41 protein-coding genes, 1 tRNA gene and 1 pseudogene (1 of these 43 only partly in view) are annotated in these 47997 nt (G+C 69.4%); 18 read left to right on the top strand and 25 right to left on the bottom strand.

All coding sequences use genetic code 11. From position 1 onward, the window contains the following. From EV278_RS05790 to EV278_RS05780, 3 genes are all read right to left on the bottom strand, one after another. Nucleotides 1-1004: sugar-binding domain-containing protein (locus tag EV278_RS05790; RefSeq protein WP_347812817.1), on the bottom strand; the 1004-nt coding region annotated here is incomplete at its 3' end. Between the two features lie 54 nt (nucleotides 1005-1058). Then, nucleotides 1059-2594: a tryptophan halogenase family protein gene (locus EV278_RS05785; RefSeq protein WP_132087837.1), complete on the bottom strand. Its 1536-nt coding sequence runs from the start codon at nucleotides 2592-2594 to the stop codon at nucleotides 1059-1061. A 100-nt stretch (nucleotides 2595-2694) separates the two neighbouring features. Further along, nucleotides 2695-5463 (bottom strand): TonB-dependent receptor, encoded by a 2769-nt coding sequence (locus tag EV278_RS05780; protein ID WP_243692093.1) that lies wholly within the window; start codon nucleotides 5461-5463, stop codon nucleotides 2695-2697. 576 nt (nucleotides 5464-6039) lie between these two features. Between EV278_RS05780 and EV278_RS05775 the strand changes: the two genes are divergently transcribed. Next, nucleotides 6040-7509 carry a glycoside hydrolase gene (locus EV278_RS05775; protein WP_243692092.1) on the top strand — a complete coding sequence of 490 codons (1470 nt, stop codon included), beginning with the start codon at nucleotides 6040-6042 and terminating at the stop codon, nucleotides 7507-7509. Here EV278_RS05775 and EV278_RS05770 read toward each other — a convergent pair. From EV278_RS05770 to EV278_RS05760, 3 genes are read right to left on the bottom strand one after another with little or no spacing between them, the layout of a single operon-like run. Next, nucleotides 7506-9959 (bottom strand): ABC transporter permease, encoded by a 2454-nt coding sequence (locus EV278_RS05770; RefSeq protein WP_132087834.1) that lies wholly within the window; start codon nucleotides 9957-9959, stop codon nucleotides 7506-7508. The two genes, EV278_RS05775 and EV278_RS05770, sit on opposite strands and share 4 nt — an antisense overlap. Nucleotides 9960-9967: 8 nt before the next feature. Further along, complete coding sequence (locus tag EV278_RS05765) at nucleotides 9968-10654, bottom strand: ABC transporter ATP-binding protein (protein ID WP_132087831.1); 687 nt, start codon at nucleotides 10652-10654, stop codon at nucleotides 9968-9970. Continuing rightward, complete coding sequence (locus EV278_RS05760; RefSeq protein WP_243692091.1) at nucleotides 10651-11952, bottom strand: HlyD family efflux transporter periplasmic adaptor subunit; 1302 nt, start codon at nucleotides 11950-11952, stop codon at nucleotides 10651-10653. The genes EV278_RS05765 and EV278_RS05760 overlap by 4 nt, the downstream gene beginning before the upstream one ends. Nucleotides 11953-12069: 117 nt before the next feature. Between EV278_RS05760 and EV278_RS05755 the strand changes: the two genes are divergently transcribed. Together EV278_RS05755 and EV278_RS05750 are read left to right on the top strand one after the other, a co-directional pair. Continuing rightward, nucleotides 12070-12630 (top strand): response regulator, encoded by a 561-nt coding sequence (locus EV278_RS05755; RefSeq protein ID WP_243692090.1) that lies wholly within the window; start codon nucleotides 12070-12072, stop codon nucleotides 12628-12630. After that, nucleotides 12620-13822 (top strand): HAMP domain-containing sensor histidine kinase, encoded by a 1203-nt coding sequence (locus EV278_RS05750; protein WP_132087825.1) that lies wholly within the window; start codon nucleotides 12620-12622, stop codon nucleotides 13820-13822. Before EV278_RS05755 ends, EV278_RS05750 begins: the two co-directional genes overlap by 11 nt. A 164-nt stretch (nucleotides 13823-13986) precedes the next feature. Here the strand turns inward: EV278_RS05750 and EV278_RS05745 are convergent, their stop codons facing one another. The 6 genes from EV278_RS05745 to EV278_RS05720 form a co-directional block, all read right to left on the bottom strand. Next, the gene (locus tag EV278_RS05745) at nucleotides 13987-15195 is read right to left on the bottom strand and encodes an MFS transporter (RefSeq protein WP_132087822.1); all 1209 of its coding nucleotides are present in this window, start codon (nucleotides 15193-15195) and stop codon (nucleotides 13987-13989) included. A gap of 41 nt (nucleotides 15196-15236) precedes the next feature. Then, complete coding sequence (locus tag EV278_RS05740) at nucleotides 15237-16127, bottom strand: ROK family protein (RefSeq protein WP_132087819.1); 891 nt, start codon at nucleotides 16125-16127, stop codon at nucleotides 15237-15239. Next, on the bottom strand, nucleotides 16124-17956 hold the full coding sequence (locus tag EV278_RS05735) for an alpha-amylase family glycosyl hydrolase (RefSeq protein ID WP_132087816.1): 1833 nt from the start codon (nucleotides 17954-17956) through the stop codon (nucleotides 16124-16126). Before EV278_RS05735 ends, EV278_RS05740 begins: the two co-directional genes overlap by 4 nt. Nucleotides 17957-18036: 80 nt before the next feature. After that, nucleotides 18037-20340 carry a TonB-dependent receptor gene (locus tag EV278_RS05730; protein ID WP_243692100.1) on the bottom strand — a complete coding sequence of 768 codons (2304 nt, stop codon included), beginning with the start codon at nucleotides 20338-20340 and terminating at the stop codon, nucleotides 18037-18039. 309 nt (nucleotides 20341-20649) lie between these two features. Continuing rightward, nucleotides 20650-21633 (bottom strand): substrate-binding domain-containing protein, encoded by a 984-nt coding sequence (locus EV278_RS05725; RefSeq protein ID WP_132087902.1) that lies wholly within the window; start codon nucleotides 21631-21633, stop codon nucleotides 20650-20652. A 585-nt stretch (nucleotides 21634-22218) separates the two neighbouring features. Continuing rightward, nucleotides 22219-22309 (bottom strand) — tRNA-Ser (locus EV278_RS05720). Between the two features lie 132 nt (nucleotides 22310-22441). On the opposite strand from EV278_RS05720, the gene EV278_RS05715 reads away from it, so the two are divergent. From EV278_RS05715 to EV278_RS05700, 4 genes are read left to right on the top strand one after another with little or no spacing between them, the layout of a single operon-like run. Continuing rightward, nucleotides 22442-23956, top strand: a complete 1515-nt coding sequence (locus EV278_RS05715) for an exopolysaccharide biosynthesis polyprenyl glycosylphosphotransferase (RefSeq protein WP_132087813.1) — start codon at nucleotides 22442-22444, stop codon at nucleotides 23954-23956. A 9-nt stretch (nucleotides 23957-23965) separates the two neighbouring features. Further along, complete coding sequence (locus tag EV278_RS05710) at nucleotides 23966-25408, top strand: lipopolysaccharide biosynthesis protein (RefSeq protein ID WP_132087810.1); 1443 nt, start codon at nucleotides 23966-23968, stop codon at nucleotides 25406-25408. Further along, complete coding sequence (locus tag EV278_RS05705) at nucleotides 25405-26346, top strand: glycosyltransferase family A protein (protein ID WP_132087807.1); 942 nt, start codon at nucleotides 25405-25407, stop codon at nucleotides 26344-26346. The genes EV278_RS05710 and EV278_RS05705 overlap by 4 nt, the downstream gene beginning before the upstream one ends. Beyond that, entirely contained in the window at nucleotides 26346-27119 is a 774-nt protein-coding gene (locus EV278_RS05700) for a polysaccharide deacetylase family protein (RefSeq protein ID WP_132087804.1), read from the top strand. The genes EV278_RS05705 and EV278_RS05700 overlap by 1 nt, the downstream gene beginning before the upstream one ends. A 119-nt stretch (nucleotides 27120-27238) precedes the next feature. Here EV278_RS05700 and EV278_RS05695 read toward each other — a convergent pair whose 3' ends face one another. From EV278_RS05695 to EV278_RS05675, 5 genes are all read right to left on the bottom strand, one after another. Next, a complete protein-coding gene (locus EV278_RS05695) occupies nucleotides 27239-27928 on the bottom strand; it encodes a heme-binding beta-barrel domain-containing protein (RefSeq protein ID WP_132087801.1) in 690 nt (229 codons plus the stop codon). A 79-nt stretch (nucleotides 27929-28007) separates the two neighbouring features. Then, the gene (locus EV278_RS05690; RefSeq protein WP_132087798.1) at nucleotides 28008-28367 is read right to left on the bottom strand and encodes a DUF1304 domain-containing protein; all 360 of its coding nucleotides are present in this window, start codon (nucleotides 28365-28367) and stop codon (nucleotides 28008-28010) included. A gap of 111 nt (nucleotides 28368-28478) precedes the next feature. Beyond that, complete coding sequence (locus EV278_RS05685; protein WP_132087899.1) at nucleotides 28479-29696, bottom strand: O-antigen ligase; 1218 nt, start codon at nucleotides 29694-29696, stop codon at nucleotides 28479-28481. A gap of 83 nt (nucleotides 29697-29779) precedes the next feature. Further along, nucleotides 29780-30481: a sugar kinase gene (locus EV278_RS05680; RefSeq protein WP_132087795.1), complete on the bottom strand. Its 702-nt coding sequence runs from the start codon at nucleotides 30479-30481 to the stop codon at nucleotides 29780-29782. A 90-nt stretch (nucleotides 30482-30571) separates the two neighbouring features. Beyond that, the gene (locus tag EV278_RS05675; RefSeq protein WP_132087792.1) at nucleotides 30572-32071 is read right to left on the bottom strand and encodes a GumC family protein; all 1500 of its coding nucleotides are present in this window, start codon (nucleotides 32069-32071) and stop codon (nucleotides 30572-30574) included. Nucleotides 32072-32156: 85 nt separating this feature from the next. Here EV278_RS05675 and EV278_RS05670 point away from each other — a divergent pair, with 85 nt between their 5' ends. Beyond that, on the top strand, nucleotides 32157-32909 hold the full coding sequence (locus EV278_RS05670) for a polysaccharide biosynthesis/export family protein (protein ID WP_165916531.1): 753 nt from the start codon (nucleotides 32157-32159) through the stop codon (nucleotides 32907-32909). A gap of 43 nt (nucleotides 32910-32952) precedes the next feature. On the opposite strand, the gene EV278_RS05665 is transcribed toward EV278_RS05670, so the two are convergent. Beyond that, nucleotides 32953-33231, bottom strand: coding sequence for a sel1 repeat family protein (locus EV278_RS05665; protein ID WP_132087789.1), 279 nt, complete (start codon nucleotides 33229-33231; stop codon nucleotides 32953-32955). A 194-nt stretch (nucleotides 33232-33425) separates the two neighbouring features. Continuing rightward, complete coding sequence (locus EV278_RS05660; RefSeq protein ID WP_132087786.1) at nucleotides 33426-34151, bottom strand: glutathione S-transferase N-terminal domain-containing protein; 726 nt, start codon at nucleotides 34149-34151, stop codon at nucleotides 33426-33428. Nucleotides 34152-34390: 239 nt separating this feature from the next. Here EV278_RS05660 and EV278_RS05655 point away from each other — a divergent pair, with 239 nt between their 5' ends. Both EV278_RS05655 and EV278_RS05650 read left to right on the top strand, forming a co-directional pair. After that, nucleotides 34391-34921, top strand: a complete 531-nt coding sequence (locus tag EV278_RS05655; protein WP_132087783.1) for an RcnB family protein — start codon at nucleotides 34391-34393, stop codon at nucleotides 34919-34921. 180 nt (nucleotides 34922-35101) lie between these two features. After that, on the top strand, nucleotides 35102-35467 hold the full coding sequence (locus tag EV278_RS05650; protein ID WP_132087780.1) for a proteophosphoglycan 5: 366 nt from the start codon (nucleotides 35102-35104) through the stop codon (nucleotides 35465-35467). Nucleotides 35468-35556: 89 nt separating this feature from the next. Here the strand turns inward: EV278_RS05650 and gatB are convergent, their stop codons facing one another. After that, on the bottom strand, nucleotides 35557-37056 hold the full coding sequence (gene gatB, locus EV278_RS05645; protein WP_132087777.1) for an Asp-tRNA(Asn)/Glu-tRNA(Gln) amidotransferase subunit GatB: 1500 nt from the start codon (nucleotides 37054-37056) through the stop codon (nucleotides 35557-35559). 7 nt (nucleotides 37057-37063) lie between these two features. Beyond that, nucleotides 37064-37462 carry a DUF559 domain-containing protein gene (locus tag EV278_RS05640; RefSeq protein WP_132087774.1) on the bottom strand — a complete coding sequence of 133 codons (399 nt, stop codon included), beginning with the start codon at nucleotides 37460-37462 and terminating at the stop codon, nucleotides 37064-37066. 208 nt (nucleotides 37463-37670) lie between these two features. Here EV278_RS05640 and EV278_RS05635 point away from each other — a divergent pair, with 208 nt between their 5' ends. After that, a complete protein-coding gene (locus EV278_RS05635) occupies nucleotides 37671-38273 on the top strand; it encodes a hypothetical protein (RefSeq protein ID WP_132087771.1) in 603 nt (200 codons plus the stop codon). A gap of 78 nt (nucleotides 38274-38351) precedes the next feature. Here EV278_RS05635 and gatA read toward each other — a convergent pair whose 3' ends face one another. Together gatA and gatC are read right to left on the bottom strand one after the other, a co-directional pair. Further along, nucleotides 38352-39824, bottom strand: coding sequence for an Asp-tRNA(Asn)/Glu-tRNA(Gln) amidotransferase subunit GatA (gene gatA / locus EV278_RS05630; RefSeq protein ID WP_132087768.1), 1473 nt, complete (start codon nucleotides 39822-39824; stop codon nucleotides 38352-38354). Between the two features lie 2 nt (nucleotides 39825-39826). Continuing rightward, nucleotides 39827-40114, bottom strand: a complete 288-nt coding sequence (gatC, locus tag EV278_RS05625) for an Asp-tRNA(Asn)/Glu-tRNA(Gln) amidotransferase subunit GatC (protein ID WP_132087765.1) — start codon at nucleotides 40112-40114, stop codon at nucleotides 39827-39829. 81 nt (nucleotides 40115-40195) lie between these two features. Here gatC and ruvX point away from each other — a divergent pair, with 81 nt between their 5' ends. The 4 genes and pseudogenes from ruvX to pyrC all read left to right on the top strand — a co-directional run bounded on the left by ruvX (nucleotide 40196) and on the right by pyrC (nucleotide 43313). Further along, nucleotides 40196-40690 carry a Holliday junction resolvase RuvX gene (gene ruvX / locus EV278_RS05620; RefSeq protein ID WP_132087763.1) on the top strand — a complete coding sequence of 165 codons (495 nt, stop codon included), beginning with the start codon at nucleotides 40196-40198 and terminating at the stop codon, nucleotides 40688-40690. 6 nt (nucleotides 40691-40696) lie between these two features. Further along, a pseudogene (locus EV278_RS24310) lies at nucleotides 40697-40843 on the top strand (hypothetical protein); the annotation flags it as partial. Between the two features lie 9 nt (nucleotides 40844-40852). After that, the gene (locus EV278_RS05615; RefSeq protein ID WP_132087760.1) at nucleotides 40853-41854 is read left to right on the top strand and encodes an aspartate carbamoyltransferase catalytic subunit; all 1002 of its coding nucleotides are present in this window, start codon (nucleotides 40853-40855) and stop codon (nucleotides 41852-41854) included. A gap of 157 nt (nucleotides 41855-42011) precedes the next feature. Then, nucleotides 42012-43313, top strand: a complete 1302-nt coding sequence (gene pyrC, locus EV278_RS05610) for a dihydroorotase (RefSeq protein ID WP_132087757.1) — start codon at nucleotides 42012-42014, stop codon at nucleotides 43311-43313. A gap of 875 nt (nucleotides 43314-44188) precedes the next feature. Here the strand turns inward: pyrC and EV278_RS05605 are convergent. Both EV278_RS05605 and EV278_RS05600 read right to left on the bottom strand, forming a co-directional pair. Continuing rightward, the gene (locus EV278_RS05605; protein ID WP_132087754.1) at nucleotides 44189-45136 is read right to left on the bottom strand and encodes an alpha/beta hydrolase; all 948 of its coding nucleotides are present in this window, start codon (nucleotides 45134-45136) and stop codon (nucleotides 44189-44191) included. Nucleotides 45137-45246: 110 nt separating this feature from the next. Next, on the bottom strand, nucleotides 45247-46119 hold the full coding sequence (locus EV278_RS05600) for a sigma-70 family RNA polymerase sigma factor (protein WP_132087751.1): 873 nt from the start codon (nucleotides 46117-46119) through the stop codon (nucleotides 45247-45249). A gap of 105 nt (nucleotides 46120-46224) precedes the next feature. Here EV278_RS05600 and EV278_RS05595 point away from each other — a divergent pair, with 105 nt between their 5' ends. The 3 genes from EV278_RS05595 to dprA form a co-directional block, all read left to right on the top strand. Next, nucleotides 46225-46683, top strand: coding sequence for a carboxymuconolactone decarboxylase family protein (locus EV278_RS05595; protein WP_132087748.1), 459 nt, complete (start codon nucleotides 46225-46227; stop codon nucleotides 46681-46683). A gap of 163 nt (nucleotides 46684-46846) precedes the next feature. Further along, nucleotides 46847-47494 carry a glycerol-3-phosphate 1-O-acyltransferase PlsY gene (plsY, locus tag EV278_RS05590; protein ID WP_132087745.1) on the top strand — a complete coding sequence of 216 codons (648 nt, stop codon included), beginning with the start codon at nucleotides 46847-46849 and terminating at the stop codon, nucleotides 47492-47494. Continuing rightward, nucleotides 47491-47997, top strand: partial view of a DNA-processing protein DprA gene (gene dprA / locus EV278_RS05585; RefSeq protein WP_132087742.1) — the 5' end (the start) only. Its footprint extends 597 nt past the window's final position; only the first 507 of its 1104 coding nucleotides appear in the window; the start codon lies at nucleotides 47491-47493; the stop codon falls past the right edge of the window. The genes plsY and dprA overlap by 4 nt, the downstream gene beginning before the upstream one ends.

The raw sequence follows: 47997 nt of genomic DNA, 5'->3' as shown, positions 1-47997 counted from the left end.
AGCACCTCGACCAGCAGGGTGTAGAGGTTGGGCGTCTCGGCCGTCCACTGACGCACGCCCGGCACGCTGGCGGCCAGGGTCTGGGTGCGCGCCGCGCCGGCCGCGACCTTGGCTTCTTTCGTGAGGACGGTCTTGTCGCCGTCCAGCAGGGTCATGCGCACGGTCACCGGCTTGTCGCGGGCGGCCAGGGCCACGTCGGTCGACAGCACCCCGTCGCGATAGGCCTTGTCCAGGCCGGCATGGACGAACAGGTCGCTGGCCGAGGCCTTGGGGACGGCCTTCAGATAGACCGACCGCTCGATGCCCGACACCCGCCAGAAGTCCTGGTCCTCCAGGTAGGAGCCGTCCGACCAGCGGTGGATCTGGATGGCCACGATGTTGGCCTGGCCGGCCTTCAGCAGCCTGGTGACGTCGAACTCGCTGGGCAGCTTGGAGTCTTCGGAATAGCCGGCCTCCACGCCGTTGACCCACACCTGGTAGGCCGAGCCGGCCGCGCCGATGTGCAGGACCACGGCCTGGCCCGACCAGTTGGCCGGGATCTCGAAGCTGCGCCGGTACGACCCCACCGGATTGGTGGCGTGCGGGATCAGCGGCCGGTTGGCCGGGAAGGGATAGGTGATGTTGTTGTAGCGCGGCTGGTCATAGCCTTCGGTCTGCCACATGGCCGGGACCTTGATGGTCTTCCAGGCCGAGACGTCGTAGCCGGGCTGCTCGAAGCCCGTGGGAACCGCGTCCGACGACGGCGAGAAGCTGAACGACCACAGGCCGTCCAGCGACTGGTAGCGCGCCGATTTGGTCATGTCGCCGGCCAGGGCCGCCTCACGGCTCTCGAAGGCGAAGTGCGTGGCGCTGGCCGCCAGCTTGCCCCGCGCGAACACCGCCGGGTTCTCCCAGTCCGGACGCGACGCGTCCACCTGCACCGGCTGCACGCGGGGCGCGTCTTCGGCCTGCGCCGCCGTCAGCAGCCCGAACGAGGCGAAACCCGCCAATAGAACCCGTCGCATACGAACCCTCTTCTCAAGGGGCGCCCCGCCCCGTTTGTCGGTCAAAAATGTGGATCAGCCGGCGACCACCGTCGCGGCCTGACCGTGGACGCGGATGAAATCGGCCTGGGAGGGCATCCGCCGGACGGCCTCGGCGGTCGCTTCGGCGATCCGCGCCAGCCGCGCTTCGAGCTGATCGAGCGGCAGGCCCTCGGCCAGCGGCTCGCAGCCCTCGACCCGAGGCCCCTGCCCGTCCATCACCGCCAGCCAGCTGGTCTTGGTGAAGAGCTCGTCGCTCTCGCGGAACACCCGCCCGGTCGCGCGGTAGATGCGCAGCCGCTCGACCAGGGTGTCGGGAACGGACATGGCGGCCAGCTCTTCCCAATAGGCCGTGTCGCGCCGCTCGGTGGCGTGGAAATGCAGGATCAGGAAATCGCGCACGCCGTCGAACTCGGCCGCCATCAGCCGGTTGTAGCGGCGGGCGTCGGCGGGCTCGAACGCGCGGGTCGGCAGCATCTCCAGCAGCCGGGCGATCCCGACCTGGATCAGGTGGATGCTGGTGGATTCCAGAGGCTCCAGGAAGCCGCTGGCCAGGCCCAGGGCCACGACGTTCCTGACCCAGCCGGCGGGGCGCCGCCCGGCCTGGAAGCGCAGGACCCGCGGCTCGGCCAGGGGTTCGCCGTCGAGATTGGCCAGCAGGTTGGCGGTCGCCTCGTCCTCGGAGACGTGGCGGCTGGAAAAGACATAGCCGTTGCCGGTGCGGTGCTGCAGCGGGATGCGCCACTGCCAGCCGGCCTCGCGGGCGGTCGAGCGGGTGTAGGGCGCCGGCGGCCCGGCGTTGGCCGACGGGACGGCCACGGCCCGATCGTTGGGCAGCCAGCGCGACCAGTCCTCGAACGGGCTCTCCAGCGCCTGGCCGATCAGCAGGGCGCGGAAGCCCGTGCAGTCCAGGAACAGGTCGGCGGCGATCCGCTCGCCGTCCTCCATCGTCACCGACTCCACGAAGCCGTCGCCGCCCCGCAGGTTCACGGCGGCCACCTTGCCTTCGCGGCGGACGACCCCGGCCGCCTCGGCATGGGCGCGCAGCAGCCTGGCGTAGAGGGCCGCATCGAAATGGAAGGCGTAGGCCAACTGGGACAGCGGGCCGCCCCCCGGCTGCGGGCGGGCGAAGCGTCCGGCCGCAGCCGCCTGGGCGCAGACCGAATAGGTCTCCAGCGGCTCGGCCCGTCCCGCCTGGCGCAGCCGTCGCCAGGCCCCCTCGAACGGGGTGGGGCCGAAGTCGGGGCCATAGACCCCGAACGGGTGGAAATAGCGGTGTCCGCGCTGGCGCCAGTCGACGAACTCGATGCCCAGCTTGAAGGTGCCCCTGGTCTCGCGGACGAAGACGTCCTCGTCCAGCCCGATCATGGCGTTGAAGGCGCGGATGGGCGGGATGGTCGCCTCGCCGACCCCGACGATGCCGATCTCCTCGGATTCGATCAGGGTGATCGCCGGGCCTTGGGGGCCGAGCACGCGGGCCAGGGCCGCAGCGGCCATCCAGCCGGCGGCGCCGCCCCCGACGATGGCGATGCGCCTTAGCGGTCCGTTCTCGCGCGAGATTTCGGTCAGCATCGGATCGATCGAACCATGTCTTGCGCGCGGACCGAAGGTGTTTTGTCGGAAAAAAGCGCCGACGTGACGCCCCAGGCGCCACGTCGGCCAGCCGGGGAGGTTAGTAGGTGATGCGCAGGGCGACGCCGAAGCGCCGGTCGTTGAGCTGGTACTGCAGCGGCGCGGCGGGCGTGCCGATGTAGAGCACGTTCATGCGGTTGTTCAGGTTCACCGCATCCACCGAGAACGCCACGTGGTCGTTGATGTCGACGCTGAGCGACGCATCCAGCGAGGCGTAGGGCTTGGCGTACTGCGGGATGCCGTTGGCCCCGCTGCCCGTCGTCTGGTCCAGATAGGCCGAACGCCAGTTGTAGGCGACCCGGGCGCTGACCGGTCCCTTCTCGTAGAGGCCGATCAGGTTGTAGCTGTTCTTGGACAGCTTCTCGAGCGGCAGCTGGGCCGGGGCCGCCGACCCCGCCGTGGCGAACGGGTTGCTGACGCTGCTGTCGACATAGGTGTAGTTGGCCTGGACGCCCAGGCCGCTCAGCAGGCCCGGCAGGAAGTCGAAGAACTGCTGGTAGCCCAGCTCGACGCCCTTGACCGTGCCCTTGCCCGAATTGACGACCGTGCTGACGTCGTAGGTCACCCCGTTATAGGAGCCCAGGACGGTGCCGCCGGCCAGGAAGCCGTCGACCTTCTTGTAGAAGACGCCGGCGGTCAGCGAACCGGTGTCGTTGAAGTACCACTCCGCCGTCAGGTCGTAGTTGTCGGATTCGATCGGACGCAGCATCGGATTGCCCGAGCTGGCGCTGGGGTGACCGGTGACCGGATTGACCTGGTTGGGGTTGTTGAGCGTCAGGTTGGTCGACAGCTGGTCGAAGTTGGGACGCGCCAGGCCCTTGGAATAGGCCAGGCGGGCCTGGATCGTGTCGGTCAGCTTGGCCCGCAGGTTGAAGCTGGGCAGGACGCGCGTGTAGCTGTTGTCCACGTCGATCGGCGTGGTGGTGCCGTCGTTGTTGAACTGGGTGCCCTTCGAGGTCGCCTCAGTCTTGATCACCCGCACGCCCAGGCCGCCGTCGATCTGCACGCCGGCCACTTCGCCGGCATAGTCGGCGATCGCCCAGCCGGTATAGGTCTTTTCGGTCTGGCTGTTGAGGTCGCCGGGCGTGAAGGCGTCCTTGGTCTGGGCGCCGAACAGGGCGTAGAGCGCCTTGGTCTGGGCCCAGACGCCGTCGCCCTTGGGGAAGGCGGGATAGAGAATCCCGCCCTTGACGGTGTTGCCGTCGAACCAGCGCATCGACGGACCGGGCATCGACAGTTCCGGATGGGCCGACAGCGGCACCAGCGGCGTGCCGTTCGGAGCCGAGCAGTTGGCGTCGGGGCCCAGGGCGGTGATGCAGACGCCGTGCCAGGTGCCGCGCAGGTCGATGCTGTTGTCGGAATAGCGAGCTCCGCCGCGCAGCTTGTCAAAGAAGCCGCCTTCCAGGTCGTACTCGACGTCCGCGGCCAGCGACAGGGTGTCGGCGTCGTTGCGCTGCAGGGAGTCGGCCATGTACGGCGTGGTGTAGTTGGCCGGGTTGTTCAGGACCGAGGCGTCACGCACGTCCCACCGCGGGTACTTGCCGGTCAGGTCGAAGTCGACGATCGACTTGTGGGGCGCGGTCAGCCCGTTCTGGCCCGACTGGGAATAGAGCGACAGCACGTGGCCGTTGCGGTCGGCGTTGTAGTAGGACTTCAGGTACTGGGCGTCGAAATTGGCCTTGAGGCGGTCGGTCGGCGTCCAGGCCGCGTTCAGCGTGAAGTTCTGGCTCTGGCTCCACAGCTGCTGGTCGAAACGCCCGGTCTCGAAGGTCTGGTTCTGCAGCGAGCCCTTGGTGGCGTAGCCTTCGTCGTTGAACGTGAAGCTCGCGCCGGGCAACGGGTCGGTGCCGTAGCTGGTGACCGTCCCCGCCGAATTACGGACGTTGGAGCGGTTGTTGTAATCGTAATAGTAGGCGCCGGTCCGGTTGAACCAGTACTTGGTCCGCTGGTACTGGGCGGTCAGCAGCAGGTCGTCGTTGGGCCGCCATTGCACCGCCGCGGCGATACCCAGGCGCTTGCGGTCGCCCTTGTCGTCGTAGATCTCGAAGCCGTAGGGCACCTGGGCGTTGGCCGGGGCGCCGGTGATCGAGCCGGGCGCGACGGTGTCGAAGGGCCCGGCCAGCAGGCCGTCCTGGCGATAGCGGCTCTTGCTGAGCACCGCGTTGAGCAGCACGCCGATCTCGCCGATCGAGGTGTCGAAGCGGTCGCTGTAGAGCCCGGAGATCGAGCCGCCGTTCTTGCGCACCCGGTCATAGTAGTTGCCCCGGAACGTGGCGCTGAGGACGCGGTCGGGGGAGTCGAAGGGCTTGCGGGTGCGCAGGTTCACGGCGCCGCCGACGCCGCCTTCGATGATGTTGGCGGGCGCGTTCTTGTAGACGTCGGCGCCGGCCAACAGCTCGGGCGGCACGCCTTCCAGGTCGAAGGCCCGGCCGCCGGACGCTGAATAGACGGCGCGCCCGTCGAGGAAGTTCTGCACCTGGGTCAGGCCGCGGATGGCGATCGCCGGCTGGGTGCGGTGGTCGAAGTCGGTGGCGCCTTCGCCGTAGCGGCGCTGGATCTGGACGCCGGTCACCCGCTGCAGGGCCTCGGTGGTGTTGGCGTCGGGCAGCTTGCCGATGTCCTGGGCCTGGATGGAATCGACGACCTGGTCGGCGTTGCGCTTGATGGCCTGGGCCGAGCGCAGGCTCGCGCGCACGCCGGTGACGACGATCTCGGAAACCGTCTGGTCGGCCGGCGCCTGGGCCGCGGGCGCGCCGGCCGTCTGGGCCACCGCCGATCCGGCGGCCGTGCATACCCCGAGGGTCGCCACGGACGCGCTCAACATCAATTGGAACTGAATACCCCTCATTTCGTTTCCTCCTGCTCTCGACTTGTCACGCTCTCGTACGGCGCGACTTCCAGTCAGACATAGGCCGCTACCATTTGTACTACAAGTACGATTTTATCCATGCTGGCCTGTAAATGATATTTTTGTGCAACCACCAACCCGGAACAGGTGTTCTACGGGACGCGCAACGCCGCCAAGCCTGGTTTGCTTGTGGCGCGCCGCCCTGATCGGAACGGCCGGTCGGTCCCGCCGGGGGCGCCGATCGACCGAGGCCCCCTTCCCCATGGTAAAGCTTGTTAAGGAAAAACAGGTCCTTAGCGAGGTATCGCCCCAGCGACCAGGGATTCGGCCGCCTCCACGCCCCGGGGCTCCGCACACCACCGCCTCACCGAACGTCCGCCCGCTGATCGCGGCCAAAGCGGCCCGGCGTGGCCCGGATCGCGCCGTCGCCCCGCACCGGCCGACCGCACGAAGGCGGGCTTGTTTGGCGGCCTGGGTTGCCGGAACAGATCAATTGTCATACAAATCTTAGGTTTCAGGAGAACGGGGGGAGGCTTCATGGCGTTGTCGCGACGCGGGATCTTCGGCCTTCTGGCCGGACTGGCGATCGGCCCCAGGGCGCTTGGCGCCGCGCCCTCGCCGACGCCGCCCGTCGAGATCGTGCTGCGTCCGGCGCTCGATCGCGCGGGTCCGGCCTTCGAGGGCTGGGGCACGGCCCTGGCCTGGTTCGCCAACGTCACCGGCGGCTGGCCCGAGGCGGAACGCCGGCGGCTGGCCGACCTGTTCTACGGTCCGGACGGCCTGGGCTGGACGATCGGGCGCTACAATATCGGCGGCGGGGCCAAGCCGGGCGCTCCGCCCAACCTGCGGACAGGCGCGGCGGTCCCGGGGTTCTGGCGCCAGCCGGCCGGGGCCGCCGGCCAGGACTGGTGGCGCCCCGAGGACGAGTCGATGTGGGACTGGTCGGCCGACGCCAACCAGCGCTGGTGGCTGGACGCCATCAAGGCCCGGGTGGACCAGCCGATCCTGGAGGCTTTCTCCAACTCGCCGCCCTGGTTCATGACCGTCAGCGGCAAGGTGTCGGGCGCGGTAAAGGGCACGGACGACAATCTGCGCCCCGGCCTGGAGCCTCTGTTCGCCGCCTATCTGGCCCGCGTCGTCGACGAACTGCAGCGGCGCCACGGGATCGCCTTCCGGACCCTGTCGCCGGTCAACGAGCCCAACACCGACTACTGGTTCGCCGCCAACACCCAGGAGGGCGCCCACTGGTCGCCCGCCCGCCAGGCCACCATGATCGTCGCCTCCGCCGCGGCGTTGCGCGCCCGGGGGCTGAAGACGGTGGTCAGCGGGCCTGACGAGACCAATTCGCACCTGTTCCTGGCCGACTGGGAGGCCTATCCGGACGAGGCCCGCGCGGCCATCGGCCAGCTGAACGTCCACAGCTACGGCGTCGTCAACCAGACCGGCGTGCGCGACGTGGCCCGGGCCTCGGGGATACGGCTGTGGATGTCGGAGAACGACACGCCGCTGGACAAGGACCCCGAGAGCCTGGACGGCATGGACTCGCCGCTGGCCTTCGCCGAGCACGTGGTCATGGACCTCAAGCGGCTGGAGCCGGCGGCCTGGGTGTTCTGGCAGGCGGTCGAGGACCTGAGCGCGCGCGAGGGCAAGCCGGGCTCGAACTGGGGCCTGGTCAAGGCCGACCTGCGCGGTCCTCCCGGGGGGCCGCACGCCATCCATGTCACGGCCAAGTACCACGCGATGGCGCACTTCAGCCGCTACATCCGCCCCGGCTGGCGGCTGACGCCGGTCGACGACATCGACACGGTCGCCGCCCTGTCGGCGGACGGCGGCGAGCTGGTGCTGGTCCATGTCAACGGCGGGCTGTCGCCGCGCGCGCTGACCATCCCCCTGGCGGGCTGGTCGGCCCGGATGGTGGTCACCGACGCGACGCGCCGGCTGCAGCCGATCGCCGGAACCACCGCCCCGCCCCGCTCGATCGTCACCCTGGTGCTGCGGCGGAGCTAATCATGCCGTAGCGCCTTGCCCGGCTCCGCCGAGGCCGCCGACCAGGCCAGGCCGCCCACCGCCAGGAGGCCGATGGCGATGGCCGCTGCGGCGCCGGCGACGAAGACCAGCGGGTCGACCGCCACCGGATCGTCGAACTGGGCCAGCCAGCGGCGCAGCAGCCAGTAGGCCAGCGGCCAAGCGACCAGGCAGGCGACCGCCACGGGACGCAGGAACTGGCCGACCAGCAGCCGGGCCACCTGGACGCGGGTCGCCCCCAGCACCTTGCGCACGCCGATCTCGCGCGTCCGCCGCGAGGCGTTGAACGCCGCCAGGCCGTAGAGCCCGATGCAGCCGATCCCCGCCCCAACCAGGGCGCCCAGGCTGAACAGGTTCGTGCGGTCGCGCTGGGGCTTGTAGTAGCGGTCAAGGTTGACCAGGGCGGTCTTGCCCTCGAACGGCACGTCCGGCGCGGCCTGACGCCAGGCGGCTTCCAACCGGGCCCGCACCTCCGCCTCGCTCAGCCCCGAATAGCGCACCAGGGTGATGGGCCAGCCCGTCGGCCAATAGGCTGGGTAGCCGTAGAAGGTATAGAGCTTGGCCGGTGTCTTTTCGGTGGGACTGTAGAAGCGCATGTCCTCCACGACCCCGACGATGCGGGTCTTCCGGTTCTGGAAATCGACCAGCTTGTCCAGGGCGTCCTCGGGCGAGGCGTAGCTCATCTGGCGCACCGCCGCGCGACTGATGACGGCGTTGGTCACCGTTTCCAGGTCCGGCTTAGGGACGTACGTCTCGTCCCCGCCATGCGCAAGGTCGAGCAGCCGCCCGGCGACCAGGCGGGTCCCCAAGGTCTGGAAATAGCCTGGACCGATCCCGGTCCAGCTGAGCGTCGGCGAGGCTTCGGGGCGCGTGGGCCGGTCGAGGCGCGTGGCCGACGAGTTCGAATCGATCGTCTGGTCGGCCGGTGCGTCGCTGCTGGCCGCGACGCCGGTGACGCCGGGGATACGTTGGACCGCGTCCCAGAAGGCCTGCCGCTGCTGCGGCGTGACGCCGACGCCGCGCGTGGCGTTGACGAGGTAGAGCCCGTCGCGCCTAAAGCCGAAGTCGACGCTCTGCATGTGGCGGACCTGGCCGAAAAAGCCGAGCATCAGCACGAAAGCGGCCACGACGGCGGCGAATTGGACCACGATCAAACCCTCGCGAAGCCGCACGCCGAACCGTCCGCCGGCGGGCGTGCGGCTCGAGGCCAGGACCTCGGCGGGCTGGTAGGCCGACAGCATGAAGGCCGGATAGATCGCGGCCAGGAGCCCGGCCGCCAACACCACGCCGAAGACGCCCGCCACCCAGGCGCCGTCCAGGCGATAGTCCAGCCCTAGCGACAGGCCGCCCGCGGCGTTGATCAGCGGCAGCAGCAGCTCCACCATCGCCAGCCCGACCAGGAACGCCAGGGCGATGGTCAGGGCGGCCTCGCCCAGGAACTGCACGCGCAGGACGCCCGCCCCGCCCCCCAGCGCCTTGCGCACCGCCACCTCGCGGGCCCGCAGTCCGGCGCGGGCGGTCGCCAGGTTCACATAGTTGATCAGGGCCAGGCCCAGGGCGACCCATCCGACCAGCCGCAGCGCCTCGATCGCCGCGCGCTGCTTGGGGTCGATCAGGCGGACGTCCTTCAGCGGCACGAAGCTCAGCCTGAGGAACTCATGCGGCGTGACGGCGTCCCCGAACGCCTTGCCCACCCGGCGGTCGACGAAGGCCGGCAACTGGGCCTCCAGCGCGCGGACCGCCGCCGGATCGTCGAACTTGAACCAGGTCTGCAGCATCACGCTGCCCCATGCGTGCCAGCCGCCCATCGTCGTCGCGACATCGCGTGGCGTCAGCAGCCGCACGAAGTCCAGCTTCAGATTGCTGTTCCTGGGCAGATCCTTGATCACCGCCGTGACGGTGTAGGCGTTGCGCCCGGCGATGTCGCTGATCTCCAGGCGACGGCCAATCACGTCGAGAGCCCCGAAATATTTGCGCGCCATGGTCTCCGACAGCACCAGGCCGGCCGGATCACGCAGAGCCGAGGCGCGGTCGCCGACGACTAGCGGAACCTGGAAGAAGGCCAGGAAATCGGCGTCGACCAGTTCGATCTGTTCGCTCGAGACGGTAGCGCCTCGGTGGATCACCGCCGCCCCGCTCCAGTCGCGCACGCCGCGCACCTGGGGATAGTCGAGCTTCATTTCGTCCAGCAGCCCGCCCATGGCTCCGATCCGCACGCCCGGCGCGATGCCCTGGATGTTGAAGGCGATGCCGGCGGCGTAGATCTTCTCGCGCTCGGGCGTCCAGCTGTCGTAGCCGGTCTCGAAGCGGTGCAGCAGGCTGAGGGTGACGAAAACGGCCACGCCCAGGCTCAGGCCCAGCAGATTCAGCGCGGCGTAGAGCGGGCGACGGGTGAAGGACCGCCAGAACGAGACCAGGATCGATTGCAGCACGGCGCGCCTCACAGGGCCTGGGCGACGGAGGCGACCAGCCGTCCGTCCAGCATGTCGATCCGCCGGCTGGCCTGGTCGGCGTGGCTGGGCGAGTGGGTGACCATGACGATCGTGGCGCCGGCCGCGTTCAGGCCCTTGAGGATGTCCATGACCTGGGCGCCGTTCTCGGTGTCGAGGTTGCCGGTCGGCTCGTCGGCCAGGATCAGGTCGGGCTCGCCGACGATCGCCCGGGCGATGGCCGCCCGCTGCTGCTGTCCGCCCGAGAGCTGGTGGGGAAAGTGCCGGGCGCGGTGGGCGATGCCCACCCGGTCCATGGCCGCCTCGACCAGCGCCCGCCGTGATCCCGGCCGGCCCTTGCGATAGATCAGGCCCAGCTCGATGTTCTCGGCGATGGTCAGGTCGTCGACCAGGTTGAAGCTCTGGAAGATGAAGCCCAGATGCCGGGCGCGGTGCTGGGCCAGCCCCCCCTCGCTCTGCTTCGCCAGGTCCACGCCCTCGAACAGGTACTGGCCCGAGGTCGGCCGATCGACCGCGCCGAGGATGTTCAGCAAGGTCGACTTGCCGCATCCCGACGGCCCCATCACGGCCGCGAACTCCCCGCGCCGGATCGACAGCGAGATGCCGTGAAGCGCCGTGGTCTCGATCTCGTCCGAGCGATAGAGGCGGGAGATGGACTGCAGTTCGATCATGATCATCCCTTCGATCGGATCCGGAGACCCTTGGCCTTGGCGACGTCCTGCGCGCCGGCGGTGACGATGCGCTCGCCCGGCTTGAGGCCGCTCAGCACCTCGGCCTGCTCGGGGTTTCGCCGGCCCAGGGTGATCGCCCGCCGCTCGGCCCGCTGGCCGTCGGCCGACACGACGAAGGCCCAGGCCCCGCCCGTGTCGCTCAGCCACGCGCCCGACGGCGCGACGACCGCGGCCTGGGGCCGTCCCAGCGACAGGCGCAGGTCGATGGTCTCGCCGCGCCGCAGACCGCCCGGCGCGGCGCCGTCGAACGCCAGCTCCAGCGTCGCCCGCCCGTCCGCGACCTGCGGAAACACCTTGGTCACCCGGGCCGAGACCGCATGGTCGCGGACCGTGGCCTGGGCGCCCTGCCCGACCGACAGCCGGGGCAGATAGAACTCGTCCAGCTTGGCGCGCAGCTTGTAGGCCCCTTCGGCGTCCACCTGGCCGAGCGCGCTCCCCATCGCCACGGCCTGGCCAGGCTTGAGGTCGAACGCGGTGAGCCGGCCGGCCGTCGGGGCGCGGACCACCAGGGCCGAACGGCCGGCGCGGGTCTCGGCCAGGCTTCGCCGCAGGTCCTGGGCGCTGCGGGCCGCCTGGGCGCGCTGCTCGGCATAGAAGGCCGCGTCCGAACGCTGCGCCGCCCGCAGGGTGGCCAGGCGCTCCTTCTGATAGTCGACCTCCTCGAGATAGGGCTGTACGGCCGCGGGGCTCAGCATCGCCTTGGCCAGCAGGACCTGCCGCCGATCCAGGTCCTGCCGCGCCCGGCTCAGGGCGTGGGCGGTGTCGGCCAGAGCCTGCTCGCGGCTCTCCTCCGCGCCCTTGAGGCTCATCAGCCGGCCGGTGTTGTCGCTGAGCCGGGCGGCGATGTCGGCCTCGCGCGCCGTCACCTCCAGGCTCAGCTGCGGATTGGACAGACGGGCCAGTTCCTGCCCGGCCGCGACCAGGTCGCCGTCGGCCGCCAGGACGGCCTCGACCCGGCCGGACGTTTCCGCGGCGATGAAGGTGGTTTCGGCCGGCGCGACCTCGGCCCGTAGCGGCGCATAGTCCAGATAGGGCGCGCGGACGACCTCACCGAATGACAGGGTCGCGGCCTCCACATCCACCGTACCGGCCTTCGGCGACAGGCCCCAGGCCAGCAGACCGGCGACGGCCAGGGCCACCAGGCCGGTCGCCCACAGCTGGGCGGGCGTGGGCCGCCAGCGTCGTTCGATGCGGCGGTCCATGCCGCCGGGGGCCGTAGTGGAACTCGAGGCGAACCTGCTCATGCTTCCAGGCTAATATGAACCGCGCAAATTCAATAAGTTGCTGGTTTTATTTGACTTATTGACATTTAAGCGTGAGTCTCGGCCGCGATAACATCGCCAATGTGTCCGATTCCGAACATGTCCGACGCTGGTCGCCCGTGCGCGCTTTTCCTCGACGACGACCCCGACATCCTGGCGTCGGCCGAGCTGATCCTGGTGCGCGGCGGGTTCGATTTCGTGGGCGTCGAGACGCCCGAGGCCGCGCATGGGCGCCTCGACCGGGAGCCCGTCGATGTGCTGCTGCTGGACCTCAACTTCCGCCGAGGCGACACCACCGGCGAGGCGGGTCTGGCCTTCCTCGAAAAGCGTCTGGCGGCCCGGCCTGACCTGCCGGTGGTCGTGGTGACCGGCCATTCCGGCATGGCCGTCGCCGTGCAGGCGATGCGGCTGGGCGCCCAGGACTTCGTGGTCAAGCCATGGAACAACGAGCGCCTGCTGGCCTCGGTGCGGGCGGCCATCGACACGCCCCGGCGCGTGCCGGCCAACCTGCCGCCCCAGGACCTGAACCTCGAACGCTCGGAAAAGGCGCTGATCCAGGCGGCGTTGACCCGCCGCCAGTTCAACGTCTCGCAGGCGGCCAGGGACCTGGGCCTGACCCGCGCGGCCCTCTATCGCAGGATGGAGAAGCATGGGCTCTAAGGCCTTGGCCCTGCGCCTGCTGGCCCAGGCGTCGATCTTCGCGCTCGGTGTCCTGGCCTGGCTGTCGGTGACCCATGGACTGTACGCGACGGCGCTGCTCTGCGCCCTGGCCGGGGCCGCCCTGGCCCTGGACCTGGTCCAGAAGCTGGGCGCCTGGCGCGCCGCGCGGCTGGTTCCGGTCCAGGCCGGAAGCGGCTTCGCGGCCGAGCTGAACCGCCGGCGGCTGGAGCTGCTGCTGGACCAGACCCCCTCGCCGATCCTGCTGGGCGCGGGGGATGACCAGATCATCGCCGCCAACCGCGCCGCGCGCCGGGCGTTCGACACGCCGCACCGGCTGTCGGACGCCGCCCGCCTGGCCCTGACCGGCGGCCGGTCGCTGTCCGACTTGGCCTCGCCCGTGCGCTGGCGCGACGCCAGCTATGCGGTGAGCCGCGCCGAGATCGTCGACGAGGCGGGCCAGGCCGACCTGGTCGTGCTGACCGACATGACCGCCGACGTCCGCGCCGCCGAGGCCGCGGCGCTGCGCGACCTGCTGCGGGTGCTGAACCACGAGCTGATGAACGCCCTGACCCCGGTGGCCTCCATGAGCCGCAGCGCCCTGGACCTGCTGCGCGACGGCGGCCCAGCCGCCACCCACCAGGCGATTTCGGCGCTGGAACGGGCCGTGGCCCGCACCGAAGGCCTGCGGGACTTCATCGACGCCTACCGCACCCTGACCCGCCTGCCGCCGCCGACGCCCCGCGTCGTCGACCTCGCCGCCTGGCTGGACGTGGCGCGGGAGAGCTTCCTGGCGCAGTGGACCGCCCGAGGCGTGGCGCTGGACTGCCCGCCGCCGCCGGCCGTCGAGATCCGCATCGACGCCGACCAGATGTGGCTGGCGATCGGCAACCTGCTCAACAACGCGGCCGAAGCGGCCCTGGAGCATCCCGCCCCCCGCGTCCGCCTGGGCGTGCAGCAGGTCGAGGGCGACATCCGCTTCGTGGTCGAGGATTCCGGGCCGGGCGTGCCGCCAGACCACGCCGACCAGGTGTGCCTGCCGTTCTTCACCACCAAGGCGACCGGATCGGGCGTCGGGCTGAGCCTGGCCCGCCAGATCGCCCAGGGCCACGGCGGCGCGCTGACCCTGCTGGCCGCCTCCGACGCCGACGCCGCGCTCGCCGGCGCACGGTTTTGCCTGACGGTCCCGGCTTGAGGGCGAGCTGCCGTCCGTGTGGCCTTGATCTGGGCTTCGCCTTCAGCTCGTTGTTCCAGCGTGAAGGTCCGCTCGCGCGGCATGCCAGATAGCTTCCTCCGCATGTTCCAAACCGCCGCCCGCCAGGTCCGCTTCCGGCGCCCAGAGCCCAGTCTTGCGGGAGCCTAGTCTTGCAGGGACAGTCGCGCCGCGGCTGGGTCCGTGCGCCAATTCCACACGGCCCCGGTCGCGAGCACGGCCGCGAAGACGCACGCCAGGCCAAAGCCGAAGACCGGATCGCCGAAGAGGTCGCTCACCGCGCCCATCGCCAAGGGCGAGAGCACCGCGCTCACACAGGTGAAGAACAGGATCACGCCCGCCGCCGCGCCATGCTCGGCCTTCGGAAAGCCGCTGATGCCCTTGGAGTTCAAGGTCGGATAGAGCACCGACATGAAGAAACCCGACAGCGGCAGGAGCAGCGCCGCGCTCCCCCGGCCGCCGATCAGCGCGCCTCCAAAGCAGGCCAGTATGCCGCCCGTGCAGACCGCCAGAACCGCCGTCCAGTCCATCCGCGACAGCAGCCAGGCGCCAAAGAAGCGTCCGCTGGCCCGCAGCACGAAGAAGATCGGCAGGGCGGCGGGCGCCAGGACCGCGCCCGGCCCGGCGTAGCCGGCCAGCAGCGTCGGCATCCAGACATAGATGGCCGTCTCGACGCCCACATAGAGCATGATCGCGAAGCTGAAACCGAGAAGGTGCGGATCGCGGATCGCGCCGACGAGCGCCCTGACGGTCACCTTCTCGCTCGCCCGCCGCGCCGTCGGATAACGGACCGCCAGGGCCGCGACCATCAGAGCCAGGCAGAGGCCGCCAGCGATCACATAGAGCCATTTCCACGCAATCCCGCCCGCCAGCAGGGCCGCCACGATCGCCGGACCGATGATAGCCCCGACGCCGAAGAAACCCTCTACGGCGTTCATCGTGCTGGTGTGCTCGCGGGCGGAGCCGCTGATGTCGCCGATCAAGGCCAGCGCCCCGGTCTTGAAGAGGCCGATCGCCACGCCGGAGACGAACAGCAGGCCGACGAACACCGGAAACTCCCGCGTCACCCCGAAGGCCAGGGTCGCGCCGGCGAACACGGCCAGACCGAGCACGATCGTCGCCTTGCGCCCCAAGCTGTCGGCCAGAAAGCCCAGGAAGAGCGCGCTGAGCGCGATGCCGCTCATGGTCGCGTAGTGGAAGGCGCCGGCGGCCTTCAGGTCGAGGCCGTAGGTCCTGATGATCTCCGGAATGATCACGCCCACCGCGTCGGTGGTCATGGCGAACATCATGAACATCAGGAAGGTCATGAGCTTGATCAGCCCATGGCTCGCGGCCGCGCCTTTCTCGTTCGTCATCGCCTTGCTCCTCCCCCTGGTTCTTACTTACGACGCCGGTCTCAAGCTTGTCGCCGGACCGCGCCTTGACCCAGCGCCACCGCGCCAAGCAGGCCCGACAGGCCGCCGAGGCCGGGCGCGACGAGATAGGCGTCGAGGGCCGGCCGTTCGGCGAGGCTCCGCAGATAGCCGCCGAGCCGGCGATGAAGGATGTCGCGCGCCTTGGCCAGAACGACCGGCCTGACGGCGCCGCCGCCGACCACCACGCGGCGCGGCGACGCCGCGAGGGTCAGGCTCATGACCAGCTGGGCGAGATAGTCGGCCGCGAGATCCCAGACTGCATCGCTGTCGGTCGCGGTTTCCGCCGGCCGCCCGAGACGCGCCGCCAGGGCCGGGCCGCTGATCAACCCCTCCACGCAGTCGCCATGGAAGGGGCAGGCTCCGGCGAACGGGTCGCGGATTGGGTCGCGGCGCACAAGCAGGTGGCCGACCTCTGGATGGAGGACGCCGTGTACGGGCCGTCCGCCGATGATCAGGCCCGCGCCCACGCCAGTTCCGACGGTGATGTAGGCATGATCCGTCAGGCCTCGTGTCGCGCCCCAGCGGCCTTCGGCCAGCGCGGCGCCGTTCACGTCAGTGTCGAAACCCACGGGAACGTCGAACAGCTCGACCAGGGGCGCGACGATCGGCGTGTGGCTCCAGCCGGGCTTGGGCGTGGTCACGACCGAACCCCAGTCGGGGGCCTCGCGGTCGACGCGAACCGGCCCGAAACTGGCGATCCCGATCGCGTCGAAGCCGCCGCGCTCGGCTTCCAGCACCGCGCGCACGGCCACCAGGGTCTCCTCCGGCGTCGTTGTCGGGATCCGGATCGGGGCAGACAGGTCGTCCGGCCCGCCGCCGAAAGCCACCAGGACCTTGGTTCCACCAAGCTCGATCGCCGCAACACGGGTCATCGCGCCGCCTTCAGCCAGACGAGGCCGTAGGGCGGCAGCTCGACCGTCGGCCCGGATCGCGAACTACCCGACAGCAGATCCATGCAGGGGCCGGCGAACGGTTCTGGCAGGCCGGCTGCTATCTCGTGGTCGGACAGGTTGGCGACACAAAGAAATGGCGCGCCTTCGACGCGCGAAAACGCCAAGGCCGCCCCCACGCCGAGATCAATCGGAACGGACGGTCCGCGCACGCCCTGCGCCGCAAGTTCACGCGCCGCCCGGCCCAGTTGCCGAAAGTCGGCGAACGTCGCACCAGGCAGGCCGTCCGCGTCATGCCGCGCCTGCGCCCGATCCCAATCCATCAAGGGTCGGTGCAGCCAGCGCCCATCGCCGGCGCGCAGCGGATCGTCGCGGTAGTGAACGTCGTCGCCCAGGGCGATCTCGTCGCCCATATAGACCAACGGCCAGCCGTCGAGGGCATGGAGAATTCCGTAAAGCAGGCGCAGGCGCGCCGCGCCCGGCGTCTGCGGTCCTTCGCCGGGCGCCAGGCCGGCCAGCGATGCGGCCATGCCGTTGGTCGACGGAACGCCGCCCGGCGCGGTCTGGAACGCTCGGCCGTGCGAAAAGCCCGCGCCGCCGCCATAGAAGTCAGACCACCGGCGCAGATCCTCGCGCGGCGCATAGTCCGCCAAGGCGTTCCAGATCACGTCGTCGTGGCAGCGCACATAGTTCAGCCACGCCGCGCGTGAGGGCTTGTCCAACGCCGCGGCCAGGCACCGGCGGACCACCGCCGCGTCCTGGTCGGCCAGCGCGCCCCACAGGGCGGTCATCACAACGTTGTTGTAGGCCAGGTCGCAGCCTGGACCATCGTGGCCGAAGAACGGCAGGACATCGGCCAGGCTCTCGATGGCCTCGGCGACGAGCACTACCGACGGGGCGATAATGGACAGGGCGGCGCGCCAGGCTTCAACGATGGCGTAGGCCTGGGGCAGATTTCGGCAGGTCGTGCCCTTCGCCTTCCAGAGGAAGGGCGCGCTGTCGAGCCGGAAACCCTGCACCCCCTGCCCCGCCAGGAACACCAGGACATCGAGCATCTCGGCGAAGACGGCCGGATTGGCGTAGTTGAGATCCCATTGGAAAGGATAGAAGGTCGTCCAGACTTGGCCGCCCATCTCGGCGTCCGGCGTGAAGCTGCCCGGCGCGGTGTCTGGAAAGACGTCGATCAGTTCGGCGTCGCGATCGCGGGCCTCCGCTTCGGAAACCGTGATGTAGTAGTCGCGATAGGCCCGATCCCCGGCCCGGGCGCGCTCGGCCCAAGCGTGTTCGCGAGCGGTGTGGTTGCAGACCACGTCGAGGATCAGCCCCATCCCGCGCCCGCGCAGGTCGTCGGCCAGGTCGCGCAGGTCCTCCATGCTCCCCAGGCGCGGCTCGACGCGCCGGTAGTCGGCCACGGCGAAACCGCCGTCGCTATCGCCTTCGCGGGCGGCCAGCAAAGGCAGAGGATGCAGCCAGCGTACGCCCAGGTCTTCCAGATAGCCGAGCCGATCGCGCACACCGGCCAGCGTCCCGGCGAACCGATCCACATAGAAGGTGTAGACGCTCTGCCCCGGTTGCGACAGCCAGGCGGGAGCGGCCTCGCGTTCGGCGTCGAGGGCGCGAAGCGGCTCGGGTCGCGCGTATGCGGCCGCCTCCACGCGGGCGCGCAAGTCCGCGGCCAGTTCGACCCAGTCCTCGCGATCGCCATAGACCGTCTTCAGGCGGGCCTCGAAACGCGGCCAATGGACGGCAAGCCGCTCGGCGATCGTCTCGCCGAACGCGGCGTCCGCGCCTTGGGGAGCTGGAAGGGTCATGGACGGAAAACTCGACAAGACGGGAGGCACGAAAAAATCCGCCGGGCGCAGCAGGGGACGCCCGGCGGACAGGGGGCAGGCTAGAAGGCGTAGCGAAGTGTGGCGGTGACCGTCCGGCCGTTGATCGACCGCGCACGAATGGCGTTGACCGAACCGGCCGTGATCGCACCCTCCTCGGCCTCGGTCAGCCCGACCTTGTCGAAGAGGTTGTTGGCGTTGACCGACACCGACAGCCCCTCGACGATGTTGTATTCAGCGAAGGCGTTGACCTGGGCGTAGCCTGGGAACGCCAGCAGGTTCTCATCCTGGGCGTAGGCCTTGGTGGTGCCGATCACGCTGGCGCCGATCGTCGCCTTGTCGCCGAACCGCCAGGTCGGGGCGAACTGATAGAGCCACTTGGCCTGACGGCGCGGGGTGTTGCCGACGACGGCGGGGTTGAGGGCGTCCTTGTCGATGACCGCGTCGGTATAGGTCGCGCCGCCCGTGACCGAGAAGCCGCCGATGCGATAGCTGGCCTCCAGCTCAACGCCCTTGGCCTTGTAGACCCGGTCAAAGAACTTCTGGCTGGTGGCCTCGAAATTCTGCTCCTGGGTCTTGGCCCAGAAGGCGGTGGCGAACAGGCCAAAACCGTTGCGACGGAATTTCACCCCGCCCTCGACCTGGTCGACCATGTCGACAGCGTCTTCCTTGGTCACCGAGCCGTCGGCCTGGACCTTGCCAAACAGCAGGCGGTCGGCGTTGGCCCGGCCGCCGCGGCTGGCGCGGGCGAACAGGGCCAGATCCGGATTGAGCTGATAGTTGGCGCCCAGCGACCAGGAGGTATAGCCCCAGTCGTAGTTCACCGGCGAAGTGTTGGCGTTGTCGACCACCGACACGCTCTGCTCGACGGTCTGGATCACCCCGTCGCCGTTGACGTCGACCGTGGCCTGCTTGGCCGCGGCGTAGCCCCCCCGGGCCTTGCCTTCGTCGCGGCGCAGGCTGGCGTTGAGGCTGAGATCGCCGACGCGGGTCGAAAGGCTCAGATAGGGCGCATCGATGTCGTAGGTGACGTCGTAACGTCGCGTGCAGCAGTTGCCCCAATAGGGCACGCCGTAGGCGGCCAGGCCGGCCTGGGTCAGCTTGGTTCCCGCGCCGTCATAGACGTCGAGCAGCGCGGCGTTGTCGCCCTTAACCTCCATCAGGAAGGTGTTCCACAGCCAGTCCATGGCGATGGTCTGGCGCGACTTGTAGTAGCCGACGGTCACGTCGATCGAGCCCAGTCCGCCCGCCTCGAACGTTCGCGACAGCTTCAAGTCGTTCATGGCGTTGCCAAAATCGTTGATCTCGACGTCGAACATGTGGACCCGCATGGCCAGGCCGTTGCCGTTCAGGCTGGAGGGCGAGGCGATGGCTTGGCCGGCGTTCGGCCCGTTGGCGTAGCGCAGGGTCGCGCCGGTTCCGCCGACCTCGGTGGCCAGGGTCTGGGCCGAGGTCACTTCCGCGGGGAAAGGGGCGACGAACCGGCCGGAGGTCTTGGCGACCTTGAAGTGGTCCTCGATCTTCCAGCCGCCGCCAAGGTCGAACTTGGCTTCCGCCCCAAATTGCAGGCTGTCGGGATGCATGCCGTCGGAGACCTTGCTGATCCGGCGGTTGCCATCGCCGTCCAGGCCCGGATTGGTCGCCAGGAACACCGACTGGATGTCGTCGCGGCCGATGTCGAAGCCGGCGAAGGAGCCGATGGCGGGATCACGGTTCGAGCCGGTGACGCGGGTCGGCATGGGCAGGTAGCCGACCGCCCGATCATTCAGATACTTGGCGTGCAGGCGAACGAAGCCGTTTTCGAACTCCTTGGTCAGGTTGGCCTTGATCTGGCCGCCCTTCTCGGAGGTGTAGCCGGACCGGCGCGCGCCCTCGCCCTCCCGATAGAAGCCGCCGACATGGAAGCGCAGCGTGTCGTTGATCGGCGCGCCGTAGTCGAAATCGAGCCGCGTGTGATCGTAGCCCAGCCCCTTGGTCAGGGCGATCGCCCCGCCTTCGGTCTCGCCGGTCTTGCTGATGAAGTTGATCACCCCGCCCGGCGAGTTCGAGGCGAAGGTCGAGGCCGACCCGCCGCGCACCGACTCGATGCGCGAGACGTTCTGGTCGGCGCGCAGGAAGATGTCGGCGTTGCCGAACGCGATGTCGCCGAACTCCATGACCGGCAGACCGTCTTCCTGCAGCTGCAGGAACTTGGCGCCGCCGGAGGCCACCGGCAGGCCGCGCACGGCGATGTTGGCGTTGCCCTCGCCGCCCGTCGATTCCGAACGGATGCCCGGCAGGCCGCGGAAGATCTCGGCGGTCGATCGCGGCGCCTGGGCGGCGATCTGCTCCGCCGAAATCGAACTGACCGAGACCGACGAACTCATCTTGGTGGCCCCGCCGGGCGAGGCCGTCACCACGATGGCGTCCAGCGCCAAAGGATCAGTCTCGGCGGCGGGGGCCTGCTGGGCCCAGGCCGTTCCGGCTGATCCCAGCAAGGTCGCGACACTGGCGAGCAAAACCGTCTTACGGACCATTTCCTTGTTCCCTTCCCCTGGGCGCGCTTGCGCCGCGTCTCCCAAAGCGGCTCTCCGGCCGCCTCTGCAGGGGGAATAGACTGGATTACGCAATCGGTTGCAAGAATATTCGCAATCGATTGCGTAGAAAAATGGTCCGGCAATCGGAGTCGGGTCTCGTCAGGTCTGGCGAACGATTAGGCTGGGTTGCATCATGGCCGACGGCGCCAGGTCGCCCGCCATGCGCCGGAACAACAGGTCAACCATCCGCGCCGCACCCTCGGCGAGGTTTTGCCGGATCGTGGTCAACGCCGGAACCGATTGCCGCGCCAGGGCGATGTCGTCAAAGCCGACGACCGACACCGTGCTCGGAACCTCAAGGCCTTCCGCCGCCAGGATACGCACCGATTCCAGCCCGATCAGGTCGGAGGCGGCGAAGACCGCGTCGAAGGACACCCCCTCGTCGATCAGGCGGCGAACGCCCTCGCTCGGATCGCTGAGGGTGAAATGGGTGGTCGCGGTCAGGGTGGGATCATAGGCGACGCCCGCCGCAGCCAGGGCCTCCCGATAACCTTCGTAACGCAGGGCGACTTCCGGCGCCTGCGGCGGGCCAAGAAAAGCGATGCGCCGGCGCCCCAGGGCCAGGAGATGCTCGGTGGCCATCCGCCCGCCAGCGAAGTTGTCGACGCCGACCGTGCAGTAACGCGCGCCCTCGGCCGCGCCGCCCCAGACGACCAGGGGCCCGTACCACTCGGCCGCAGCGTTGAGGGCGTCGTGCTGGTCGCTCTGACCGATCACCAGCACCCCGTCGACGCGCTGCGAGCGCGCCATTCGCTCAAGCCAGCCGGCTTCCGGCGCGGCGACCTTGGACAGCAGCAGCTCATAGCCGCGGGCGGTGATCTCGTCGGCCAAGCGGCCAATCATCTCGAGAAAGAAGGGGTCGGAGATCAGCTGGCCGGATTCGTGACCGAGCGGAATGGCGACATTGATGACGTGGGTGCGCTGCATGCGCAGCCCCCTCGCCTGTTGGTTAACCACATAGCCGCTCTCGCGGGCGATTTCCTCGATCCGCTCGCGCAGGGCCTGCGGGATGACCGGATTGCCGGCCAGGGCGCGCGAAACCGTCGAGGTCGAGACACCGACCATGCTGGCGATGTCAGCCATCTTCAGGCGACGGATCGGCTCGGAGGAATCTGGGGCGTTCATGACGCCAGCATAGCCGGCCGCCAACCCGGAGGGGAACTGGCGCGCCAGCCGTCAAATCGGTTTTCGACGCCTTGCGCTGAGGCGATGAGCTTCGCATCCTTCAGGACGCGCCAAACGTCGCCGGTCGCGGAAGCTCGTCTCGACATCGAGCATATGTGCAAGACGGGGGTCGAACGCCAGCTCCGCACGGTCGATGACGACCAGCCGCCACGCAAGTCCTGGGACGTGAGCGGCGAAGGGCCAATCCTATCGTCGTGGCTCTCGGATGGCGAAGATGTCCGTTTTCCTCTTCGGACCCTCGGGCCGGCGCTCCCTACCCCAGTTCCTACCTACGAAACTTTCGGTGCGACGGCCTGTTGTGCAAAGCTTGGCTAAAACATCACAACCTTATGACGCCCACGACGCGATTACGTTTTATCCATAAATTTCATGAATTTACCGAGCGGCGGGACATCATGGGGACGCGCGCTCCAGACATTAGCTGCCCCGCGTCGAAAATCGAACTCATCGATTTCGTAAATAAATTCAATGATTTAGAAAATTTGGCGGAGACGGAGGGATTCGAACCCTCGATACCCTTTTGAGGTATGCCGCTTTAGCAAAGCGGTGCCTTCAGCCTCTCGGCCACGTCTCCTCCTGAGAGGGAGCGGTTCGATAGCCTGTTCGCGGCGGCATGACAACGCGCTGTCTCGAAAAATCCGCGTTAACGCGAAGCTCAGACCGCAGGGCTAGGTTGAACCCCGTTCTACAAGGGGGTCTGAACTCTATGTCGTCTGCTATCGCACATACGGAACTCAAGGCGGCCATCGCGATCGACGGCCCGACGGCGTCCGGTGTCGTGATCGGCGACGACTCGGCCCAGGCCAAGGGCCGGCGCGGACCGTTCCGTCCGGGACGGCTGGTTCCGGCCCGGGCCCGGATGCAGGTGCGCAGCCTGTCGCGGCTGTTCCGCGTGGTCGACGGCCTGGCCTTCGCCGGGGTCACCGCCGCCGCGATCGCGATCGCCCGCCCAGCCCCTGAGGTCTATGCGCCGATGATCCTGGGCGCCCTGGCCCTGCTGCCCGCCCTCTATATGCTGGAGGCCTACACCTTCCACCGTCGCGAGACCCTGGGCCGCCAGGCCCTGCGGGTGTCGGCCGCCTTCGGCGCCGTGGCGGTGGTGGTGGCGCTGGCGACCCTGGCCTTCGGGCGGGGCCAGGCGGACGTCGCCCTGGCGGCCGGCTGGGTCGCGGCGCTGGCCGCGACCGCCGCCGGACTGCACGTGGCCTGGTGGCGGGTCGTCGACCACGGCCGTCGCGAGGGCCGCCTGACGCCGAACGTGGTGGTGGTGGGCGCCACCGCCAACGCCGAGCACTTCATCCGCGCGGCCCTGGCCACCGGCGACGTCAACGTGCTGGGCGTGTTCGACGACCGCGCCGACCGCGCTCCGCCCCAGGTGCTGGGCGTGCCCGTGCTGGGCGACACCGGCGCCCTGATCGGCCACCGCATCATGCCCTTCGTCGACCGGGTGATCATCGCGGTGAGCGCCGCCGCCGAGGCCCGCGTCGACCAGCTGGTCGAGCGCCTGGAGGTGCTGCCCAACCCCGTCAGCCTGTTCGTCGACCTGAACCGCGACACCCAGCGCAACGCCTCCCTGGCTCATTTCGTCGACCTGTCGGGCGCGGCCACCGACGCCCGCCGGGCCTTGGTCAAGCGCGTCCAGGACCTGGTGATCGGCTCGCTGGGCCTGCTGGTCGCCGCCCCGGTGATGCTGCTGATCGCCGTGGCCATCAAGCTGGACACTCCTGGCCCGGTCTTCTTCCGCCAACGCCGCCACGGTTTCAACAACGAGGCGATCCTGGTCTGGAAGTTCCGCTCGATGCGCCACGAGGCCGCCGACGCCAAGGCCGCCCGCCAGGTCACCGCCGGCGACGACCGCGTCACCAAGGTCGGCCGGTTCATCCGCAAGACCAGCCTGGACGAGCTGCCCCAGCTGTTCAACGTGCTGCGCGGCGAGATGTCGATGGTCGGCCCCCGCCCCCACGCCATCGGCATGAAGAGCGGCGAGGTGGAGTCCGAGACCCTGGTCGCCCGCTACGCCCACCGTCACCGCATGAAGCCCGGCGTCACCGGCTGGGCGGCGATCAACGGCTCGCGCGGGCCGGTCGACACCGCCGAGCAGGTGCAGGAGCGCGTGGCGCTGGACATTGAATATATCGAGCGCCAGTCGTTCTGGCTGGATCTCTACATCATCGCCATGACCATCCCCTGCCTGCTCGGGGACCGGTCGGCGGTGCGCTGAGGACCAAACATGTTCTGGCGTGGCGTACTCGGATATCTGCCGGTCAACATCGCCCAGGGCGTGGTGGGCCTGCTCACCATCGTCCTGTTCACCCGGGTCCTGACGCCCGAGCAATATGGCGTTTACGCCCTGGCCTTCTCGGCCCTCAGCCTGACCCAGACCATCCTGCTGACCTGGACGGAAGCGGCGATGGCGCGCTTCCACGCCCGGCAAGACGCCGACGGCCGCCTGCCCGACCATTTCGCCACCCTCTACCGCCTGTGGTTCGGCCTGGCCATGGCCGTGCCGGTCGTCGCCGCCGGCGTGCTGCGTTTCGCGCCCCTGTCGGCCCCGATGAAGGTCGCCGTCGCCGCCGCCTTCGCCGGGGCGGTGGTCAAGAGCCTGGCCAAGCTGTCGCAGGAACGCCGCCGCGCGGCCGGCGAGGTGTCGGGCGCAGCCTTGCTGGACGTCGTCCAGACCGTCGGCGGCTTCCTGCTGGGCCTGGTCCTGGCCCTGGTCGGGCTGGGTGGCGCCGCGCCGCTGCTGGGCATGGGGGCGATCTCGCTGCTGTGCCTGGTGTTCGTGCTGCCGGCCGAGCTGCGCCGCACCACGGGCGGCCGCTATGATCCGGCCCTGGCCAAGACCTACGCCGCCTATGGCGTGCCGGTGGCCCTGTCGCTGGTCCTGGCCCTGGTGCTGTCGACCACCGACCGGTTCCTGCTGGCCGCCTTCCTGAACGAGCAGGCGGTGGGCGTCTATCACGCCGGCTATTCGCTGGGCTCGCGGACCCTGGATGTGGTGTTCATCTGGCTGGGCATGGCCGGCGGGCCGGCCCTGGTCGCGGCGCTGGAGCGCGGCGGCCATCCAGCCCTGAAGGACGCCGCCCACGAGCAGGCCGGCTTCATGGTGCTGCTGACCCTGCCGGCCGCCGTCGGCCTGGCCCTGGTCGGCCGGCCGCTGGCCCAGGTGATGGCCGGCGCCGACCTCAGCGTCGGCGCCGGCCATGTCGTGCCGTGGATCGCCGTGGCCGGATGGCTGTCAGGCGTGACGACCTACTACCTGCTGCAGGCCTTCACCCTGGGCAAGAAGACCCTGTTGCTGATCGCGTGCATGGCCATTCCGGCCGGAGCCAACGTGGTCCTGAACCTGGCCCTGATCCCGCGCTTCGGCCTGGACGGGGCCCTGTGGGCGACCGCCGCCAGCTACGGCGTCGGGGCGGTCGGCGCGGCGCTTCTGGGCCGCCGGGCCTGCCCCCTGCCGGTGCCGTGGGCGGCGCTGGCCCGCTCCGGCCTGGCCTGCGCCCTGATGACCGCCGCCGTGCTGGCCGTGCCGGCCTTCGGCGGCGTGGTCGAGCTGATCCTGAAGGCCTCCGCCGGCGCCGTGGTCTATGGCGTCGCGGCGCTGGCGCTCGACGCGGGCGGCGTGCGCGGCCGGGCCCTGGACATCCTGCAACGCCGACAGAAGCCCGCATGACCGTCGTGACCGAGACCCTGACCGATAACGCCGCCTGGGCGGCCTTGGCCCAGCAGGACGCCGCGCCGCGCCTGTCGGTGCTGATCCCGACCTATCGCGACGACCCCAGCGCCCTGCTCAAGGCCCTGGACGAGCCGGGCGCCGACGCCGAGATCGTGCTGCTGGACGACGGCGGCGGCGACGCGGCCCTGACCCGACGCATGGCGGCGCGGATCGAGAAGCTGAAGCTGCCGGCCCGGCTGATCGCCCTGTCATCCAACGAGGGACGCGCTAAGGGCCGCAACCGCCTGGCCCGGCACGCCCGGGGCCGCCACCTGCTGTTCCTCGACAGCGACATGCTGCCCGACCCGATCGGCTTCCTGGCCCGCTGGGCGGCGGTCGCGGCCGACGATACGCCCGTGGCCTTCGGCGGTTTCACCCTGGACCAGACCCCGCGCCGCCCCGAGCACGAGCTGCACCGGTCCATGGCGCTGAAAAGCGACTGCGTCCCCGCCCCCGAGCGGGCCAAGGAGCCGGAGAAGCACGTCTTCACCTCCAACCTGCTGGTTCGCCGAGACGTCTTCGAAACCATCGGGTTCGATGAAAACTTCGCCGGCTGGGGTTGGGAGGACGTCGAGTGGGCCATGCGCGTGGCCCAGCGCCACCCGATCCTGCACATCGACAATTCGGCCACCCACCTGGGCCTCGACACCGCCCCGACCCTGGCCGCCAAGTACGAGCAGTCGGCGGCCAACTTCGCCCGGGTGGTGGCCGGCCACCGCGAGGTGGTCAGCGGCTATCCCAGCTACAAGATGGCCAAGACCCTGAAGTCCCTGCCGCTGCGCGGGACCTGGCGGCCCATGCTCAAGGCCTTTGGCCTCAACGAGGCGGCCCCGACGCCGCTCCGCGCCCTCGCCCTGCGGCTCTACCGCGCCGCGCTCTATTCGGACGCCGTCTGATGCAAACCTCGTTCGAGAAGGTCGACGCCTACGAGCCCGACCGCAGCCTGAAGGGCAAGGTCCGCCGCCGGCTGATCCGCCTGGCCCACCGCCGTCCCGCCCGCGTGAAGCTGGAGCGGCCGATGGTGTCGTTCAGCTTCGACGACGCCCCGGCCACCGCCTGCGAGGCCGGCGCCCAGGTGCTGGAGGCCCGCGGCCTGCGCGGCACCTATTATTTCGCCGCCGGCCTGACCGGGCGCGAGGGGCCGATGGGCCGCTTCGCCACCGGCGCCGACGCCGCCCGCCTGCACGCCGCCGGCCACGAGATCGCCTGCCACACCTTCTCGCACCTGGACTGCGGCCAGGCCTCGCGCGACGAGACCCTGGCCGACATCGACCTCAACGCCCGGCATCTGGCCGAGTGGGGAACGGGCGAGCCGGTCAGCTTCGCCTATCCCTATGGCGACGTCGCCGCCCCGGCCAAGACCGCCCTGGCCGGACGCTTCAAGACCCTGCGCGCCTTGCACCATGGCCTGATCGCCGACGGCGCCGACCTCAACCAGGCCCCGGCGGTCGGCATCGAGGGCGCGGACGGCGAGCAGGTCGCCCTGGACTGGCTGGACAAGGCCCACCGGCGCAAGGCCTGGCTGATCCTCTACACCCACGACGTCTCGCCCCAGCCGTCGCCGTGGGGCTGCACGACCGCAGCCCTGGAACGCCTGGTCGACAGCGCCCTGACGGCGGGGTTCGACGTCGTGACCGTGGCCGAGGGCGCGCGGCGGATCGGGCTTTAGGAGCGGCAGGCCTCCTCCGGCCCTTCGGGCCACCTCCGCCACGGGGGAGGAGCAACGCCACGCGAGCTGCTCCCCCTCTGGGGGAGCTGTCGGCGAAGCCGACTGAGGGGGTTTTCAGCCTAGACGGCGTCCATCGTTACGAAGCCATGCGCCTCGGCCAGGGTCGCCTGGCCCGCCGCGATCCGCGCCGAGGGATTGGGCCGCGGCTCGGCGACCTTGGTCAGGGTGTTGCGGTCGACGTGGCGGAACGGCGCGGTCCGGCCGCGCACCTGGAGCATGGTGGTCGACACATAGGACCAGCCGCCGTCGGCGCCGAAGCCCACCTCCAGCTCGTAGGAATCGGTGCGGAACGCCCATTCCAGGAAGTCGGTCGAACAGATCCCGTAGCCGGGGCCGCCCCGCTCGGCCCGGACGACCAGGCCGGAACCGTCCGGCGTCGCCCGGCCGCTGGCCAGCGCCACCTGGCCGCGCGGGATGGCCAGGGTCTGCATGATCAGTCCTGTCGCGGGCTCCCACAGCCAATAGCCGACCTGGTCATGGAAGGTGGTGTCCTCGTCGGAGGCGACGATATGGACGTGGTAGCGCAGGCCGTAGAGCAGCTGCGGCCCGTTGGCCTGGGGGTCGATGGGCTGCATCTCGATGCGTTCGAGATAGTCGCGCCGCTCGGGTCCGTCGGCCTTCGGGTTCAGGTCGACGCCCTTGCGTCCTTCCCAGACGCCGGCCAGCGGCCGCAGCGGCCCCAGATTGGCCAGGGTGTCCGGATCCACGTCCTCGGGTTCGCTGAAGATGTCTTCGGAGAAATCGATCATCGGGTCCTCGGGCCAAGCTCGGGCACTGGCTCTAGCGGGATGGCCCGGGGCGTCAACCCCGCCTTGGGGAGGAAAGCGCCTAGACCATCCACCACAGCGCCAATGCCGCCACGGCCGGCAGGGTCTGGATCAGCAGGATCGAGCGCTTGACGGTCAGGCCGCCCCAGACGCCGGCCACGGCCACGCAGGCCAGGCCATAGAAAGCGAACGCCTTGGCCGTCACGTCGTCGGGCCAGAACAGCCCCAGCGCCAGGGCCGCGACCAGGAAGCCGTTGTAGCAGCCCTGGTTGGACAGGGCCGGCTTGACGATCGCCGCCGCCGCGTCGGTCAGGCCGAACACCCGCTTGCCCCGGGTGTCGAACAGCACCGTCTCCAGCAGCACGATGTAGACGTGGATCAGGGCGACGATCCCGGTGACGATCTGGGCGGCCAGCAGCATGCGGATTCCTTCGGGGCAGAGATGGGGACACACACTCACGGCAAAGCTCATGCAAGGCTAGCCGAGATCTTGGGGTGAGTGTGCGTCCCCGACTCGCTAGTCCCCGACTCGCTACCGCTCGACCTCGCGGTCCGGGAAGGCCAGCTTGGCGGCGAAGGCCACGAACAGCACCCAGCGAAAATCGTTGTAGACGACCGCGATGCTCTCGGTCAGGGACACCAAGCTGTAGACGACTAGGAACGGGAAGGCCAGGAGGCCGCCGCCGCGGTCGCGGTACACGGCGATCACGGCCAGAGTCATGGTCTGCAGGTAGAACAGCCCCCAGGCGATCAGACCCACAAGGCCCAGGCCCAGCCACTGCTCCAGCCAGCTGTTGTGGGCGTGCTGGGCCTGGAAGCCGGCGTTCTTGCTGATCCAGGCGAACGGGCCCCAGCCGCTCTTGTCGCCCCATACGGCGGAGTAGCCATAGCCCTGCCAGGGACGGTCCTCGATCTCACGCATCACCGCGCTCCAGATCTTGGTGCGGCCGGTCAGGGTGGCGTCCTTGCCGAGGATGGCGAAGAACACGTCCGCGGCGAACAGGGAGAAGGCGACCAGCAAGACGACGCCGGTCACACCCGCCCAGGTGGCCGCCGCGCCGACGGCCGGGCCGCGGCGGGCCACCACCACGAAGCCGAGGGCCCCGGCGCCCAACACCAGCGAGACCAGGGAGGTCTTGGAGGTCGACATCAGCACCAGCACCACCGCCAGCCCCGCGAAGGCCCACCACAGCCGGGCGCGCCGGGGATTGAGCAGGGCCGCCGCCGACAGGATGCAGAAACCAAACGCCATGAGACCGCCCAGGCCGTTCTTCTCGCGCCACAGGCCACGCCAGGCGCCGGGGAACAGCTCGGTCATCACCCCGATGCGCGGCACGGCCAGGCAGACCACGAAACAGGCGACGATCAGCAGCGCGAAGGCCGCGCCCATCACCTCGGCCAGCTGCGGCCAGCGGAACCGCGCCGCCAGGGCCACGCCGCCCAGGGTGGTGCAGACCAGGGCGAAACAGCGCCGCACCGTCTGGTCGGGGTTCACCGACCAGAACATCGAGGCGACGGCGATCGTCAGCAGGACGAGCAGGAAGGGCTGGCGGACCAACACCCGCAGGCTCGCGCCCGGCCGCAGGGCGATCAGGGCGAAGCCCGCGGCGTAGGCGGGCAGATAGCCCAGGCGCAGGATGGCCGAGCCGCTCTCGGTCGCGTTCTCGCCGACCGCCGGCAGCTCCCAGCCGCCGCTGAAGACCAGCAAGGCGAAGACGGCCAGGCCAAACAGCACGATTTGCGAGAACATCAGCCGGGCTGGCGCGACGGGGGCCGCGCCATGCACCACGCTCACGGCCCGGTCCTCACGAGAAACTCCTCACGACAGAGTCCTCACGGCAGGATGGCCTTCAGGAACTTCGGCGGCTGGACCGAGGCCTGGTTGAAGAACACGCCCGCCGTGCGACCGCCGGCCGAGGCCAGGGCGTCCCGCAGCAGGCCCGGCGGCCGCACGTCGGGCTGCTGGGCGCTGACCACCAGCACCGTCTGGTCCATGTGCTGGGCCAGGGTCAGGGCGGCCTGGGAACGGTCGGCCGAGGGGCAGTCGACGACGATGATCTCGGCGTGGCGGCGCAGCGCCGCCCAGTATTCGACGCCGGGCAGGATGTGCACCTTCTGGCGGCCGCGCAGGGCCTCGCGGTTGAAGCGCGTCACCCAGAAGCGCGGTCCCCCCACACTGTGGGCCGTCAGGTACTTGGCGTCGGGCCAGACGCCGCCGTCCGGCTTTGGGGCCGGCGGCTGGACGGTGAAGAAGGCCGAGCCATCGGGCGAGGCGGGCGTGCCGCCGCCCAGCTGGCCATAGCGTTCGGGGTCGGCGGCGATGGCCTGGTATTGCGGCGAGGTGACCAGGTCCAGGTCGATCAGCCAGGTCTTGCGGCCCGCCCGTTTGGCGGCGAAGCGGGCGAATTCGCGGGCGGCGGTCGACGTCCCCTCCCCGCGCCGGGCGGCGACGAACTGGATGACGTGCGCGCGGCCGGGCGCGGGGGCGCCCAAGGACCCCCACAGCTCCGCCATCTCGACGTTCAAATCCACCATTCGCCGAATCGCCGCGCGTTGAAGTCCGTTTACCTTAAAGGCCAAACGCGCTCGCGCGAAAGGCGACGAAAGCGCTCAGGGTTGCAGGCCTCAGCGCTTGTAGTTGGCTGTGGCCAGCACCGGCAGGCCCAGGGTGCGCGAGGCGGACGCCGGGGTCTGCAGGCCGGGGCGCAGCAGCATGCGCACCAGGCCCGCGCAGGCGGCGGTGAAGGCGGCGAACAGGAAGGCCAGCACCAGGATCGGCTTCCGCAGGCTCTTGCCCGTCGACGGGGCCACGGCGCGCTGGACGATGCGGATGTTGTCGCTGCCCTCGGCCGACATCTGCCGCTGGGCCTGGTCCTGCTGTTCCTTGACCGTGAAGTCCTTGACGTTCGACGACAGCACGTCGCGGTCGCGCGACAGCTGGTTGAAGGTGGGCTCCAGCTCGGCCAGACGCAGCAGGCGCTGGTTCACGTCCTGCACCTGCTGGGTGTAGGCGTTCAGCGACTGCTGGAGCGCGGCCACCTCGGCGGACAAGTCGTTGCGGGTGGACTGCAGGGTCTGCCAGATCGGGTTGGGGCCGCTGCGGCGCGCGCCCTCGCCGTTGGTGCGGCCCGACGACACGCCCTGCTGCAGCTGGGCGATCTGCGCGTCGATGTCGCGCACCGGCTGGGCGTCGGCACGATAGCGGGACAGCAGGCCCTCGCGGTCCAGCTTCAGCTGGGCCAGCTTGCTGGACGCCGACATGTCGCTGTCGCGGTACAGGACCATGTCGGTCGGGGTCCTGGCCAGCTCGGCCTCGACGGCGGCCAGCCGGCCCCTGCGGTCCTGGAGCTGGGCCTCGGTGGCGTATTTCTGCGACTCGGCCTGGGCCTGCAGCTGGGTCAGGGCGGTCTTCTGGGCGGTGAAGTCGCCGATGTCGTTGCCCGACAGGAAGGCCTGGTAGGCCGCGTCGGTCTGGGCCAGCTTTTCGGTGAACAGCTCGCGCTGGCGCTCCAGCCCGTTGTCGTCGGCGCCGATCAGCAGGTTGCGCCGATAGATCAGATATTCCTCAAGCAGGGTGTTGAGCACCTTCTCGGCGACCTCCGGATCCTGGTTGGAATAGGACAGGCGGATGATCGAATTGTCCGGGGCGGTCTCGATCTTCAGGTTGCGGGCCAGGCTGTCGCGGCCCTCGGCCATCAGCTTGCGCTTCGCCTCGGGCGAGGCCACGGCGTACTTGGCGGCGCTGCTGGGGAAGATCCGGCCGAAGCCGACCTTGCGGATCACCCGCTCGCGCAGCTCGCCGCTGCCCAGGATCTCGGATTCCGACTGGATCACCTGGTCGACGTCGGGCACCGCGCCGCGGGCGGCGTCGCCGGCCCGAGGCTCGTAGACATATTCCTGGCCCAGGCGGACGAACAGGCTGGAACTGGCGGTGTAGGTCTTCTTCTGGGTGAAGGCGAAGCCCGCTCCCAGCACGAAGATCACCACGAAGACCAGCAGCATCAGCCAGCGTTCGCGCCACAGCAGGGTGACGAAATCGGTCGGCGCATAGCGGGCGCGGGCCGCCCAGTCGCTGCGCGACGGCGGGTCATGCGGCACACGGCTCCAGGCGCTCGTCGTCGACATGCGAATCCGATGGGTTCAATCTCAGCCTCACCCTGGTCGGAGCGCGCTTAAGGAGTCGTTACCCATTCCTGTTAAGACTTGTCGCATGCACAGGCGCACCATCCTTTCGGCGGCTTTCGCCCTGCCCTTCGCGGCCACCGGGCTCTCGCTCGGCCTGGCCGGCTGCGGCCACGTGGACCGCGAGCCGATCACGCCCACGGCCCGTCCGACGGCCACTTTTTCCGATATCGGCTATGCCGACTGGTCGGATCAGGAGCCCGACTACCGGTTCTATCCCGGCGACGAGCTTGAGGTCACCGTGCCCTCGGCGGCCGAGCTGAACAAGTCCGTGGTCGTCCAGCCGGACGGCCGCGTCGCTTTGCCGCTGATCCCGCCGGTCATGGCGGCCGACCGGACCATCGGCGAGCTGGAAGCGGCGATCACCCAGGCCTATTCCAGCCAGCTGCTGCGGCCGCAGGTGCAGGTGTCGATCAAGTCGACGGCGCCGCTGAAGGTGTTCGTCGGGGGCGAGGTCGGCAATCCGGGCGCCTTCGACATGGCCGGCGACAGCGACGCGCTGCGGGCCATCATCCAGGCCGGCGGGTTCAAGACCTCGGCCAAGCGCACGTCGGTTGTGATCATTCGTCGCGGCCCCAACGGCCGGGCCATGCTGCGCACGGCGAACCTGCTGGCGGGGATGACCAACGGCCGGGCGGACCTGGTGCCGCTGCGCCGGTTCGACGTGGTCTATGTGCCGCGCAGCGGGGTGTCCGAAGCGGGCCTGTTCATGCAGCAGTACTTCCGCGACCTGCTGCCGATCAGCTTCAGCTACGCGATCAACGGCTTCAGCGGAAACTGAAGCCGTCGCCCCCGCGCCGGGGGTCGACGGCTGAACCGCGGGTTCAGCCGTGGGCCAGCCATTCGCGCGCCTGGCGCTGGGCTTCGGCGACGTCCTCGCTGGCCATCTCCTGCGAGATTTCCTTGCGATAGATCTTGGCTTCGACCGAACCGCGCATGGCGGCCAGATTGAACAGCATGTGGGCCGAGACGTAGTCCAGCGGCGCGCCGCCCTGGCCGGTCGAATAGAGCATGCCCATGCGGAACAGCTCGTCGCCCGAAGCGTCGGGGGTCGGCAGCGGGATCCCGTGGATGGCGGCCGGCGGTTCGATGCTCATCATCATGACTTCAATTCCCCTTCCCAGCCCGCCTTGCCCCTCCGGCTCCGCTTGGCTCGAGAACAGAAAAGTCCATCGCCGCTGAACATATAGTTAAAGGCGGCGACATCATGAATCTTACCCGAGAATACATGAATCGTTTAGAGACATTACGTCGCATTCATGGGTGTTACTGAATGTAAACTGGCGTATACAGCGCGTTAACGGGCGCGCTGGCCGAACAGCACCTTTCGGGCTTCTTCCTGGGCCTTTCCGGGCGCTTGCAGGCCCTGGCGGCGCAATTCGGCGCCCAGCTTGAAGCCCCGCTCGACGGCGTCGCGGGCGCCCATGCGCTCGAACCAGGCCTTCAGGTGCGGAAACTCGTCCAGGATGATGCCCTGGTTTTTCCACGGCACAACCCATCCCCAGCAGGCGAAGTCGGCGATGGACAATTGGCCGCAGATGAAGTCGCGCCCGTCCAGCTGCTTGTTCAGCACGCCATAGAGGCGGTGCGTCTCGTTGGTGTAGCGGACGGCGCCATAGGCGATCTGGCGCTGGTCGCTGACGATGGCGGCGGCGTACTGGCGGAAATGGTGGGTCTGGCCGGCCATGGGGCCCAGGCCGCCCATCTGCCACATCAGCCACTGGTCGATCTCGACCCGCTCGCGCTCGCTGGTCCCATAGAACCGGCTCGTCTTGCGACCCAGGTACTGCAGGATGGCCCCGGACTCGAACACCGAGATCGGCTGGCCGTCGGGGCCGTCGGGATCGACGATGGCCGGCATCCGGTTGTTGGGGCTGATGGCCAGGAAGTCCGGCTTGAACTGCTCGCCCGCCCCGATGTTCACCGGGATCATCGTATAGGGCAGGCCCATCTCCTCCAGGGCGATGGAGATCTTCCAGCCGTTGGGCGTGGGCCAGTAGTACAGTTCGATCGGACGGCTCATCCAGGCGCTCCCTGACACGCGTTGACCTGAGGCAAGCCCTGCCAAAGGCGGGTTTTGCCTAAACTCGGTTTTGTTTGACCACCAACATGGCCGCGCGGAGCCCCGTCGCCAACCCCGCCCACGCCGCAGCCTGACGGCGCCGTTCAGATCAGGTTCAGCCGCCGAGGCGGAAACTGTCTTCAAGGTCGAGGGAACAGGCGGTTCGGAGAGCCGCCGACCGAAGTAAGGAGACGTCGGATATGAAGCGCCTGTTGCTCACCATCGCCACCGTGGCCGCCGTCGCCGGGCCGATGGCCGTCGCCGCGAGCGACGCATCCGCCCAGGACCGCGGCCGTTGGGATCATCGCGGCGACCGAGGCGACCGCCATGACGGCCGCTGGGACGATCGCGGTGACCGTCATGACGGCCGCTGGGATGATCGCGGCGGACGCTGGGACGGCCGCCACGACAACGGCCGTCACCGCGGCTGGGATCGCGGCGACCGCTGGGATGACCGTCGCTACAACGGCTACTACTACAACAACCGTTGGAGCTATGGGGCCCCGCCCCCCCATTATTACGGCCACCCCGGCTATCGGCCCGGTTACAACGCCTGGCGTCGCGGCGGCTACCTGCCGCCCTACTATCGCGGCAACGGCTATATCATCCATGACTACGGATACTATCGCCTGCGTCCGCCGCCCCGCGGCTACTACTGGTACCGCGCCGGTAACGACTATGTCCTGGCGGCGATCGCCACCGGACTGATCTTCGACATCATCAACAACTAGACCAATGTCGTCCTGACGCGCCTGGCGATGCTTTCCAAAACTCTTGGTAAGCGTCGCCATTCGCCACATCCTGGCCGCGTATGCGGCAAGATCGCCCGATTGGCGAGTTATTCCCACCGCATTCGCAGGTCAGCGTGCCGGCCGTGTCACTTTCCGACGCGACAGTAACGAGACGCTTCCATGACCAAGCTCCGCCTCACGGCCGCCGTCGCTGCACTGACCCTCGCCGGCTATGCCGGGTCGGCCCTGGCTCAGCAGACCGCGCCCACCGACCCGACCGCCCAGACGACGCAGAGCGCGCCGTCCTCGTCCACCACCGCGCCCTCCTACGGCACGGACCCGGCCGCCACCCCCGCCCCGGATCCGGCCGCTGACGCCAGCGCCAGCGGCACGCCCAGCTCGGCCACGGCTTCGGACACCTCGACCGACGCCTCGGCGCCGGCCGCCGACACCAAGACCGAGAAGAAGGCCAAGAAGCACCATAAGCCGGCCGGTTCCGAAACCGATCCGGCCGCCAGCTCGACCACGGACACGCCCAAGCCGTAAGGCTGCCGCTCCGTTGGTGAAAAGGGCCCGTCGCGCGAGCGGCGGGCCCTTTGTCGTTGTTGCCGGCTCCAAGCGGAGAACGACGGGGCCTACAGCCCCAGCTTGCTCCGCAGCAGTTCGTTGACGGTGGCCGGATTGGCCTTGCCGCCGGTCTCCTTCATCACCTGGCCGACGAACCAGCCGATGGCCTGGGGCTTTTCCTTCACGGCCGCCGCCTTGTCGGGATTGGCCGCGATCAGCGCGTCGATCGCCGCCTCGATGGCGCCGGTGTCGTTGATCTGGACCAGGCCGCGCTTCTCGACGATCTGCGCCGGACGCCCCTCGCCGGCCCACATGTGCTCGAAGACCTCCTTGGCGATCTTGGAGCTGATGGTGCCGTTCTCGATCAGCTCGACCAGCTGAGCGATGTCTTCCGGCGGCAGAGGCGAGTTGGCGATCTCGTGGCCGCCGGCCGACAGCTTCGACAGCAGCTCGTTGGTCACCCAGTTGGCCACCAGCTTGGCGTCGCGGCCTTTCGCGGCGGCTTCGAAATAGTCCGCGCGGTCGGCCTCGATGATCAACACGCCGGCGTCGTAGGCCGACAGGCCGTACTGGCCCTGCAGGCGCTGCTTCTTGGCGTCGGGCAGTTCCGGCAGGGTCTCCTGGATCTGCCTGACCCAGGCCGGATCGAGCACCAGCGGCAGCAGGTCGGGGTCGGGGAAGTAGCGGTAGTCGTGCGCCTCTTCCTTGGACCGCATCGACCGGGTCTCGCCCTTGTTCGGGTCGAACAGCCGGGTCTCCTGGTCGATCTTGCCGCCGTCCTCCAGGATCTCGATCTGGCGGCGGGCCTCGTACTCGATGGCCTGCTGGATGTAGCGATACGAGTTGACGTTCTTGATCTCGCAGCGCGTGCCCAGATGGCTGAAGCTGCCGGTCTCGCGGAACTTCTCGTAGTCGCCGGGGCGGCAGACCGAGACGTTGACGTCGGCGCGCAGGTTGCCCTTCTCCATGTCGCCGTCGCAGGTGCCCAAATAGACCAGGATGGTGCGCAACTTCTTGACGTACGCGGCGGCCTCTTCCGAGGTGCGCATGTCGGGCCGGGAGACGATCTCCATCAGCGCCGTGCCCGCGCGGTTCAGGTCGACATAGGTGGCGTTCGGATCCTGGTCGTGCAGCGACTTGCCGGCGTCCTGCTCCAGGTGCAGGCGCTCGATGCGCACGTCGAAGGTCGTGCCGTCGTCACGCTCGACGCTCACCACGCCCTCGCCGACGATCGGCTGGTCGAACTGGCTGATCTGATAGCCCTGCGGCAGGTCGGGATAGAAGTAGTTCTTGCGGTCGAAGCGGCTCTTCAGATTGATCTGCGCCTTCAGGCCCAGGCCGGTCTTCACCGCCTGCTCGACGCAGAAGCGGTTCAGCACGGGCAGCATGCCGGGCATGGCCGCGTCCACCAGGCTGACCTGCTGGTTCGGCCCCGCGCCGAAGCCGACGGCGGCGCCGGAGAACAGCTTGGACACGCTGGCGACCTGGGCGTGGACCTCCAGGCCGAGGACGAGTTCCCAGGGGCCGGTACGGCCTTGGATCACTTTGGAAGAGGCGGTTTCGGTCATGTCTCAATCAACCTAGGTCCCTTCCCTCCCCCTTGTGGGGAGGGTGGCCCCGAAGGGGTCGGGTGGGGCTCGCTGCGCTCAAGGCCTGGCAAATCACGCTCATGACCGCATCGACATCCTCATGCACCGCGCGGGTCGAGAAGCGCAAGGTTTGGAAGCCCGAACGCCGCAAAACTTGGTCGCGATGGACATCATGATCCCGTTGTTCGAGCTCCTCGTGATGCGGCCCATCCACCTCCACGACGAGCCTTCGGCTCAAGCAGATGAAGTCTGGATAATACCCCAGCAGCGGCGCCTGCCGCCGAAAGTGAAAGCCCCGCTCCCGTAGCGCCCGCAACCGCACCCACAGGCGAACTTCCTGTCCGCTCATCGCCTTCCTCAAGGCCCTGGCGCGGCGAACGCTCATGGCGTGATCCCCCACCCGACCCGCTACGCGGGCCACTCTCCCCGCAAGGGGGAGGGACAAGATCGCTAGCCGGCGCTGAAATGAAGCTTTCGGACAATCCGAAAAATGACCGCTTCTGGGCCATACCAAGGTCATTCCAGGCCAACCGGAACCGCTACAGACGCGCACCGTTGACTCCGCGAACGCAGATATCGCTCAGGAGGACATCATGGCTGTTCTGAACCTCGACGCCAGCGAACCTTATGTCGCGCCCACGACCAGCGCCGATTCCTCGGCTCTGTTTCCCAGCGCGCCGGTCTATGCTCGCACGCCCACTCGCAAGTCTTCATCCAACCTGCCGCTGCTGATCGGCCTGCCGGTGCTGGCGATCGCGGCCGGCGGCCTGGCCTGGGGCCTGATGAGCCAGCCGGCCCAGACGCCGACGGTCGGCGAGGCGCCGCCCGCCAAGGTGGCCGAGGCCCGGCCGCTGCCGATCACCCCGCCGCCGGCCGCGATGCCGAGGCCGGCTCCGGCCGCCGCGACGCCCGCGCCGACCCCGCAGCCGACCCAGGTGGCCCGGGCCGAAACGGCTCCGCCGCCGCGCGTGACCCAGCCCGCCCGTCGCGCCGCCCCGGCCCGCCGCGCGGCGCCGGAGACCGCTCCCGACGCCGGCTCGGCCTCGGAGAACGTCAGCGCCACCGTCCCGGCTCCGGCCGCCGCGCCCGCTCCGGCGCCGGTGATCGCAGCGCCGGCCGCTTCGGCGCCCGCCGCCGTTCCGGCCCCGACGCCCGCTCCAGCCCCGGTTCCGGCCACGCCGGACACCCCGATGTAACCCTTGTCCGTGGCGTAGCGTAAAAAGGGCGGCTCCTCACGGGGCCGCCCTTCCTTTCGTCCATCTAAAGGCGGCGGATCACCACCACTTGTCGGCCCTGGCCTTGAAGCCCGCGGCCTTCTCGATCGCCCCGGCCACCGAGAACACCGTGCCTTCATCCAGCGGCTTGCCGATGATCTGCAGGCCCAGCGGCAGGCCGCTGGCGTCCAGGCCGGCGGGCAGGCTGAGGCCCGGCAGGCCCGCCAGGTTGGTCGTCACCGTGAACACGTCGTTCAGGTACATGGCGATCGGGTCGTTGCTGTTCTCGCCCAGGCCGAACGCCGCCGACGGCGCGGTCGGGGTCAGGATGGCGTCGACCTTCTCCCAGGCGTTGTCGAAGTCCTCGGCGATGCGGCGGCGCACCTTCAGGGCCTTCAGGTAGTAGGCGTCGTAATAACCGGCCGACAGCACGTAGGTGCCGATCAGGATGCGGCGCTTGACCTCGTCGCCGAAGCCCTGGGCGCGGGTGTTCTCATAGACTTCGGTCAGGTTCGAACCCTCGGCCCTCAGGCCGTAGCGCATGCCGTCGTAGCGGGCCAGGTTCGACGAGGCCTCGGCCGGGGCCACGATGTAGTAGGCCGGCAGGGCGTATTTGGTGTGCGGCAGGCTGATCTCGACGATCTCGCAGCCGGCGTCCTTCAGCCAGGCGACGCCATCGTCCCACAGTTTCTGAATTTCGGCCGGCATGCCGTCGACGCGATATTCCTCGGGCACGCCGATCCGCAGGCCCCTGACCGACCTGCCGACGAAGGCGGCGAAATCCGGGACCGGCACGTCCAGGCTGGTGGAGTCCTTGGGATCGTGGCCCGACATCGAGGTCAGCAGGATGGCGGCGTCCTCGACCGTCTTGGCGATCGGGCCGGCCTGGTCCAGCGAGCTGGCGAAGGCCACCGTGCCCCAGCGCGAGCAGCGGCCGTAGGTCGGCTTGATCCCGACCGTGCCGGTGAACGACGCCGGCTGGCGGATCGAACCGCCGGTGTCGGTGGCGGTGGCGCCCAGGCACAGGTCAGCGGCCACGGCGGCGGCGCTGCCGCCCGAGCTGCCGCCCGGGGTCAGGGCCTGGTTGGAGCCCGCCTTGCGCCAGGGATTGACCACCGGGCCGTAGGCGCTGGTCTCGTTCGACGAGCCCATGGCGAACTCGTCCAGGTTCAGCTTGCCCAGCATCACCGCCCCGTCGCGCCACAGCCGGCTGGTGACGGTGGACTCGTAATGCGGGACGAACGGCTTGAGGATCTTCGAGGCGGCCGTGGTCGGCACGCCCTGCGTGCAGAACAGGTCCTTGATGCCCAGCGGAACGCCGTCCAGCGGTCGGGCCGCGCCCAGCGCACGCCGGGCGTCGGAGGCGGCGGCCATCGACAGGGCCTGCTCGGGCGTCTCGACCAGGAAGGCGTTCAGGCCGCGCGCGGCCTCGACGGCCTCGATGTGGGCCTTGGTCAGCTCCACCGAGGTGAACGCGCCGGCGTCCAGCCCGTCCAAGGCGCCCTTCAGGGTCAGGGAGGTCAGGGACGTCATGGCTATTCGACCACCTTGGGGACCACGAAGAAGCCGTTCGCCGACTTGGGGGCGTTGGAAGTGACCAGCTCGGCGTCGCCGCCCATGGTCACGACGTCGTCGCGCAGCGGCAGGCCGGCGTGCACGACGCTGGTCAGCGGCTCGACGCCGTCGGTGTCGACCTCGGCCAGCTGCTCGATCCACGTCATGATGCCGTTGAGCTCCTGGGCCAGGGCCTCGATGCGCTCTTCGGGTTCGGCGATGCGGGCGAGCCGCGCGACCTTCCGCACGGTGGCGGCGTCAATGGCCATGGGGGCCTCCTGAAATTCGAGCGTGTGGGTTAGCCGGGCGAAGGCCGCTTTGACAAGCTGTTCCCCGTGATATGAGGACATATGCCCGTCCTCGACATCGCCGAATTCGCCGCCGCCCTCCCCGACTACAAGCCGATCGTCGGCCTGGACCCGGGCGAGAAGACCATCGGCGTCGCCGTTTCCGACGTCACCCTGACCGTCGCCAGCCCCCTGGCCCTGATCAAGAAGGGCAAGTTCAGCGACGACGCCAGGACGCTGTTCCAGCTGATGGACAGCCGCAAGGCCGTCGGCATCGTCATCGGCCTGCCCATGAACATGGACGGCAGCGAGGGCGTGCGCTGCCAGTCCAACCGGGCCCTGGGCCGCAATCTGCTGCGCCTGAACCCCGACCTGCCGATCACCTTCTGGGACGAGCGCCTGTCGACGGCGGCCGTGACCCGGGTGCTGGTCGACGAGCACGACGTCAACCGCAAGCGCCGCGGCGAGGTCGTCGACAAGATGGCCGCCGGCTGGATCCTGCAGGGGGCGCTGGAGCGGATCCGGGGGATCAACGAGGCGGCGGGCAAGGGGTTCTGAGGCCGTGCGTCCTTCGAGGCTCGGCTTCGCCTCGCACCTCAGGATGAGGACGTCAGCAAAAAAGCGCCTCATCCTGAGGCGCCCGCGCAGCGGGCCTCGAAGGACGCACGTCGGCCGACGAATCCTTCCCTCCCCGCCCAAAGCCCCGTATGACGCGCACTCATGACGGCCAAGCCCCCGCCCCATGAGCCCGCCGACCCGATCGAGACGATCCGCAAGCGCGTCTTCTCGTTCCCCCGGCGCCATTTCCTCTCGGCCGGCGACCTGAACGCCCTGCAGGCCACCGAGCTGCTGGACCTGGCCGACGCCTTCGTCGCCCTCAATCGCCAGACGACCAAGTCCCTCGACATCCTCAAGGGACGGACGCTGATGAACCTGTTCTTCGAGAACAGCACCCGCACCCAGTCCAGCTTCGAGATCGCCGGCAAGCGTCTGGGCGCCGACGTGGTCAATATGAGCCCGCGCACCTCGTCGATCACCAAGGGCGAAACCCTGATCGACACCGCCGTGACCCTGAACGCCATGCGCCCTGACCTGCTGGTGGTGCGCCACGCCTCGTCCGGCGCGGCCAGCCTGCTCAGCCAGAAGGTCAGCGGCAGCGTGATCAACGCCGGCGACGGCCAGCACGAGCACCCCACCCAGGCCGTGCTGGACGCCCTGTCGATCCGCCGGGCCTTCGGCCGGGTCTCGGGCCTGACCGTGGCGATCTGCGGCGACGTGCTGCACAGCCGCGTGGCCCGCTCGAACGTCGCCCTGCTGCACACCTTGGGCGCCAGCGTCCGGCTGGTCGGACCGCCCACCCTGATGCCGGCCCAGGCCGAACGCTGGGGCGTCACCGTCCATCACGACATGAAGGCGGGCCTCGCCGGCGCCGACGTGGTGATGATGCTGCGCCTGCAGCTGGAGCGCATGCAGGGGGCCTTCGTGCCCTCGACCCGCGAATATTTCCGCTTCTACGGCCTGGACCGCGACAAGCTGGCCAAGGCCGCGCCCAAGGCCAAGGTCATGCACCCGGGGCCGATGAACCGGGGCGTCGAGATCGACTCCGACGTCGCCGACGATCCCGAGATCAGCCTGATCCAGGATCAGGTCGAGATGGGCGTGGCCGCCCGCATGGCCGTGCTGGCCTCGCTGGCCCACCGGCTCGAGGAGCATGGAAAGTGAGCTTGGCTCTCTCATTTTCCACCGCTCATCCCGGCGAACGCCGGGACCCAGATCCCAAGGCTGAGGGGATGATTGGAGAGACTCGGCGGTCTTGGAACCCACCTCAAAGCCCTTCCATCTGGGTCCCGGCGTTCGCCGGGATGAGCGGAGTTTTTCAATGAGCTCATCCCCTCCCCTGGCCCTGATCAACGCCCGGCTGGTCGATCCCGAGAGCGGCTATGACGGTCCCGGCGGCGTGATCGTCTCCGAGGGCGTGATCGCCGACGTCGCCAAGGGCCGCGAGTTCGGCAAGCTGTCCAAGGACGTCCGCGTCATCGACTGCGGCGGCGCCATGCTGGCGCCCGGCCTGATCGACCTGCGGGTCAAGACCGGCGAGCCCGGGGCCGAGACCAAGGAGACCCTGGCCAGCGCCGCCAAGGCCGCGGCGGTCGGCGGCGTGACCAGCTTCGTCGTCCAGCCCGACACCGATCCGGCCGTCGACGATCCCAGCGTCGTGGACTTCATCCTGCGCCGATCGCGCGACATCGACGCCGCCCGCATCCTCTGCGCCGGCGCGGCGACCAAGGGGCTGAAGGGCGAGCAGATGGCCGAGATCGGCCTGATGCGCGAGGCCGGCTGCGTCTATGTCACCGACGCCGACCGGCCGATCGTCGACAGCAAGGTGATGCAGCGCATCCTGACCTATGCCCGCGGCTTCGACGCCCTGCTGGCCCACCGGCCGATGGATCCCTGGCTGGCCAAGGGCGGCGCGGCCACCGGCGGCGAGTTCGCCGGCCGCATGGGCCTGCCGTCGATCTCGCCGATGGCCGAGCGGATCATGCTGGAGCGCGACGTCGCCCTGCTGGAGGCCACCGGCGGCCGCCTGCTGGTCGACCAGGTCACCAGCGCCCAGGCCCTGGAGACCCTGGCCCGCGCCAAGGCCAAGGGCCTGCGGATCCACGCCAGCGTCTCGATCAACCACCTGTCGTTCAACGAGCTGGACATCGGCGACTATCGCAGCTTCGCCAAGGTCACCCCGCCCCTGCGCGGCGAAGACGACCGCCAGGCGCTGATCGAGGCCCTGGCCTCGGGCCTGATCGACATCGTCGTCAGCGCCCACGCCCCGGCCCCGGCCGAGGACAAGCGCCTGCCGTTCGACGAAGCCGCCCCCGGCGCGGTGGGGCTTGAGACCCTGCTGCCGGCCCTGCTGAGCCTCTATCACGACGAGCGCCTGCCGCTGGTCGACCTGATCCGCGCCGTCACCCTGGCGCCCGCCGCCCTGATCGGCCTGCAGTCGGGCCGCATCGCCCCCGGCGCCCCGGCCGACCTGGTGCTGTGCGACCTGGACGCCCCGCTGATCGTCGACGCCGGCAAGCTGCTGTCGAAGTCGAAGAACTCGCCGTTCGACGGACGGCGGCTGCAGGGCCAGGTGCTGATGACGATCGTCGACGGCCGGGTGGTTCACCGGGCGGAGGGGTAGCGCCACTTGCCCCCTACGGACCGCTGCGCGGTCGTCTTCCCCCAGAGGGGGAAGAGCCTTCAGGTGCGAGCGCTCCGCCCCCTCTGGGGGCGGACAGGCGGCGAAGCCGCCAGGTGGGGGCAAGTGTTCACTGGCACGGCTTCTTGTTCTCACGCGGACTACCGCTGAGGTTATGGAAAGGGTCGCGGAGCGCCCGGACATCGTCCGGAGTGTTTGTAGCGTTTGTACCGTTTCGACGAAGCCGAGCGCTCCGCGCGACCGTTATCCGCAAGGCCGGGGCGCGCGGGCCTTTTCCGCCCTTCACCCCACCCGGTATCTCCCCAAGGATCTGTGCACCGCATGATGATCAGAGGCGGGAGTGAGCCAACGAGGACCGGAGCGAACCCCACGACGGGCGGAACCTTCCCAGCATGAAGATCCCGATGGGCGAGCTTACGTCCCTCGCCCTCTGTTTAAGTCTCTCTCCAGCAAAAGCCGGAAAGGACCCCGCTCGATCGCCCCCCGCCGCCGCATCGGTCGCTGGCCATGCGCCCTTTCCCCGCGACGAGGTGAGACCAGGATAAGGGGTGTCTGGAGGGGTGAGGACAGATTGGGGTCGAGAAAGTTCAGGGCGTTGAAATCGCTGGGGTTCGTTCCCGATAGCCCGAGGATAGACGCCGGGGACGCGCACTCACGGCAAGGCCGAAGCCGATAATCACGGACGATCGGTGTGAGTGCGTGTCCCCCACGTCGCCCACGGCGCCAGATCGTTCGTCCTGAATAGGGTTCAAGGCCGGACTCAGCGGATCAAGGTGGGGACACGCACTCACGCCGGACGCCCTGCCAATCATCCAACGCCTTGCCGTGAGTGCGCGTCCCCGGCGATCCCCGGCGCTCTACACGCCCCACAGGGTCCTGGCCTCGCTGGCCAGGATGTCCGGACGCTCTTCCGGCCAGAACAGCTTTCCGCCCTCGACCAGGCGGATGCCGCGCGACCTGGGCAGGGTGCGGTCCAGCCATTGCGCCCAGCGGACCGGGAAAAGCGGGTCGGCGGTTCCCCAGACCATCCGGGTCGGGATGGCCGACCGCCCCAGCCCCGCTTCGATCGCCAGCAACGGATTGGGCTCGAACGCCGCCAGATAGCGGTTGAGCTGGGACCGGCGTTCGGGAGAGGCGACCAGCGGCCTGAAATAGTATTCCAGCGACGCGTCGGAGAAGCTTGCCGGGTCGATGTAGGCCGCGCCGCCGATGCCGCTTGCGGACCGCGCATAGGCTCGATCCTCCAGGTGCAGGGCGATCTTCTGGTCGTAGACGCCGGCCCGCGCCTTGGCGATCGAGCCCGCCATCTGCGGCGGAGGACTGTTCTCGTGCACGTCGCAATTGGTCAGAAGCATCGTTCGGACGCGGGCCGGATGCTGGACGGCGAACAGCTGCGCGATCGTGCCGCCGCTGTCGTTGGCGACCAGGTCGACGGAACCGACCGAAAGGGCGTCGAGCAGGGCCAGCAGCATGTCGCTCTGGGCCTGCGGCGACAGATCCTGGGCGTTCGAGACCTCGGTATAGCCCAAGCCCATCAGGTCCGGCGCGATGCAGCGGCGCAGGCTGGAGAGGCGGTCCAGGGCGCCTCGCCACTGGTAGCCGTTGAGCGGGAAACCGTGGATGAACAGCGCGGCGGGCCCGTCGCCGCGCTCCACATGGGCGATCCGCCCCTGGGGCAGATCCCGATATTTCCGCTCGGCCTTGAATCGGGTCGCATCGGTCGGCGCCGAGCTTCGCGGCGGGTCCAGCCCCTCGCCGCCGGACGCCGCGGCCGTCGCCGCCAGCAGGAACCGTCGCCGATCCATCATCGTCACCCTGGATGCGAATGAGAGCCAAGAGCTTTTGCGCAGTCTGCCACCGTAACGCGTAATTCCTACGGGGTATTTTTCTTAAGTCGCTGCGGCCCTTGGGACGATCACACCGCCGCCACCTTCGCCGTTTCCAGTCGCCGGGGATCGCCGACGGCGGAGATCTCGACGACCTTGCCGTTCTCGACCCTGATGTCGAGCACCAGATGGAGCTTGCCCAGCGGCGCCACGACCGCGCCGATCGCGCCGTCGACCAGGGCCGTGCGGGCGGTCTGGGCCAGGCCGTTGTAGAACGCCGCCACCCTCTCGGCGCCCCGCAGTTCCCGGGTCTGGCCGCCACCGGCGAAGACATCGGCGCGGACCACGACATTCGGGTCCAGCACCGCCATCAGGCCCGCCAGGTCGCCGGTGCGCGAGGCGGTCAGGAAGGCGTCGACCACGGTCTTCTGCGCGGTCTGGGCCGCATCCAGCGGCGCCTCGCCGCCACGCACCCGGCGACGGGCCCGGCTGGCCAGCTGCCGGGCGGCGTCGGGCGTGCGCTCGACGATCGGGGCGATCTGCTCGAACGGCATGTCGAACAGGTCGTGCAGCACGAAGGCGATCCGCTCGGCGGGCGAGAGGGCCTGCAGCACGACCAGCAGGGCCAGACCGACCGAGTCGGCCAGGATCGTTTCGCGCTCGATGGCGTCCTCGCCGCTGACCGAGGGCTCGGGCCCGCCGTCCAGCAGGGCGTCCTCGCGGCGCGACTTCCTGGAGCGCAGCATGTCCAGGCACACGCGCGAAGTCACCGTGGTCAGCCAGGCCGACAGGTTGTCGACGCCGCTCGTGTCGGCGCGCGACAGGCGCAGCCAGGCCTCCTGCACCGCGTCCTCGGCCTCGGGCAGCGAGCCGAGCATCCGGTAGGCCACGCCGCGCAGGCGGGCCCGGTCGGCCTCGAAACGATCGGCGAGAAAATTCTGCTCGGGATTTTTTGGCGGCATCGGTCACATCGCTCCGTCGGGCTTCGTCACACCTTCGACGAACGCAAACCGCCGGATGTGACCGGCGACGGACGTCGAGACGCAACAAACCTCAAGGAGCCTCCCATGCAAGCCCGCATGACCCAGCCCGCCATGCTGATCCCCGACGCCTACAAGGCCATGATGGCCCTCAGCAAGGCCGCCCAGGTCGACAGCCTGCCCGAGCACATCCACGAACTGGTGCACCTGCGCGTCAGCCAGATCAACGGCTGCGGCGTCTGCGTCGACATGCACGGCCGGATGGCCAAGAAGGCCGGCGAGACCGACCAGCGCCTGTTCAGCGTCGCCGCCTGGCGCGACACCCCCTTCTTCACCGACGCCGAGCGCGCGGCCCTGGACCTGGCCGAGGTGGTCACCCGCATCGCCGACAAGGGCGACGCCGTGCCCGACGCCGTCTGGGACGAAGCCGCCCGCCACTATGACGAGAAGGCGCTGGCCGGGCTGCTGCTGACGATCTCGGCGATCAATGTCTGGAACCGGCTGAACGCGGCGACGCGTCAGGTCGCGGGCACGCTGGGGGTCTGATCGGTGAAGGAGGACGCGCACGCGTCCTCCTGCCTCGGCCGGACCAGGGAAATTGGTGGAGTCCCGAGCCCGAGCGCCGCTATAAAAGGCGAAATCGGCGTTTTCGCCCTTGCCATGCGCCCGTGCCGCCGGGCAGCTTCACCACATCCATAGGTCGCAATCCGTGCAAGATCTCGCCCAAGCCGTCTACCTGACCCTCGGCCTCACCCTGCTCGGCGGCTATCTGCTGGGCTCGATCCCGTTCGGCCTGATCGCCACGCGGCTGGGCGGGGCCGGCGACATCCGGCAGATCGGCTCGGGCAATATCGGCGCGACCAACGTGCTGCGCTCGGGCCGCAAGGACCTGGCCGCCATCACCCTGCTGGGCGACGCCGGCAAGGGCGTGGTCGCGGTGCTGCTGGCCCGCTGGCTCAGCCACGGCAACCCCTTCGTCATCGCCCTGGCCGGCGGCGCGGCCTTCACCGGCCACCTGTTCCCCGTCTGGCTGAAGTTCAAGGGCGGCAAGGGCGTGGCCACCTTCTACGGCGTGCTGCTGGCCGCCTGCTGGCCGGTAGGCCTGCTGGCCGCCGTCACCTGGCTGGCGGTGGCCGCCCTGTTCCGCATCAGCTCGCTGGCCGCCCTGGTCGCCGCCGCCTTCGCCGCCCCGTTCGCCCTGGCCACCGACCAGAACGCCGCCTTCCTGGGCCTGTCCCTGTTCATGGCCGTGCTGATCTTCATCCGCCACAAGGACAACATCGGCCGGCTGCTGAAGGGCCAGGAGCCGCGCATCGGCAAGAAGAAGACGGCGGAAGCGCCGCCTCCCGCCGCTTGACCCCGCGCCGCCTCTCGGATCAGGAGCGCCTGGCCTGGCTTCGCCTGGCGCGCACCGAGACGGTCGGCCCCGTCGCCTTCGACCATCTTCTCCAGCGGTTCGGCTCGGCCGAGCGCGCCCTTATCGCCCTGCCCGACCTGGCCCGCCGGGCCGGCCGCGCCTCGCCCCTGCGCCCGTCGCCGGAGAGCGAAATCCTCCCGGAACTCGAGAGCGGCCAGCGCCTGGGCGCGCGGCTGATCTGCGCCTGCGAGCCGGACTTTCCCCCGCGCCTCGTCGCCCTCGACCCGCCGCCGCCGGTGCTGTGGGCCCTGGGGCGGGCCGAGCTGCTGTCCCAGCCCAGCCTGGCCATCGTCGGGGCGCGGATCGCCTCGGCCGGCGGCCAGCGCTTCGCCCGTCAGCTGGCCGCGGAGCTGGGCCGGCACGGCTATGTGGTGGTGTCGGGCCTGGCGCGCGGCGTCGACGGGGCCGCCCACGAAGGGGCCCTGGCCACCGGCACGGTGGCG

This window comes from Caulobacter sp. BK020 (assembly GCF_004342605.1).
Classification (GTDB): Bacteria; Pseudomonadota; Alphaproteobacteria; order Caulobacterales; family Caulobacteraceae; genus Caulobacter.
The sequence above is the reverse complement of the archived record's forward strand: the minus strand, read 5'-3'. Positions and strand labels throughout refer to the sequence as shown.

Bases quoted from the DNA above. Each gene is read 5' to 3' on its own strand.
- EV278_RS05785 (WP_132087837.1), bottom strand. From the start codon at position 2,594: ATGCTGACCGAAATCTCGCGCGAGAACGGACCGCTAAGGCGCATCGCC.
- EV278_RS05775 (WP_243692092.1), top strand. From the start codon at position 6,040: ATGGCGTTGTCGCGACGCGGGATCTTCGGCCTTCTGGCCGGACTGGCG.
- EV278_RS05765 (WP_132087831.1), bottom strand. From the start codon at position 10,654: ATGATCATGATCGAACTGCAGTCCATCTCCCGCCTCTATCGCTCGGAC.
- EV278_RS05760 (WP_243692091.1), bottom strand. From the start codon at position 11,952: ATGAGCAGGTTCGCCTCGAGTTCCACTACGGCCCCCGGCGGCATGGAC.
- EV278_RS05755 (WP_243692090.1), top strand. From the start codon at position 12,070: ATGTCCGACGCTGGTCGCCCGTGCGCGCTTTTCCTCGACGACGACCCC.
- EV278_RS05750 (WP_132087825.1), top strand. From the start codon at position 12,620: ATGGGCTCTAAGGCCTTGGCCCTGCGCCTGCTGGCCCAGGCGTCGATC.
- EV278_RS05745 (WP_132087822.1), bottom strand. From the start codon at position 15,195: ATGACGAACGAGAAAGGCGCGGCCGCGAGCCATGGGCTGATCAAGCTC.
- EV278_RS05740 (WP_132087819.1), bottom strand. From the start codon at position 16,127: ATGACCCGTGTTGCGGCGATCGAGCTTGGTGGAACCAAGGTCCTGGTG.
- EV278_RS05735 (WP_132087816.1), bottom strand. From the start codon at position 17,956: ATGACCCTTCCAGCTCCCCAAGGCGCGGACGCCGCGTTCGGCGAGACG.
- EV278_RS05730 (WP_243692100.1), bottom strand. From the start codon at position 20,340: ATGAGTTCGTCGGTCTCGGTCAGTTCGATTTCGGCGGAGCAGATCGCC.
- EV278_RS05725 (WP_132087902.1), bottom strand. From the start codon at position 21,633: ATGGCTGACATCGCCAGCATGGTCGGTGTCTCGACCTCGACGGTTTCG.
- EV278_RS05715 (WP_132087813.1), top strand. From the start codon at position 22,442: ATGTCGTCTGCTATCGCACATACGGAACTCAAGGCGGCCATCGCGATC.
- EV278_RS05710 (WP_132087810.1), top strand. From the start codon at position 23,966: ATGTTCTGGCGTGGCGTACTCGGATATCTGCCGGTCAACATCGCCCAG.
- EV278_RS05705 (WP_132087807.1), top strand. From the start codon at position 25,405: ATGACCGTCGTGACCGAGACCCTGACCGATAACGCCGCCTGGGCGGCC.
- EV278_RS05700 (WP_132087804.1), top strand. From the start codon at position 26,346: ATGCAAACCTCGTTCGAGAAGGTCGACGCCTACGAGCCCGACCGCAGC.
- EV278_RS05695 (WP_132087801.1), bottom strand. From the start codon at position 27,928: ATGATCGATTTCTCCGAAGACATCTTCAGCGAACCCGAGGACGTGGAT.
- EV278_RS05690 (WP_132087798.1), bottom strand. From the start codon at position 28,367: ATGCTGCTGGCCGCCCAGATCGTCACCGGGATCGTCGCCCTGATCCAC.
- EV278_RS05685 (WP_132087899.1), bottom strand. From the start codon at position 29,696: ATGTTCTCGCAAATCGTGCTGTTTGGCCTGGCCGTCTTCGCCTTGCTG.
- EV278_RS05680 (WP_132087795.1), bottom strand. From the start codon at position 30,481: ATGGTGGATTTGAACGTCGAGATGGCGGAGCTGTGGGGGTCCTTGGGC.
- EV278_RS05675 (WP_132087792.1), bottom strand. From the start codon at position 32,071: ATGTCGACGACGAGCGCCTGGAGCCGTGTGCCGCATGACCCGCCGTCG.
- EV278_RS05670 (WP_165916531.1), top strand. From the start codon at position 32,157: ATGCACAGGCGCACCATCCTTTCGGCGGCTTTCGCCCTGCCCTTCGCG.
- EV278_RS05665 (WP_132087789.1), bottom strand. From the start codon at position 33,231: ATGATGATGAGCATCGAACCGCCGGCCGCCATCCACGGGATCCCGCTG.
- EV278_RS05660 (WP_132087786.1), bottom strand. From the start codon at position 34,151: ATGAGCCGTCCGATCGAACTGTACTACTGGCCCACGCCCAACGGCTGG.
- EV278_RS05655 (WP_132087783.1), top strand. From the start codon at position 34,391: ATGAAGCGCCTGTTGCTCACCATCGCCACCGTGGCCGCCGTCGCCGGG.
- EV278_RS05650 (WP_132087780.1), top strand. From the start codon at position 35,102: ATGACCAAGCTCCGCCTCACGGCCGCCGTCGCTGCACTGACCCTCGCC.
- gatB (WP_132087777.1), bottom strand. From the start codon at position 37,056: ATGACCGAAACCGCCTCTTCCAAAGTGATCCAAGGCCGTACCGGCCCC.
- EV278_RS05640 (WP_132087774.1), bottom strand. From the start codon at position 37,462: ATGAGCGTTCGCCGCGCCAGGGCCTTGAGGAAGGCGATGAGCGGACAG.
- EV278_RS05635 (WP_132087771.1), top strand. From the start codon at position 37,671: ATGGCTGTTCTGAACCTCGACGCCAGCGAACCTTATGTCGCGCCCACG.
- gatA (WP_132087768.1), bottom strand. From the start codon at position 39,824: ATGACGTCCCTGACCTCCCTGACCCTGAAGGGCGCCTTGGACGGGCTG.
- gatC (WP_132087765.1), bottom strand. From the start codon at position 40,114: ATGGCCATTGACGCCGCCACCGTGCGGAAGGTCGCGCGGCTCGCCCGC.
- ruvX (WP_132087763.1), top strand. From the start codon at position 40,196: ATGCCCGTCCTCGACATCGCCGAATTCGCCGCCGCCCTCCCCGACTAC.
- EV278_RS05615 (WP_132087760.1), top strand. From the start codon at position 40,853: ATGACGGCCAAGCCCCCGCCCCATGAGCCCGCCGACCCGATCGAGACG.
- pyrC (WP_132087757.1), top strand. From the start codon at position 42,012: ATGAGCTCATCCCCTCCCCTGGCCCTGATCAACGCCCGGCTGGTCGAT.
- EV278_RS05605 (WP_132087754.1), bottom strand. From the start codon at position 45,136: ATGGATCGGCGACGGTTCCTGCTGGCGGCGACGGCCGCGGCGTCCGGC.
- EV278_RS05600 (WP_132087751.1), bottom strand. From the start codon at position 46,119: ATGCCGCCAAAAAATCCCGAGCAGAATTTTCTCGCCGATCGTTTCGAG.
- EV278_RS05595 (WP_132087748.1), top strand. From the start codon at position 46,225: ATGCAAGCCCGCATGACCCAGCCCGCCATGCTGATCCCCGACGCCTAC.